The 54,352-nt window shown below is 65.0% G+C and carries 59 protein-coding genes (2 of these 59 only partly in view); 41 read left to right on the top strand and 18 right to left on the bottom strand.

Annotation, left to right across the window (positions count from 1 at the left end; genetic code table 11):
* Together EZV60_RS06850 and EZV60_RS06845 are read left to right on the top strand one after the other, a co-directional pair.
* Positions 1-179 carry the 3' portion of a DUF4336 domain-containing protein gene (locus EZV60_RS06850; protein WP_135503636.1) on the top strand. 613 nt of this gene lie to the left of the window's left edge, so the window shows 179 of its 792 coding nt (coding positions 614-792); its start codon lies beyond the left edge, outside the window; its stop codon occupies positions 177-179.
* 83 nt (positions 180-262) lie between these two features.
* Entirely contained in the window at positions 263-1,225 is a 963-nt protein-coding gene (locus tag EZV60_RS06845) for a DUF3179 domain-containing protein (RefSeq protein WP_135503634.1), read from the top strand.
* 10 nt (positions 1,226-1,235) lie between these two features.
* Here the strand turns inward: EZV60_RS06845 and EZV60_RS06840 are convergent, their stop codons facing one another.
* Together EZV60_RS06840 and EZV60_RS06835 are read right to left on the bottom strand one after the other, a co-directional pair.
* Positions 1,236-2,042 (bottom strand): ABC transporter permease, encoded by an 807-nt coding sequence (locus EZV60_RS06840; RefSeq protein ID WP_135503632.1) that lies wholly within the window; start codon positions 2,040-2,042, stop codon positions 1,236-1,238.
* Positions 2,039-2,923, bottom strand: a complete 885-nt coding sequence (locus EZV60_RS06835) for an ABC transporter permease (RefSeq protein WP_135503630.1) — start codon at positions 2,921-2,923, stop codon at positions 2,039-2,041. The genes EZV60_RS06840 and EZV60_RS06835 overlap by 4 nt, the downstream gene beginning before the upstream one ends.
* A 128-nt stretch (positions 2,924-3,051) precedes the next feature.
* On the opposite strand from EZV60_RS06835, the gene EZV60_RS06830 reads away from it, so the two are divergent.
* Positions 3,052-3,294 (top strand): hypothetical protein, encoded by a 243-nt coding sequence (locus EZV60_RS06830; protein ID WP_135503628.1) that lies wholly within the window; start codon positions 3,052-3,054, stop codon positions 3,292-3,294.
* A 43-nt stretch (positions 3,295-3,337) separates the two neighbouring features.
* Here the strand turns inward: EZV60_RS06830 and EZV60_RS06825 are convergent, their stop codons facing one another.
* The 6 genes from EZV60_RS06825 to EZV60_RS06800 all read right to left on the bottom strand — a co-directional run bounded on the left by EZV60_RS06825 (position 3,338) and on the right by EZV60_RS06800 (position 7,423).
* A complete protein-coding gene (locus EZV60_RS06825) occupies positions 3,338-4,063 on the bottom strand; it encodes a transporter substrate-binding domain-containing protein (RefSeq protein ID WP_135503626.1) in 726 nt (241 codons plus the stop codon).
* A gap of 29 nt (positions 4,064-4,092) precedes the next feature.
* Entirely contained in the window at positions 4,093-4,869 is a 777-nt protein-coding gene (locus EZV60_RS06820; RefSeq protein ID WP_135503624.1) for an ABC transporter ATP-binding protein, read from the bottom strand.
* 144 nt (positions 4,870-5,013) lie between these two features.
* Positions 5,014-5,754: a phosphate/phosphite/phosphonate ABC transporter substrate-binding protein gene (locus tag EZV60_RS06815; RefSeq protein ID WP_135503622.1), complete on the bottom strand. Its 741-nt coding sequence runs from the start codon at positions 5,752-5,754 to the stop codon at positions 5,014-5,016.
* Positions 5,755-5,760: 6 nt separating this feature from the next.
* Entirely contained in the window at positions 5,761-6,195 is a 435-nt protein-coding gene (locus EZV60_RS06810; protein ID WP_135503620.1) for a tellurite resistance TerB family protein, read from the bottom strand.
* A gap of 40 nt (positions 6,196-6,235) precedes the next feature.
* Positions 6,236-6,688 carry a tellurite resistance TerB family protein gene (locus EZV60_RS06805; protein ID WP_135503618.1) on the bottom strand — a complete coding sequence of 151 codons (453 nt, stop codon included), beginning with the start codon at positions 6,686-6,688 and terminating at the stop codon, positions 6,236-6,238.
* A gap of 21 nt (positions 6,689-6,709) precedes the next feature.
* The gene (locus tag EZV60_RS06800) at positions 6,710-7,423 is read right to left on the bottom strand and encodes a hypothetical protein (RefSeq protein WP_135503616.1); all 714 of its coding nucleotides are present in this window, start codon (positions 7,421-7,423) and stop codon (positions 6,710-6,712) included.
* 70 nt (positions 7,424-7,493) lie between these two features.
* On the opposite strand from EZV60_RS06800, the gene EZV60_RS06795 reads away from it, so the two are divergent.
* Positions 7,494-8,114 (top strand): hypothetical protein, encoded by a 621-nt coding sequence (locus EZV60_RS06795; RefSeq protein ID WP_135503614.1) that lies wholly within the window; start codon positions 7,494-7,496, stop codon positions 8,112-8,114.
* Between the two features lie 64 nt (positions 8,115-8,178).
* Here the strand turns inward: EZV60_RS06795 and EZV60_RS06790 are convergent, their stop codons facing one another.
* The 3 genes from EZV60_RS06790 to EZV60_RS06780 all read right to left on the bottom strand — a co-directional run bounded on the left by EZV60_RS06790 (position 8,179) and on the right by EZV60_RS06780 (position 11,339).
* Positions 8,179-9,822 (bottom strand): CTP synthase, encoded by a 1,644-nt coding sequence (locus EZV60_RS06790; RefSeq protein ID WP_135503612.1) that lies wholly within the window; start codon positions 9,820-9,822, stop codon positions 8,179-8,181.
* Between the two features lie 169 nt (positions 9,823-9,991).
* Positions 9,992-10,360 (bottom strand): preprotein translocase subunit SecG, encoded by a 369-nt coding sequence (gene secG / locus EZV60_RS06785; RefSeq protein ID WP_135503610.1) that lies wholly within the window; start codon positions 10,358-10,360, stop codon positions 9,992-9,994.
* A 112-nt stretch (positions 10,361-10,472) separates the two neighbouring features.
* Complete coding sequence (locus tag EZV60_RS06780; protein WP_135503608.1) at positions 10,473-11,339, bottom strand: GGDEF domain-containing protein; 867 nt, start codon at positions 11,337-11,339, stop codon at positions 10,473-10,475.
* Between the two features lie 159 nt (positions 11,340-11,498).
* Between EZV60_RS06780 and EZV60_RS06775 the strand changes: the two genes are divergently transcribed.
* The gene (locus EZV60_RS06775) at positions 11,499-12,794 is read left to right on the top strand and encodes an adenylosuccinate synthase (RefSeq protein WP_135503606.1); all 1,296 of its coding nucleotides are present in this window, start codon (positions 11,499-11,501) and stop codon (positions 12,792-12,794) included.
* Between the two features lie 19 nt (positions 12,795-12,813).
* Entirely contained in the window at positions 12,814-13,059 is a 246-nt protein-coding gene (locus EZV60_RS06770) for a DUF2842 domain-containing protein (protein WP_135503604.1), read from the top strand.
* Positions 13,060-13,066: 7 nt separating this feature from the next.
* On the opposite strand, the gene EZV60_RS06765 is transcribed toward EZV60_RS06770, so the two are convergent.
* From EZV60_RS06765 to ribA, 3 genes are all read right to left on the bottom strand, one after another.
* Entirely contained in the window at positions 13,067-14,455 is a 1,389-nt protein-coding gene (locus EZV60_RS06765) for a pectin acetylesterase-family hydrolase (RefSeq protein WP_135503602.1), read from the bottom strand.
* Between the two features lie 104 nt (positions 14,456-14,559).
* Positions 14,560-15,357: a peptidoglycan-binding domain-containing protein gene (locus EZV60_RS06760; protein WP_135503600.1), complete on the bottom strand. Its 798-nt coding sequence runs from the start codon at positions 15,355-15,357 to the stop codon at positions 14,560-14,562.
* Between the two features lie 106 nt (positions 15,358-15,463).
* Positions 15,464-16,540 carry a GTP cyclohydrolase II gene (gene ribA, locus EZV60_RS06755; protein WP_135503598.1) on the bottom strand — a complete coding sequence of 359 codons (1,077 nt, stop codon included), beginning with the start codon at positions 16,538-16,540 and terminating at the stop codon, positions 15,464-15,466.
* Between the two features lie 169 nt (positions 16,541-16,709).
* Between ribA and EZV60_RS06750 the strand changes: the two genes are divergently transcribed.
* The gene (locus EZV60_RS06750) at positions 16,710-17,396 is read left to right on the top strand and encodes a response regulator transcription factor (protein WP_135503596.1); all 687 of its coding nucleotides are present in this window, start codon (positions 16,710-16,712) and stop codon (positions 17,394-17,396) included.
* Between the two features lie 117 nt (positions 17,397-17,513).
* On the opposite strand, the gene EZV60_RS06745 is transcribed toward EZV60_RS06750, so the two are convergent.
* Entirely contained in the window at positions 17,514-18,038 is a 525-nt protein-coding gene (locus EZV60_RS06745) for a hypothetical protein (protein ID WP_135503593.1), read from the bottom strand.
* Between the two features lie 136 nt (positions 18,039-18,174).
* Between EZV60_RS06745 and xth the strand changes: the two genes are divergently transcribed.
* From xth to EZV60_RS06725, 4 genes are all read left to right on the top strand, one after another.
* Positions 18,175-18,963: an exodeoxyribonuclease III gene (gene xth, locus EZV60_RS06740; protein WP_135503591.1), complete on the top strand. Its 789-nt coding sequence runs from the start codon at positions 18,175-18,177 to the stop codon at positions 18,961-18,963.
* A 309-nt stretch (positions 18,964-19,272) separates the two neighbouring features.
* Positions 19,273-20,193: a thioredoxin family protein gene (locus EZV60_RS06735; RefSeq protein ID WP_135503590.1), complete on the top strand. Its 921-nt coding sequence runs from the start codon at positions 19,273-19,275 to the stop codon at positions 20,191-20,193.
* 26 nt (positions 20,194-20,219) lie between these two features.
* Entirely contained in the window at positions 20,220-20,864 is a 645-nt protein-coding gene (locus EZV60_RS06730; RefSeq protein ID WP_135503588.1) for an LON peptidase substrate-binding domain-containing protein, read from the top strand.
* Entirely contained in the window at positions 20,861-21,052 is a 192-nt protein-coding gene (locus EZV60_RS06725; protein WP_135503586.1) for a Trm112 family protein, read from the top strand. Before EZV60_RS06730 ends, EZV60_RS06725 begins: the two co-directional genes overlap by 4 nt.
* A gap of 12 nt (positions 21,053-21,064) precedes the next feature.
* On the opposite strand, the gene EZV60_RS06720 is transcribed toward EZV60_RS06725, so the two are convergent.
* Positions 21,065-21,802, bottom strand: coding sequence for a FadR/GntR family transcriptional regulator (locus tag EZV60_RS06720; RefSeq protein WP_135503584.1), 738 nt, complete (start codon positions 21,800-21,802; stop codon positions 21,065-21,067).
* A 75-nt stretch (positions 21,803-21,877) separates the two neighbouring features.
* Here EZV60_RS06720 and EZV60_RS06715 point away from each other — a divergent pair, with 75 nt between their 5' ends.
* The 15 genes from EZV60_RS06715 to EZV60_RS06645 all read left to right on the top strand — a co-directional run bounded on the left by EZV60_RS06715 (position 21,878) and on the right by EZV60_RS06645 (position 37,140).
* Positions 21,878-22,678: a DUF2182 domain-containing protein gene (locus tag EZV60_RS06715; protein ID WP_135503582.1), complete on the top strand. Its 801-nt coding sequence runs from the start codon at positions 21,878-21,880 to the stop codon at positions 22,676-22,678.
* Positions 22,679-22,682: 4 nt separating this feature from the next.
* The gene (locus EZV60_RS06710; RefSeq protein ID WP_135503580.1) at positions 22,683-23,387 is read left to right on the top strand and encodes a DUF1326 domain-containing protein; all 705 of its coding nucleotides are present in this window, start codon (positions 22,683-22,685) and stop codon (positions 23,385-23,387) included.
* Between the two features lie 14 nt (positions 23,388-23,401).
* The gene (locus EZV60_RS06705) at positions 23,402-23,911 is read left to right on the top strand and encodes a DinB family protein (RefSeq protein ID WP_342588778.1); all 510 of its coding nucleotides are present in this window, start codon (positions 23,402-23,404) and stop codon (positions 23,909-23,911) included.
* 5 nt (positions 23,912-23,916) lie between these two features.
* The gene (locus tag EZV60_RS06700) at positions 23,917-25,029 is read left to right on the top strand and encodes a dimethylsulfoniopropionate demethylase (RefSeq protein ID WP_135503578.1); all 1,113 of its coding nucleotides are present in this window, start codon (positions 23,917-23,919) and stop codon (positions 25,027-25,029) included.
* Positions 25,030-25,132: 103 nt separating this feature from the next.
* Positions 25,133-26,122 carry an acryloyl-CoA reductase gene (gene acuI, locus EZV60_RS06695; RefSeq protein WP_135503576.1) on the top strand — a complete coding sequence of 330 codons (990 nt, stop codon included), beginning with the start codon at positions 25,133-25,135 and terminating at the stop codon, positions 26,120-26,122.
* A complete protein-coding gene (locus tag EZV60_RS06690; protein ID WP_135503574.1) occupies positions 26,109-26,624 on the top strand; it encodes a GNAT family N-acetyltransferase in 516 nt (171 codons plus the stop codon). The genes acuI and EZV60_RS06690 overlap by 14 nt, the downstream gene beginning before the upstream one ends.
* A 644-nt stretch (positions 26,625-27,268) precedes the next feature.
* The gene (gene mraZ / locus EZV60_RS06685) at positions 27,269-27,769 is read left to right on the top strand and encodes a division/cell wall cluster transcriptional repressor MraZ (protein WP_342588777.1); all 501 of its coding nucleotides are present in this window, start codon (positions 27,269-27,271) and stop codon (positions 27,767-27,769) included.
* A gap of 3 nt (positions 27,770-27,772) precedes the next feature.
* Complete coding sequence (gene rsmH / locus EZV60_RS06680) at positions 27,773-28,753, top strand: 16S rRNA (cytosine(1402)-N(4))-methyltransferase RsmH (RefSeq protein ID WP_135503572.1); 981 nt, start codon at positions 27,773-27,775, stop codon at positions 28,751-28,753.
* Between the two features lie 2 nt (positions 28,754-28,755).
* On the top strand, positions 28,756-29,109 hold the full coding sequence (ftsL, locus tag EZV60_RS06675) for a cell division protein FtsL (RefSeq protein ID WP_135503570.1): 354 nt from the start codon (positions 28,756-28,758) through the stop codon (positions 29,107-29,109).
* Complete coding sequence (locus EZV60_RS06670) at positions 29,106-30,899, top strand: peptidoglycan D,D-transpeptidase FtsI family protein (protein ID WP_135503569.1); 1,794 nt, start codon at positions 29,106-29,108, stop codon at positions 30,897-30,899. Before ftsL ends, EZV60_RS06670 begins: the two co-directional genes overlap by 4 nt.
* Positions 30,900-30,914: 15 nt before the next feature.
* Positions 30,915-32,414: a UDP-N-acetylmuramoyl-L-alanyl-D-glutamate--2,6-diaminopimelate ligase gene (locus EZV60_RS06665; protein WP_135503567.1), complete on the top strand. Its 1,500-nt coding sequence runs from the start codon at positions 30,915-30,917 to the stop codon at positions 32,412-32,414.
* Positions 32,411-33,853 (top strand): UDP-N-acetylmuramoyl-tripeptide--D-alanyl-D-alanine ligase, encoded by a 1,443-nt coding sequence (locus EZV60_RS06660; protein ID WP_135503565.1) that lies wholly within the window; start codon positions 32,411-32,413, stop codon positions 33,851-33,853. Before EZV60_RS06665 ends, EZV60_RS06660 begins: the two co-directional genes overlap by 4 nt.
* 1 nt (position 33,854) lies before the next feature.
* Positions 33,855-34,937 (top strand): phospho-N-acetylmuramoyl-pentapeptide-transferase, encoded by a 1,083-nt coding sequence (mraY, locus tag EZV60_RS06655; RefSeq protein ID WP_135503563.1) that lies wholly within the window; start codon positions 33,855-33,857, stop codon positions 34,935-34,937.
* The gene (gene murD, locus EZV60_RS06650) at positions 34,937-36,337 is read left to right on the top strand and encodes a UDP-N-acetylmuramoyl-L-alanine--D-glutamate ligase (protein ID WP_135503561.1); all 1,401 of its coding nucleotides are present in this window, start codon (positions 34,937-34,939) and stop codon (positions 36,335-36,337) included. The genes mraY and murD overlap by 1 nt, the downstream gene beginning before the upstream one ends.
* 152 nt (positions 36,338-36,489) lie before the next feature.
* A complete protein-coding gene (locus tag EZV60_RS06645) occupies positions 36,490-37,140 on the top strand; it encodes an NYN domain-containing protein (protein WP_135503559.1) in 651 nt (216 codons plus the stop codon).
* Here the strand turns inward: EZV60_RS06645 and EZV60_RS06640 are convergent.
* Positions 37,137-38,318, bottom strand: a complete 1,182-nt coding sequence (locus tag EZV60_RS06640) for a BaiN/RdsA family NAD(P)/FAD-dependent oxidoreductase (RefSeq protein ID WP_135503557.1) — start codon at positions 38,316-38,318, stop codon at positions 37,137-37,139. The genes EZV60_RS06645 and EZV60_RS06640 overlap by 4 nt on opposite strands.
* Positions 38,319-38,554: 236 nt before the next feature.
* Between EZV60_RS06640 and ftsW the strand changes: the two genes are divergently transcribed.
* The 15 genes from ftsW (at position 38,555) to recN (ending at position 54,296) form a co-directional block, all read left to right on the top strand.
* Positions 38,555-39,721: a putative lipid II flippase FtsW gene (gene ftsW / locus EZV60_RS06635; RefSeq protein ID WP_135503555.1), complete on the top strand. Its 1,167-nt coding sequence runs from the start codon at positions 38,555-38,557 to the stop codon at positions 39,719-39,721.
* A gap of 43 nt (positions 39,722-39,764) precedes the next feature.
* Positions 39,765-40,868 (top strand): UDP-N-acetylglucosamine--N-acetylmuramyl-(pentapeptide) pyrophosphoryl-undecaprenol N-acetylglucosamine transferase, encoded by a 1,104-nt coding sequence (locus tag EZV60_RS06630; RefSeq protein ID WP_135503553.1) that lies wholly within the window; start codon positions 39,765-39,767, stop codon positions 40,866-40,868.
* 29 nt (positions 40,869-40,897) lie between these two features.
* Positions 40,898-42,307 carry a UDP-N-acetylmuramate--L-alanine ligase gene (gene murC / locus EZV60_RS06625; RefSeq protein ID WP_135503551.1) on the top strand — a complete coding sequence of 470 codons (1,410 nt, stop codon included), beginning with the start codon at positions 40,898-40,900 and terminating at the stop codon, positions 42,305-42,307.
* 103 nt (positions 42,308-42,410) lie between these two features.
* A complete protein-coding gene (locus EZV60_RS06620; RefSeq protein WP_135503549.1) occupies positions 42,411-42,689 on the top strand; it encodes a DUF2484 family protein in 279 nt (92 codons plus the stop codon).
* A gap of 41 nt (positions 42,690-42,730) precedes the next feature.
* On the top strand, positions 42,731-43,918 hold the full coding sequence (locus tag EZV60_RS06615; RefSeq protein WP_135503547.1) for an APC family permease: 1,188 nt from the start codon (positions 42,731-42,733) through the stop codon (positions 43,916-43,918).
* On the top strand, positions 43,915-44,169 hold the full coding sequence (locus EZV60_RS06610) for a DUF2484 family protein (protein ID WP_135503545.1): 255 nt from the start codon (positions 43,915-43,917) through the stop codon (positions 44,167-44,169). The genes EZV60_RS06615 and EZV60_RS06610 overlap by 4 nt, the downstream gene beginning before the upstream one ends.
* Positions 44,166-44,429 (top strand): DUF2484 family protein, encoded by a 264-nt coding sequence (locus EZV60_RS06605; protein ID WP_135503543.1) that lies wholly within the window; start codon positions 44,166-44,168, stop codon positions 44,427-44,429. Before EZV60_RS06610 ends, EZV60_RS06605 begins: the two co-directional genes overlap by 4 nt.
* Before the next feature lie 83 nt (positions 44,430-44,512).
* On the top strand, positions 44,513-45,445 hold the full coding sequence (gene murB, locus EZV60_RS06600) for a UDP-N-acetylmuramate dehydrogenase (RefSeq protein ID WP_135503541.1): 933 nt from the start codon (positions 44,513-44,515) through the stop codon (positions 45,443-45,445).
* 95 nt (positions 45,446-45,540) lie between these two features.
* Positions 45,541-46,419 carry a D-alanine--D-alanine ligase gene (locus EZV60_RS06595; protein ID WP_245306247.1) on the top strand — a complete coding sequence of 293 codons (879 nt, stop codon included), beginning with the start codon at positions 45,541-45,543 and terminating at the stop codon, positions 46,417-46,419.
* A complete protein-coding gene (locus EZV60_RS06590; RefSeq protein ID WP_135503537.1) occupies positions 46,407-47,291 on the top strand; it encodes a cell division protein FtsQ/DivIB in 885 nt (294 codons plus the stop codon). Before EZV60_RS06595 ends, EZV60_RS06590 begins: the two co-directional genes overlap by 13 nt.
* Complete coding sequence (ftsA, locus tag EZV60_RS06585) at positions 47,288-48,622, top strand: cell division protein FtsA (RefSeq protein ID WP_135503535.1); 1,335 nt, start codon at positions 47,288-47,290, stop codon at positions 48,620-48,622. Before EZV60_RS06590 ends, ftsA begins: the two co-directional genes overlap by 4 nt.
* A gap of 187 nt (positions 48,623-48,809) precedes the next feature.
* On the top strand, positions 48,810-50,450 hold the full coding sequence (ftsZ, locus tag EZV60_RS06580; protein ID WP_135503533.1) for a cell division protein FtsZ: 1,641 nt from the start codon (positions 48,810-48,812) through the stop codon (positions 50,448-50,450).
* A 255-nt stretch (positions 50,451-50,705) separates the two neighbouring features.
* Complete coding sequence (gene lpxC, locus EZV60_RS06575) at positions 50,706-51,629, top strand: UDP-3-O-acyl-N-acetylglucosamine deacetylase (RefSeq protein WP_135503531.1); 924 nt, start codon at positions 50,706-50,708, stop codon at positions 51,627-51,629.
* A gap of 129 nt (positions 51,630-51,758) precedes the next feature.
* Positions 51,759-52,607, top strand: a complete 849-nt coding sequence (locus tag EZV60_RS06570; protein WP_135503529.1) for an outer membrane protein assembly factor BamD — start codon at positions 51,759-51,761, stop codon at positions 52,605-52,607.
* Between the two features lie 42 nt (positions 52,608-52,649).
* On the top strand, positions 52,650-54,296 hold the full coding sequence (recN, locus tag EZV60_RS06565; RefSeq protein WP_135503527.1) for a DNA repair protein RecN: 1,647 nt from the start codon (positions 52,650-52,652) through the stop codon (positions 54,294-54,296).
* 55 nt (positions 54,297-54,351) lie between these two features.
* On the opposite strand, the gene EZV60_RS06560 is transcribed toward recN, so the two are convergent.
* Position 54,352, bottom strand: a 1-nt sliver of a protein-coding gene (locus EZV60_RS06560) for a chloride channel protein (RefSeq protein ID WP_135503525.1). Its footprint extends 1,697 nt past the window's final position; just 1 of its 1,698 coding nucleotides falls inside the window; the start codon falls outside the window, past its right edge; the stop codon is cut by the window's right edge — 1 of its three bases falls inside, at position 54,352.

Genomic DNA, 54,352 nt, shown 5'->3' with positions numbered 1-54,352 from the left:
CGGGGGATCTGGAGACGGTGATCGGTTGGGGCGCGCGGCGGGTCATTCTTTCGCACGGCCGGTGGTACAGGCGCGACGGCACTGCCGAGCTGGAACGGGCGTTTCGCCGGGTTCTGGGCGCGAGGGCCTGGGAGCGGGCCTTGGCCGCGCAGAAGGCGGGCGAGGCGTCGCGGCGGTAAACTGTGCGTCACATCCGCGTGCGGGGGCTGGTGAACCCGCCGCCAAGGGCGCAGGATGGGGCGGCCCGGAATGGAGCGATGCCATGCGACCCCGTTGGATCCTGCCCTTTGTTCTTGCGCTGATGGTCACGCCCGCGCTGGCCGATCCGGCCTTCTGGCGGCACGAGTGGCCGGGCACGGATTTCAGCCGAAAGAGTGTCGAGAGCTGGGTCGAGATCCAGTCTGGCGGGCCGGGACGCGACGGCATTCCCGCGATAGACGCCCCGCGTTTTGCGCCGGTGGCGCGCGAGACGCGGCTGTCCCCGCGGGAGGCGGTAATTTCACTGAGCCTTGGCGGGCGCGCGCGGGCTTATCCGATCCGGTATCTCATGTGGCACGAGATCGTGAATGATCGGGTCGCGGGCGTGCCGGTCGCGGTGACCTTCTGCCCCTTATGCAATTCCGGGCTGGTGTTCGACCGGCGCGTGGGCGGGCGTGTGCTGAGTTTCGGGGTCACCGGCAAGCTGCGTCATTCGGACATGGTGATGTATGACCGCCAGACCGAAAGCTGGTGGCAGCAGGCGGTAGGCGAGGCCATCGTGGGCGAGCTGACCGGCAGGGAGCTGCGGCAGATCCCCGCCGTGATGGAAAGCTGGGCGCAGTTTCGCGCGCGCCACCCGCAGGGCGAGGTGCTTCAGCCGCCGGGCGCGGCGCGCGATTACGGCCGCAATCCCTATGCCGGCTATGACCGGGCGTCTCGACCGTTTCTTTATTCCGGGGAAAATCCGCCGCATGGCATCCACCCGCTGGCGCGGGTCGTGCGGGTGGGCGACCGGGCCTGGCCGATGAGCCGCGTGCGCAAGGCCGGGCGGATCGCCGAGGCGGGCGTCGTGCTGAGTTGGGAGGCCGGGCAGGCCTCGGCGCTGGATGCGGGGCGCGTTGCCGACGGGCGCGACGTGGGCACGGTGCGGGTGCGTGATGGCCAAGGCCGCGACCTGGCGCATGACATGCTTTTCGCCTTCGCCTTTCATGCGTTCTTTCCCGACGGGCGCTGGATGATCGACTGAGTCGACAGGCTTAGCGGATGAGGTTCATCCGGGGCTTGAATCGCGCGCGGTATTCTTTCGGCATGTGGCGATTGAGGCGACGGTTGATCAGCGCGAAGACCCCGATCACCGACAGGCTGAGCAGGATGAAGTAGAACGCGAAGATCGGGTAGGGGATGAAGGGGTTGAAGGTCTTGTCCGCGAAAAAGCTTGCGTAATAGAGCGCGTCGCCGCGTTGCTGCCAGGCCGGGAAGGCCGAGAAGAAGACGAGCGCCGTGGCGTGGAAGAGAAAAATCGCCTCGTTCGTGTAGGCGGGCCAGGCGAGGCGCAGCATGGTGGGCCAGATGATCCGGCGAAAGCGCGTCCAGCCGGTGAAGCCGTAGGCGTCCGCGGCCTCGACATCGCCCTTGGGGATCGAGCGCAGCGCGCCGTAGAAGATCTCTCCGGAATAGGCGGCGGTGTTGAGGAAGAGCACGATGAGCGCGCCAATGGCGGCAGAGGTGAAGGGATCGAAGATCTCGAACCGGGACTTGAGCGACAGGAAGAGGGCGTAGAAAAAGAAGAACTGGATGAAGAGCGGCGAGCCGCGGAAGATGAAGATGAACCATTCCGACGGCTTGCGGATCAGCCGGTTCTTCGAGGCCTTGCCCAAGGCCACGGTGGTGGCGAGGAAGAACCCGAAGAAGAGCGCCAGCACGCCGAAATAGATATTCCAGATGAGGCCCGAGCCGATCAGCGTGAAATGCTCGCAGAGCGTATAGCCCTCGCGCGGCAGCAGCCGCTCTCCGATACCCAGAGAGCGCAGCGCGTAGTCCTGAACGGTTTGCCAGCAGCTCATGTCGCGGCCTTTCTCAGGGCTTCGCCGCCCGTTGTGGCCTGCCCGTGGCTGAGCCGTATCATCAGGCGGTCGAGCGCGATCTCGGAGATTCGCGTGAGGCCGAGGTAGAAGACCAGCAGCGCGAGGAAGTACCACATGCGCCAGTCGCCGTGGGGATAGTCGGTAAAGCGCGGATTGGCCGTGCCACCCAACTCGCGCGCCCAGTAGACGATATCCTCGACGCCCAGCAGAAAGAGGAGCGGCGTGGCCTTGGTCAGCACCATCCAGAGATTGCCCAGACCGGGCAGGGCGTAGACCCACATCTGCGGCACGAGGATGCGCCAGAAGGTCTGGCGGCGCGACATGCCATAAGCCTCGGCGGTTTCCAGCTGCGCGCGGGGCACGGCGCGCATGGCGCCGTAAAGCACGTTGGCGCAGAAGGCGCCGAAGACGATGGCGAAGGTCAGCACGGCCAGAAAGAAGCCGTAGGTTTCATGGATCCATTGCGCGGAGGTGCCAAGCGGCAGCTTGGCTTCGGCACAAACGATGAAATCGTTGCCCTGCCGGATCGGCTCATCCCAGTCGGGGCATTTGACCTTGTGGCGGATCCACTCGAAGCCCTGGTCTAGTGCGATCACGAAGAAGAGGAAAAAGGCGATGTCCGGCACGCCGCGCACAATCGAGATATAGCCGTGGCCGAAGACCCGAAGCGGCAGGAGGCGCGAGCGCGCTGCCATGGCCCCGCCAAAGCCGAAGATCATGGCGGCAGGCGCGGTGATGGCCAGGAGCGCCAGCACCACCAGCGTCGCGGTGTAGAGATTGGCGTGCTTGGCCGTGGTCAGGTAGCAGGCGAGCCAGCGCAGGCTGTCGAGGGTTTCGGGATCAGCGCAGAAGCTGAACATGGCTGCCTCCTTTGCCGCTGTAAAGGCAAGGTTTTCCGGACTTTTCCACCACCCCCCGCGAATGGCAGGCTACAGTCGTGGCGTCCGACGGGCGTTTATTGTCAAAAATCAATTTCAGGAGACGCGCCATGAGCGATTCATTTGTGTTCAAGAAGCCAATTGCGGCGGTGGTCGATAACGGGTCCGGCATGTTCCAGCCCCTTGCGGTGGAGACGTTCGAAGATCCGTCCTTCGGCAAGACCGGGCCGGTCACGTTTGAGGGCCCCGATTTCAATCCCTATGCGTATCTGAAGATCGGCGATATCGCGGGGGAATCCTTTACCGATGAGGGCTTCATGCCGGTGGCCTTCGAAGATCCGTCCTTCGGTTGAGAGCCGGGCCGCGCGGGGGAGATCCCGCGCGGCCCGCAAGCGATCAGAAGGTCGAGGAGACCTCCCATTTCTCGATCAGTGCGTTGAGCGAGCCGTCATCCTTCATCGACTGGATGGCGGCGTCGAACGTCTCGCGCAGCTCGGCGTCGGATTCGCGGAAGCCCATGCCGACGCCGCCGCCCAGGGGCACATCCTCGCCCACGAACATCAGCTCGGAGTCTTCGGCCGCGATGGGCGCAAGGTAGGATTTGTCGGCCAGCACCGCGTCAGCCTCGCCGTTCTTCACCGCCGCGACGGTTTCCTCGGGCGTGGCGAACTCGACCAGCGTGGCGCCCTGTTCGGCCACGTAAGCGGCCTGGATCGTGCCGGTCTGCGCGGCAACCACGCCGCCGGCGACGTCCACATCCTCGGAGAGGCCCAGATAGGCCGAGGGATCGGGCGGCGTGTAATTCTGGGTGAAGTCGATGACCTCATCGCGCTCGTCGGTGATCGACATGCCGGCGATGATGGCGTCGTAGTTGCCCGAAACGAGGTTCGGGATGATGCTGTCCCAGTCGTTGGTGACCCATTCGCAGGTCAGTTCGGCGCGTGCGCAGAGCTCATCGCCCAGCTCGCGCTCGAAGCCGTCGACCTCGCCCGCGTCGTTGATAAAGTTCCACGGCGCATAGGCGCCTTCGGTGCCGAGGCGCACGGTCTTTTCATGACCGGCGGCCAGGGCCATGCCGCCCGCGAGGGTCAGGGCAAGGCCGGAAAGAACGAGTGTTTTCATGAGTGTCTCCCTTTTCTAGTTATGGGTGGTCAGGCGGCCATGGTGGAGCTGAGAAACTGCTGCAGCCGCTCTGATTTCGGGGCGCCGAAGAGGGTCTGGGGCGCGCCTTCTTCCTCGATGAGGCCCTGATGCAGGAAAATGACGTGATCGGACACGTCGCGGGCCATCTTCATGTCGTGTGTGACGATCATCATGGTGCGGCCTTCGGTGGCCAGATCCTTGATGACGCGCACCACTTCCTGTTCCAGTTCCGGGTCGAGCGCCGAGGTCGGCTCGTCGAAGAGAAGCGCCTCGGGCTCCATGCAAAGCGCGCGGGCGATGGCGGCGCGCTGCTGCTGACCGCCGGAAAGCTGCGCGGGATAGACATCGCATTTGTCGCCGATGCCGACCTTGTCGAGGTAGCCGCGCGCGGCCTTCTCGACCTCGGCCCGGTCGCGGCCCAGCACGGTCACCGGCGCCTCCATCACGTTTTGCAGGATGGTCATATGCGCCCAGAGGTTGAACTGCTGGAAGACCATGCTGAGATTCGTGCGGATGCGCAGGACCTGACCGGAATCGGCGGGGTGGCGGGACAGACCGCTGCCCTTCCACTTGACCGGCTCGCCCTTGAAGAGGATGTCGCCCTGCTGGCTGTCTTCGAGCAGGTTGGCGCAGCGCAGAATGGTGGATTTGCCGGACCCGGAAGAGCCGATAAGCGACACGACCGTGCCTTTGGGCGCGGTGATGTCGACACCCTTGATCACTTCGAGAGACCCGTAGGCCTTGTGAAGATTGCGGATTTCGATGACGGGCGTTTCGTCGGCCAAGGCGGGTCCCGGTGTTGATGCTGCGCGTAATCGCACACACTAGGACGGAAATTGTAACGTATTGCAACTTGCAAAACGCCGAAACGGTGGCATTCGCCTGCAAATTGGGCGCTTTCGCGGGACAATCGCGGGGGTTCCGTTGCGTCAGGCGGGTGGCGGCGCGGGCGTCGGCACGGCCAGATAGACCGCAGCCGGGATGGTGACGAGACCGTAAAGCCCGAGTGCGTCGCGGTCGGGAGCCGGCAGGGTCCGGATGGCCTGCGCGAGGGCGGCGCGCAACGGGGCCGGAACGCGGTCCGGGCCGGTGATATAGGGCAGGGCGGGCGTGGGATCGGTCATGGCGATCACGCGCAGATGCCGCGCGGCCGGGTCATGCCGCTGCATCAGCCGCCATGTCTGGGCGTCGAGCGCGGCCAGATCGGCGTGGCCGTCGGCGACCGCGCGGGCCGAGGCGACATGCGCGCCGGTGCGGCGCGTGTCGATGAAGGCGAACCCGCGATCGGCGGCATAGGTGGCGGGCGCGGCCCACCCGCTTTGCGACAGTGGCTCGTTATAGGCGAAGGGGCTTTCGGCGAATTCGACGGGATCGCTGCGGGGATCGCTTTGGCGGGCCACGAAGACCGACGCGTAGTGCCCCGGCGGGCAGCCCGGCAGGCGGTGTTCGGGCGTGGCGACGAGGGTGACGTGACCGTGAAGGCGGGCGCGGTAAGGATACCCGCAGGTCTGCGACAAAAGCAGATCTGGCGCGGTCCAGTCGTCCCACGGGTTGGCGGGATGCGAAAGGGTATCTGGACCGTGGCCGAGGGCGGCGCGGACGCCGCGCCAGAGCCGGTGATGCGCGCCCCGCAGGTCGGGGCGGTCATACATCGGCAGGCTGGCGCGCATCGGGCGTCAGCCGCTGATACGCTGGCGGGCCTTGGCGCTGTCGACGTCACTGACCCCGAGGAAATTCGCCGCCATGCGCACCAGCGCGTCTTCTTCGGCGTCACGCTCGCCATCGGCGAGGGCCACCTGCCAGAGCGCTTCGATCACGGCGAGACGATCCTGGTAGGCCACCGCATCCTTGATCGCGCGGGTGAAACGCACGGTGTCCGGCGCCTCGGATTCCAGCTGTTCGGCCTCGGCACGGAGCGCCTTGGCGTCATCGTGGCTCAGCCCATAGCGTTTGCCGACGATCTTTTCGATGCGCATGATCTCGGACGCGGCATAGTAGCCGTCCGACTTGGCCATGCGCACGAGAAGCGCGGTCAGCGCGCGGCGCGCATCGGTATCGTCGAGCGGTTCCGGCTCGGGTGCGAGGAGGGAGTTGAGGAAATCTGCAAACATGTTGGAGATATAAGCCGTGTCTTGGTGCGGTCCAATGGGATCAGGCGGATTCGGCGCGGACGCGGGCGGTTTCGGCGTCTTCGTGGCTGAGGCCGAGCGCCTCGCGGACCTCGTCGCACATCGCTTCCTCGGCGGGGCGGATGTCACCGTCGGCGAGCACCACTTCCCACAGCGCCTCGAGCGCGTCGGCGCGGGCGTCGAAGCTGACGGTTTCGCGGATGAGATGGGCGAAGCGCCCGGTGTCCGGCGCGGCCCGGTCGAGCCGTTCGCAGGTGGCGCGCATCTTGGCCGCCTCGATGGGTTTGAGGCCGAAGAGCCGTGCGAGAAGCTTGTCGATCTTGCTGATCTCGGCCAGCACGTAGGTGCGGTCGGATTTCGCCGTGCGCACCAGAAGCGCGCCGAGCGCGAGCTTTTCGTCGAGCTCGGGCAGGGGCGGCGGCGCGGGCGCGTCGAAGGCGTGGCGCAGGCGGTGCAGGAAGGCGGCGACGTCCATGAGTTAGCGGGCCTTTCGGGATCAGCCAAGTTTTGGCGCAATCTGATAAAGAATGTCGTCGATGGCAATCCCGCCCGGATCATCGTTGAGAATGAGCACGCCGGCGATGTCGCGCAGGCCACGGGTGCGCCGCAGGGCGATCTCTGTCACGCCGGGGCCGAGCGGCGTGACGTGGCGCGCGATCTCGTGACCCTGCCGCGTGTAGAGGACGAGCGTCACGCGGCCGCGGCGCGCCGGACGCTGGCCCAGTGGATCGGGGTAGTCGGAATGAACCCGCAGACCGATTTCGGCCTGATCCTCGTCAAAGAGCAGGGCCACGGCCCCTTCACCACGGGCGGCAAGGTCGGGAAACCCGCGCGGCCCGAGCGGGAAGAGCGCGTTCGATCCGAAACCACGGTGATGGGCCACAGACTGGTTCGTGCCGGATGGCCCGGGGCGCAGGGCGAGCGGGCCAAGGGGTGCGCCGCCCACGCTGTCGAACGGGCCATGCGCAGCGACCGTCTGGCCCGCAAACCGCTCGGCCAGCCAGAGCGCGCCGAGGCGCATCGGCGCGTCGAAATTCAGGCCCGGTTCGGCCCGTCGCGGCAAGGCGTCGAAGGTGACGCGGCCCGCCGACGTGGCGGCAAGATCGTCGTAGGAGATGGGCACGACCACGTCCTGCGCTTGCGCGGCCGGGGCCGCGAGCGCGCAGCCAAGCGCCAGAACGCCCGCGCGGATCTGTCTCAAACGGGTCACATTTGCTCCCAACTAACTCCGCTTTTGCGTGGCACGATGACATGTCGCCCGAACAAGAATGGCTTGTCACATGTCTGCCCATGCGCGTTTTTCTCAGTATGACTGGTCCCGTGGCACCGCGGAAGAGCAACTGGCGCTGGCGCGCACCGGCACGGATGCGCAGTTGCGCGACCTTGCGCTGCGCTACGACTGGAATGGGCATCCGCAGCATGTGCTGGGCTGGATCATGGCGCAGAAATGCATCGATCTGGGCACCGCGCTCAGCGTCTTTTTCAACGGCCAGCCGGAGCGGTTCAACTATCTGCCCAAGCGCGAGGTGCCCGAGGCGCTGCGCGGCGCGGCGAGCGTGCTCGACACGATCTGCCTGCGGCTCAATTCGGGGTTCTACCTGGTCTGGCCGGATCGGGATGTGACCGACCGGCTGCGGGTCGAAGGGTGGCTGCGCACGCAGGCCGACGATAGGCAGACGGGCCGCAAGGGTCGCTTTGTTCTGGACGAAACGATCGTGTCGACGCTGCTCAACAACGAGCTGAGCCTTGATCCGCGGGCGGAAACGGCGGTCTATTGCGAGACAAGCTCGCTCTGGCGGGATATCTTCAGCCCGGTGCTGGAGCTTGGCGTGTCGCGCCGGGTGCTGCGTTACAAGCCGCAGAACGACGACGATGACGATTTGTCGAAGCTGCATTTCTGAGCGGCACTGTCGCTTCGTAGCGAAAGAAACCAACGACCTGTGACTTATCCGCTCGCGCGCCCGGTCAGACGAGGCGCGAGGCTGCCACGGCGGCGTGGATGAAATCGGCGAAGAGCGGGTGCGGGTCGAAGGGCTTGGACTTTAGCTCGGGGTGGAACTGCACGCCGATGAACCAAGGGTGGTCCTTCCATTCCACGATCTCGGGCAAACGCCCGTCGGGCGACATGCCGGTAAAGCAGAGCCCCGCCTCTTCGAGCTTGTCGCGATATTTGATGTCGACCTCGTAGCGGTGGCGGTGGCGTTCGTCGATATGGGTGGAGCCATAGACCTTGGCGACCTTTGAACCCTCCTTGAGCACCGCGTCATACGCGCCGAGGCGCATCGTGCCGCCCTTGTCGTCGCTGACCTTGCGCTGCACCTTCTCGTTGCCCTGCACCCATTCCTTGAGGTGATAGACCACGGGCGTGAAGCGTTTCTTGCCCGCCTCGTGGTCGAATTCCTCGGAGCCGGCATCCTGCAGCCCGGCCACGTTGCGCGCCGCCTCGATCACCGCCATCTGCATGCCGAGGCAGATGCCCAGATAGGGGATCTTGCGTTCGCGGGCAAACTGCGCCGCCTTGATTTTGCCTTCGGTGCCGCGCTCGCCGAAGCCGCCGGGCACGAGGATCGCGTGGTAGCCTTCGAGATGCGGGGCGGGATCCTCGGTGTCGAAGATCTCGGCGTCGACCCATTCGACATTGACGCGCACCCGATTGGCCATGCCGCCATGGGTCAGCGCCTCCTTGATCGACTTGTAGGCGTCTTCGAGCTGCGTGTACTTGCCGACGATGGCCACGTTCACGGCGCCATCGGTGTTGTGGATACGGTCCACCACGTCCTGCCATTTGGTCAGGTCCGGCTTGGGCGCGGGCGAGATGGCGAAGGCGTCGAGCACCGCCTGATCGAGCCCCTCGCGATGATAGGCAAGCGGCGCCTCGTAGATCGAGCCCAGATCGTAGGCGGCCACCACGGCCTCTTTGCGGACGTTACAGAAAAGCGCGATCTTCTCGCGCTCCTTGTCCGGGATCGGCTGTTCGGAGCGGCAGACGAGGATATCGGGTGCGATGCCGATGGACTGCAGTTCCTTGACGGAGTGCTGGGTCGGCTTGGTCTTGAGCTCGCCCGAGGCCGCCAGATAGGGCAGCAGCGTGAGATGCATGAAAATGCATTCCCCGCGCGGGCGGTCGTGGGAAAACTGCCGGATCGCCTCGAAGAAGGGCAGGCCCTCGATATCGCCGACGGTACCGCCGATCTCGCAGAGCATGAAATCAACCTCGTCGTCGCCGATGGCGAGGAAATCCTTGATCTCGTTGGTGACGTGGGGAACCACCTGAATGGTCTTGCCGAGGTAGTCGCCGCGCCGTTCACGTTCGAGCACATTGGAGTAGATCCGGCCCGAGCTGACGGAATCGGTCATGCGCGCGGGCACGCCGGTGAAGCGTTCGTAATGGCCGAGATCGAGATCGGTTTCGGCGCCATCATCGGTTACGAAAACCTCGCCATGCTCAAAGGGCGACATGGTGCCGGGATCGACGTTGAGATAGGGGTCGAGCTTGCGCAGGCGAACCGAAAAGCCGCGCGCCTGCAGGAGCGCGCCCAGGGCGGCGGAGGCAAGCCCCTTGCCAAGAGAAGAGACGACGCCGCCGGTGATAAAAACATAACGTGCCATGGGCTGGCGTCCCCCCGTGAATTGCTGTCGCCTGCGTCTGTGATGAGGCCCCGGCAGGCCGGATTCGGCCGCAGTTCCACGGGACCTAACCCATAAAGGATTCGGCGCGGGCGCGCAAGACGACCGCTAGATGATGGTGTTGAGGGGCAGGGCCCCTCAAAGCCTTGTGTCAGTCTGCGGTGGGTGTCAGCGGCGCATCGTCGCCCGCGCTGGGCGGCAGAAGCCCCTCGCCGGTGGCGGGCAGGCCCGGTGCGCCATCGGGCGCCTGGACCGGGGCGGGTGCGTCCGTGATCCGGTCGAGCACCGAGGCCCCGCCGGAGTTCTGCGCCGCGATGATGGTCAGGGTGAGCGAGGTCGCAAATAGCGCAAACCCGAGGATCCAGGTCATCTTGCCCAGAGCCGTGCCCGCAGAGCGGCCGGTCGCCACGTTGCCGCCGCCGCCCATGCCAAGCCCGCCGCCTTCGGAGCGCTGCAGAAGCACGACGCCGATCAGCGCGAGAGTGAGAAGAAGATGTACGAGCAGGATGACGTTCTGCATGGGGTGCGCGAGCCTTTGTCCCGGGATTAGCGCGTATCTAGGCAAAACTGGCCCGCGCTGCAACCCGCCTTCGTCGCGGTCGGCCCGCGAGGCCGAAGACGGCGCGGCAAAGCTAGCGGCGGGTGAACCTGCGCAGCTTGGCCTCGTACATCCGCGCGTCGGCCACGTCGATCAGTTGGCCGACCGTGCCCGCGTCGTCGGGAAAAATCGCGGTGCCGAAGCTGGCGGCGAGATGCAGCGGGCCTGTGGCCGTCTCGAAGGGGCGGGCGAAACAGGCCTGCAGCCTGGCGCGGCGCCGTTCCAGGCCGGCGCAGGTGTCGATGTCGCGCAGGATGGCCATAAACTCGTCTCCGCCTGCGCGCCCGGCCACGTCGCCCGGGTCGATCTGGCGCGCGATTCGCGGGGCCACCGCGCGCAGGATGCCATCGCCGGCGGTATGGCCGCAGGAATCGTTGATCTGCTTGAACCCGTCGAGGTCGATCGACAATAGGGCGAAGCGCCCGCCGGTGCGGCGGGCGTGCGTTTCGGCGCAGCAGAGCTGATCGTCGAGCTGGCCACGGTTCAGCAGGCCCGTGAGCGCGTCGCGCGTGGCCCGGCAGTGCAGGTCGTCGAGCAACCCGGGATCGGTTTCCAGCGGGCGGATCCGGGACACAAAGTGGTCCGGCGTGCCGGAGGCGTCGCGGATCAGGGTGACGCAGAGCTCTGTCCAGAGCGTTTCACCGGTGCCCCGAACGTAGCGCTTGAGAATGGAATAGGCGCCGCAGCCGCGCGCCAGAACGCGCTCAAACTGTGCCTCGTCGCGCAGAAGGTCCTCGGCATGGGTGATATCGTGAAAGCGCAGGCGTTCCAGTTCGCTGCCCGAATAGCCAAGAAGCTGTTGCAGCGCCCGGTCCGTTTGCAGAAAGCGCCCGTCGGTTGCGACCTTGGCCGTTCCGATAGGATCGGTCGCGGCCTTCGTCGGGGGAGCGAAACGGACCATACCGGAATCCTCGTAAATGCCTCAACGGTATGGGCGCAAGCGTTAAGAAAACCTTAACGTCTTGCCGGTGCGCGGACTGTGCGCGAGATTCCGGTTTCGCCCGTGCGAGCGCGTCGGTATACGGGCGCGGGCTCTTCCGAGCAATTCAAGAGGGACAGCATGGCAAACGTGGTCGTCGTTGGCGCCCAGTGGGGCGACGAGGGAAAAGGCAAGATCGTGGACTGGCTCAGCGAGCGCGCGGATGTGATCGCGCGGTTTCAGGGCGGGCACAATGCGGGCCATACGCTTGTGATCGACGGCAAGGTCTACAAGCTTAACGCGCTGCCTTCGGGCGTTGTGCGTGGCGGCAAGCTGAGCGTGATCGGCAACGGCGTCGTGCTGGACCCCTGGCACCTGGTGAACGAGATCGCGTCGATCCGTGAGCAGGGGGTGGAGATCACACCCGACACGCTGATGATCGCCGAAAACACGCCACTGATCCTGCCGATCCATGGCGAGCTGGACCGCGCCCGCGAAGAGGCCGCGCGCAAGGGTACCAAGATCGGCACAACGGGGCGCGGCATCGGCCCGGCCTACGAGGACAAGGTCGGGCGCCGGTCGGTTCGCGTGGCGGATCTTGCGGATGCCGCGACGCTGGAGGCGCGGGTGGACCGCGCGCTGCAGCATCACGACCCGCTGCGCAAGGGGCTGGGGATCGAGCCGATCGACCGCGATGCGCTTTTGGTCAAGCTCAAAGAGATCGCGCCGCAGATCCTGCCCTATGCCGCGCCGGTCTGGAAAGTGCTTATGGAGCAGCGCCGCGCGGGAAAGCGGATTTTGTTCGAAGGCGCGCAGGGCGCGCTTCTGGACATCGATTTCGGGACCTATCCCTTTGTCACCTCCTCGAACGTGATCGCCGGGCAGGCGGCGACCGGCGTGGGGCTTGGCCCCGGGGCGATCGACTATGTTCTGGGGATCGTGAAGGCCTATACCACGCGGGTCGGCGAAGGGCCGTTTCCGACCGAGCTTGACGACGATGACGGACAGCGTCTGGGCGAGCGGGGCCGCGAATTCGGCACCGTGACCGGGCGCAAGCGGCGCTGCGGATGGTTCGATGCCGCCCTTGTGCGTCAGACCTGTGCCACGTCTGGGGTGAAAGGGATCTCGCTGACCAAGCTTGACGTGCTGGACGGGTTCGAGACGCTCAAGATCTGTGTGGGCTACGAGGTCGATGGCACACGGCTGGACTACCTGCCGACGGCGGGCGACCTGCAGGCGCGCTGCAAGCCCATTTACGAAGAAATGCCGGGATGGAGCGAGTCGACCGAGGGCGCGCGCAGCTGGGCCGATCTGCCCGCCAACGCGATCAAGTACGTGCGCCGGGTAGAGGAGTTGATCGACTGCCCGGTGGCCCTACTTTCCACCTCACCGGAGCGGGACGACACCATCCTGGTGACCGATCCCTTCGCCGATTGAGGATGCAGACGAGGTAGGCATGGCCCTGAGTTACAAAGCCCGTAAACGATGGTCGCTTTTCGTGCTGATCGTGGCGCTGCCGCTTTACATGGTGGTGGCGGTCACTTTTGCCGACTGGCTGCGCAATGCGCTGGGCGGGCTGAGTGTGCTGGCCGAACTGGCGCTGTTCGTCGGGCTGGGGATCTTGTGGATCCTGCCCTTGAAGCCTGTGTTCAAGGGCGTGGGCCAGCCCGATCCCGAGGCGGAGCCGAAGGACCAAGGCTGAGCCGCGCTCAGGGGCAGATCGAACTGCCCGGCAAGAGCGGCGGCGCGAGCACGGCCAGCTTCGGGCAGACAGGTCCCGCACGGCAGCTGAACACCCACCAGTCGAGCTCCCGGTAGAGCACGGTGCCGCCGGCCATTGTGCGCATGTTGGCCACCTGATTGTTGTTACGGAACGTGACATGGCGCGGACAATTAGCCCCCAGAACCGAAAGCGTCGGATTGGCCGCACTGGCCGCAAGCAGCCCGTCGAAGCTGATCTCGCGCACCGATTGCGCGGGTGGCACACCGAGGCCCGCCACGAGCGGTGAAAGACCGGCGACGGTGGTGGTGTCGCCCAACGACTGCCGCTGCAGGAGGTCGGTGGTGACGTGGTCGCGCCCCAGAATATAGCCGTCGAAACAATCGGTTTCGGAACCGGAAACAAGGCAGGAGGCATCAAGCGCGCTGCCTTCGACCCCGTGAAAGAGCCGCGCCTGCTTGGTCCGCAGATCCATAAAGTCCTGATAGGTGGGCGTATTGGCCATGACGCTGAAATCGATCCGGGGGTCCTGCATGTCGACGCCGCCGCCCGCGTCGAGCGCGCCGATCACGCGCGCATCGGGATACCGCGCGGCAAGTCTGTCGATGTGGTGGCGCGCGCCGTTGGCGCCGGCGCTGTCGCCGCTAAGCAGGATGGTTGCCGCGTCCGCGAGGGGCGGCATGGTGTAGGTCACGGGCGGCGCGCCGAAACTGGCGACGGCGCCTGCGTCGAGCGTGTCGAGCATTTCGGCCACGATCGCCTCGCCCATGAAGGCGATGCCGCTGATGTCGGCGGGGTCGGTATCGTCGGGATCGATGGATTCGGCCGTGCCGGGCAGGGTGGAGCCGATCCAGGTGTCGGACGAGCAATAGGCGGCCAGAACCTGATTGGCGCGAGCAAACCGGTTGGCGGGGCGGTCGGCAAAGAGGCCCGTGCCCTCGATCTGGTCGGCATAGCCCAGCGAGCTCATCAGACCGGGCTTGTCGGTGAATTTGGGGCCGGTGGCGCAGAAGCGCGCGCGGCACTCGGCAAAGCTCCGGCACGAGCCGCCGCCCTTGAGGTGGATATGGTACATGTCGCGCAGCGGGTTCGGCGCGCCACCCGGGCCGGTCGCGGGCGCGGGACGGATGTAGATCACCGCCGGAGACCCGTCGTTGCAGATCGCATCGCCGGTCAGCGTTACCTTGACGAGGGGCCGCGACGTGCCGCCCCAGGCGGGCAATTCGCCGTTCCAGATCGGGTTGGACGCGGGCGGCAGGGCGCCACCGCAAAAGGCCGCGTCGAGCGGCGGCGAGGTGGGATCGGCGGCGAGCTGGGCCGAGGCGGGTGCGGCGACAAGAAATAGCGTGGCGGCAAAAATCAAAAAAGAGCGCAACATGGGACAAATCCTTTGAGACGAGTACCCGTCAGGATGCCCCAGGGGCGCTGTAAAAAGCCAGTCAGGTTTTTACGACTTGCGCCGCCGCCCGAAAGCGGCCCGGCTTAGCGGTATTCGTAGCGGCAGAACTTGATGCCCAGAATGCCGGTCTTGCGGCAAATGCGGACCCGGACGCGCTGTCGAGTCGGGGTGGTGCGGGCGCGTGGCGGCTCGTACGCGGCGAACTCCGCCTCGCTTTGAGCGCGCAGATCCTCGAGCTGCGTGGCGTCGAGATAGCCTGAGGCCGCAAAGCCCGCGGTTTCCTGCCAGGTCGAGATGGCACTGCGCGTATTGGGCCCGAAAACGCCGTCGACGCCCCGGGGGTCGAAACCGATGAGGCGCAGGCGCAGCTGCAGCTCGCGCCGCGCGGTGCGGTCGAGCCCGAGCGCGGCCTCGGTCTCTGCTGTGGCGGGCGCGGGGTCGGTCGCGACGGTCTCGACCGGCGGCGGGGCGTCCTGCGACGCATAGAGACGGTCGACGCCCGTCGCGGTCATGACGACGTCGAATTCGCCGCCCGCGTCGTTGATCGGCAGGGGCACGCAGTCATAGAGCGTCTGAAGGCCGTGAAAGTAGAGCTTTTGTTCGTCGCCGGTTCTGTTGACGTTGCCCACGCGCCGGGGCACGCCGCCCAGCTTGCCGTCGTCGAGCAGCCGAAAGCGCAGGGTGACCGTGGTGTCGGCATCGATCCCGTCGGGGTCGGCAAAGCACGTGCCGAGCGCTTGCGTCAGACGCAAAGCGGTCTGGTCCGCCGCCGGTTGCGCGGTGTCGGTGCGCGCCTGAGCATCGCCTGTGGCCACAGCGCATAGCAAAGCGGCGCAAAGAAGCCCGTGCAGGGCGGAGAGGGATGGCGGCGGCAGGGTCATGCGGGCGGTCCTTGGAACGTCATCGGAGAAGATGTCTAGCAGATGGGGCGCCGGGCCAAAACGGCCATGCGCGCGGCGCCGCGGGAATCGGCGGAAACCGGCGCTTTCAGAGAAGGTGCCCGGATTTGGCGGCCTTTGTGGCGAGGTAGGCGCGGTTCTGCGCGGTCTCTCCCACCTTGAGCGGCACGCGTTCGGTCACGTCGATGCCGCTTTGGCGCATCATCTCGATCTTGGCGGGATTGTTGGTAAGAAGACGCACCGCCCCGAACCCCATCTGGCGCAGGATGGCCGCGCCTATTCGAAAGTCGCGCTCGTCATCCTCAAATCCCAGCCGGTGATTGGCCTCGACCGTGTCGAAGCCCTGATCCTGAAGGGAATAGGCGCGCATCTTGTTGGCGAGGCCGATGCCGCGCCCTTCCTGATTGAGGTAAAGTAGCATGCCGGCGCCGGCCTCTCCCATCTGGGCCAGCGCCGCGCGCAGTTGCGGGCCACAATCGCATTTCAGCGACCCGAGCAGATCGCCCGTGAAACAGGCCGAGTGCAGACGCGCCAGAACCGGACGCCCGCGATCTGGATGGCCGATTTCGATGGCATAATGCTCTTCGGCGCCATCTTCGGGCCGGTAGACATGCAGCCGCCCGACCTCTGACACCTCAAGGGGCAAGCGGGCGCTGATCACCCGTTTCATCGGGGAGAGCCCGGTTCGCAGGATCGCGGCCGCCGAAAGCAACGTCAGATTATGCGTGGCAGCAAAACCGGCCGGGTCTTCGACATCGACACCGATCGTTGCCGGTAGCAGGCGCGCCGTCTTGGTCATCGCAATCGCCGCCCGATGCGGGCCGGCGGCACCGTCACGCAACGTCTGCAACGGGCCTTTCATCGGATAGTTCAGATCCCCGGCGGGATCGGCGATTGATTGTATCCACGTCAGCGAGGCCTGATCCGGCACGGCGATCCGAGCGATGTCTCTGTCATAGGGCCGCGCTTTGAGTGTTTCTGCCCGTCGCCCCGTCACGGCCAGAACAAGCGGGGCCCCCATTGCACGCAGCTCGGCCAACCGGTCTTGAGTCAGGGTCTCGACCGCCAGAACGACCAGCCCTTCGGATAACACGACGGGCACGCCCATGCGCAGATCGGCGCGGGCGCGGGCCACAAGTTCTTTCAGGTCCGGAGAGAGGCTCATCGCCGGGGATCCTCGTCGCAGTCAGGCCTTGAGCGTTACAGGGTTTTGAAACCGAATGAAACAATTGCCGCGCCTCCAACACGTGCCCGTGAGAGGCGTGTCACAGATCTTGTCCGCGCGCGGTCTTGGTCACATGTCTTTCACAGAAACGGTACAAGGGAGCACCGCGATGGGACAGCTCAAGAAGATTTTGCTGGTTGACGATGATGAGGACCTGCGTGAGGCGCTGAGCGAACAGCTTGTCATGACCGAGGATTTCGACGTGTTCGAGGCGGGCAATGGCGCGGACGCCATGGCGCGCGCCAAGGACGGCATCTATGACCTTGTCATTCTCGACGTGGGCCTTCCCGACACCGATGGGCGCGAGCTGTGCCGGCTGATGCGCAAGCAGGGCGTGAAAGCGCCGATCATGATGCTTACCGGCCATGACGGGGATGCCGATACCATTCTGGGCCTCGATGCGGGCGCCAACGACTACGTCACCAAGCCCTTCAAGTTTCCCGTGCTTCTGGCCCGGATCCGCGCGCAGCTGCGTCAGCATGAACAGTCCGAGGACGCGATCTTCCAGCTTGGGCCCTACACGTTCAAGCCGGCGATGAAAATGCTTCTCACCGAGGATGAGCGCAAGATCCGCCTGACGGAAAAGGAAACCAATATCCTGAAGTTTCTTTACCGCTCGCCCGAGGGCGTGGTGGCGCGCGATGTGCTGTTGCATGAGGTCTGGGGTTATAATGCCGGTGTCACCACGCACACGCTGGAAACGCATATCTACCGACTGCGCCAGAAGATCGAGCCGGATCCGTCGAACGCCCGGCTTCTGGTGACGGAATCGGGGGGCTATCGGCTTCTGGCCTAGGACCCCGAAGGCAGGTTTTCCTGACTTGTCCGGGTCGTTTTGAACCCGCATCATGTCAGAGCGTACGTACAAGTACCTCCCTGTTGGACTGGCCCCGGCATTGCGCCGGGGCCTTTTTTATTCGTCGGCGGGATCGGCGCGCTGCAGCGTGGCCTGAAAATCGCCGGTGATCGTCTGTGCGCCCTCGGTGTTCGCAGTCACAAGCCCCTCGGGCGCGCCCGGGGCGAGGATTGCGGTGAAGTTGCCCGAAACGGCCAGAGTGTCGTCCTCGATGCTGAAAGCGGTCAGGGTGATGTCGGTATTCTCGGGCGTGCCGCTTAGTGTATTGCTCGCCGGCATCTGCAAAAGCGTGACGGCGAGGTTGCTTGCGTCGGGCTGAGTTTCCTGGCCCGAGGCGGTGAAGGTCAGCGTGAGGTTCGGCGCGGCATCGAGCGTCTCGGGGCCTTCACGGCCCACGAGCGTGACGCTGATCCCGACATCATCTTGCGACCAGCGGCTGCCGCCTGTGTCCTCCGGCGCGACGACCTGCCAAGAGCGTTCTTCGGTGCCCACGGTGGCGGTGATCGTGCCGCTGGGCTCTTGCGCGAGGGCGGGCAGGGTCGCGAGACACAGGGCTGCGACAGGTGCGGTCAGACGGATCATGATTCCTCCGGAGGTTGTTTGGTTCTTGGTGTCGTGCCAACGCCACGCATGTCCGGGGGTTCCCGACGTTCCGGTGCTGGACCTTTCCCGCCGCCCTTCCTAGGGTGCCGCGACCAAGCTTCGAGGACCGAGACACATGCCCTTCACCCTGGCCACCTGGAACATCAACTCCGTGCGTTTGCGCGAGGCGCTCGTTGCCAAGCTGCTGGAGGAGGAGGGTCCGGACATCCTGTGCCTGCAGGAATGCAAGAGCCCGGTCGAGAAGATCCCGCGCGAACGCTTTGCCGAACTGGGCTACGGCCACATGATCGCGCGGGGGCAGAAGGGGTATAACGGCGTGGCGATCCTGTCCAAGCAGCCCATCGAGGATGCCGGCGACATGGATTTCGCGTCTCTTGGGCATGCGCGGCATGTCGCGGGGCGTCTTGAGAACGGCGTCGTGATCCACAACTTTTACGTGCCTGCGGGCGGCGACGTGCCGGACCGGGCGCAGAATGAGAAATTCGGGCAAAAGCTCGATTACCTGACGGAAATGCGCGACTGGTTTCGGGATAACGGCCCCCAAAAGGCGGTTCTCGTCGGAGATCTGAATATTGCGCCGCGCGAGGATGACGTGTGGAGCCACAAGCAGTTGTTGAAGGTGGTGAGCCACACGCCCATCGAGGTGGAGCATCTGGGGCAGGTGATGGAGGCGGGCGGCTGGCGCGACGTGACGCGCGCCGATATTCCAGAGGGTCAGCTTTACAGCTGGTGGTCCTACCGGGCGAAGGATTGGGACGCCGCCGACAAGGGCCGCCGGCTCGATCATGTCTGGGCCAGTCCGGATATTGCCACGGCCGCGCATTCCAGTCGTATCCTGCGAGAGGCAAGGGGCTGGGAGAAGCCTTCGGATCACGCGCCGGTTTTTGCGACTTTCGATCTATAGCCGGGACGTTTTCCTGCCTGGGAAGCGGATCGGACGCTTCAACGCGTTGATCCGCTTGCAACGGCAGATGCAAAGCGATGACGGACAGGACCTGCGGGCGTAGGTGTCTCCGGGTAAACGGGGCACTTTTCGGCAATTGATGTGCTTTTGCGCAAAGCCGATACCCACTCTTCGCCGTCTTATCCAGAAAATTCCGTGGTACACGCCGCTGGGCGCCGGGCACATCCGGCGGCTGACCCCTTGCAACGTGGCATCGGCTGCGCCATGTAGACCGCAACTTTGTATACATAGCCAAGCGGAGACCGCAGCATGATCGAACTCGGCGGACAGACCACGCCTCAGGGCGACCTGATCAAGGACGTTTCTGAGGCCGATTTCATGGCGGAGGTCATCGAGGCCTCTCAAACCGTACCCGTGATCGTCGATTTCTGGGCGCCTTGGTGCGGCCCGTGCAAGACGCTTGGTCCCGCGCTTGAGGCCGCTGTCACCAAGGCCAAGGGTGCGGTCAAAATGGCCAAGGTGAACGTGGACGAGAACCAGATGATCGCGCAGCAGCTTCGGGTTCAGTCGATCCCGACGGTCTATGCCTTCTGGCAGGGCCAGCCCGTCGACGGGTTTCAGGGCGCGATCCCGCCGTCCGAGATCGACGGTTTCGTGGACCGGGTGGTGCAAGCCGCCGGCGGTGCGCCGGGCGACGAGGAAGATGGGCTTGCCGAAGCCGTGGCCGCCGCGCAGGAGATGCTGGAGCAGGGCGCGGCAACCGACGCCGCGCAGACCTTTGCGGCGATCCTTCAGGAAGATGAGAAGAACGCCGCCGCTTATGCCGGGCTGGTGTCGGCGCATATCGCCATGGATGATCTGGACCAGGCCGAGGCTATCCTGAACGGGGCGCCGGCCGAGATCGCGAAGACCCCGGAACTGGAGGCGTGTCACGCCAAGCTTGACCTTGCGCGGCAGGCTGCTGAGGCGGGCCCCGTGTCGGAGTTGCGCGCCAAGGTCGAGGCGGATGAGAACGACCACCAGGCGCGGTTCGACCTCGCGCAGGCGCTTTACGCCTCGGGTCAGGCGGGCGAGGCGGTGGACCAGCTTCTGGAGCTTTTCCGCCGCGATCGCGAGTGGAATGACGGCGCTGCGAAGACACAGCTTTTCACCGTCTTTGAGGCGCTCAAGCCGAACGATCCGGTGGTGTTGAACGGACGGCGGAAATTAAGCTCGATGATATTTGCCTGAGCGGCGGTGAGGGCTAGATCACCCTCATGTTCAATCAGGGTGATCTTCCGGAAACCATTCCGATATTTCCGCTGCCGGGCGCGCTGCTCTTGCCGCGCTCGCGGCTGCCGCTGCATCTGTTCGAGCCGCGCTATCTGGCGATGCTCGAGGATGCGCTCAAAACCACTCACCGCCTGATCGGCATGATCCAGCCCAATCCAGGCAAAGATCGCAGCGACGGGACGCTGCACGCGATCGGCTGCGCCGGGCGGGTGACGCAGTTTTCGGAAACCGAAGACGGGCGGTACATGATTACGCTGGCGGGTGTATCCCGGTTCCGGTTCGTGTCGGAAGTCGAGGGGTTCACGCCCTACCGACGCGCGAAAGTGTCGTGGGACGGGTTCGAGCGTGATCTGGGCCCGACAGACGAGGATCGCGGGTTTGACCGGGCGCGTTTCATGACGCTTCTCGAACGGTATTTCGACGCACGCGATCTGCGCACCGACTGGGAGTCGCTCACGGAAGCCGATGACGAACTGCTGATCAATTCACTGTCGATGTTGCTGGGATTCGAGCCCGAGGATAAACAGGCCCTGCTGGAAGCGCCGTGTCTGTCGACCCGGCGCGAAACCCTTGTCACGCTGATCGAGTACGATCTGCGGGGCGGTGACGACAAGGATCTGATGCAATGAGCGACACTGAGTCAGGGCAGAGTTTCGACCGGCACATGCTGGAGGCGCTGATCTGTCCCCAGACTCATGCGCGGCTGGACTACGACGCCGAGAAACAGGAGCTGGTCAGTCGCAATGCCGGATTGGCCTTCCCGATACGCTCGGGCATCCCGGTGATGTTGATCGACGAGGCGCGGCGGCTGGACTGAGGGTCGCGCCGCTCAGGCGGTTGCTGAGCGACGTGCGCGAGCGGCGAGTACGTCGCGGCCAAGTGTCAGGGTATAGCTTTCGAGGCTGTGCAGGGCGGTGTCCGCCGCCGCGGCGTCCCGGGTATCGAGCGCATCGACCAGCTTCTTGTGCAGCGCGACGATTTCCTCACGCGAGCGTGCGGTGAAAGTAATCATGTTCATCAGCGGTTGCATCGCCTCGACCGCGCCGGCGAGCTGATAGCTCAAAACCGGGTTGCCCGCCGCATCGACCAGCGCGCGGTGCAGCGCCACATCCGAGGCGCAGAAATCCTCGTCCGACAGCGATGCGGTCGCCTGGCGCTCGATCTCGGTGCGCATCATCGAGAGATGGCGCGGTGTGCGGCGCTCGGCGGCAAGGGGCGCGCAGGCCCGTTCCATGGCATAGCGCGCCTCGCAGGCGGTTTCGAAACGCACGTCGTTCATCGACAGAAGTAAGGTCGAGGTGGTGATGTGCTGGCCGTAGGCCTCCTGATAGGAGAGCCGGTTGACGAATGCCCCGCCAAAGGCGCCGCGCTGCGTGCGGATCAGCGATTGCGCCGCGAGCCGCTTGAGCGCCTCCCGGACGGTGGAACGCGACACGCCGAACTGATCGGCAAGCTCGGCCTCCGACGGCAGACGTTCGTCCACGATCATCCGACCTTCGACGATGGCATCGCGGATCGCCTGCGCGATCTGCGCGGAAAGATCGGGTTTGCGGTCGGAGGGGGTCATAATTTCTATTTGTCAGACTTTTAATTGTCTGACATTTATTAAGCGGGTCCCGACTCGATGAAAAGGGTTTTCTGCATGTTCTCGCCGCCCGTGCTTTTGCGCAACATCGCATGGCTCGCGTTTTTTGCGGGAATTCTTGTAGCCTGGGCCTGGCTTTACCTGATGGCGACGGGCATGGGGCTCGATCTTGTCGGGCGCCCGGTGGCGGAGATGGCCGAGGCGATGCGCGCCATGGATCCGCGCATGGATATGTATATGCCGATGGCCAGCTTCGGCCCGGTTTTCGCCATGTGGGCGGTGATGATGGCGGCGATGATGCTGCCGACGATGGTGCCGACCCTGCAGGTTTACGAGGATCTGATCCGCGCGGCCGATGGCACACGCGCCGGCTGGCTTGGCCTGCTTCTTGGCTACGCGCTAATCTGGGTCGGGTTCGCTGCCGCCATTGCCGCGGTGCAGTTGGGTCTGCTGTTCAGTGGTGTGATCGACATGCTGGGCATCACCAAATCGCCTGTCCTGGCGGGTGGTCTTTTGATCGCGGTCGGCGCGTTCCAGTTCACTCGCGCCAAGGAGGTGTGCCACGGCGTCTGCCACGCGCCCATGACCTATTTCCTTGGCCACTGGCGAGCGGGGTTCGCGGGTGGGCTTCGGATGGGGCTCGGTCTGGGGGTATTCTGCACGGCGTGTTGCTGGGGCTTCATGGCGCTTGGTTTCGTCGGTGGGGTGATGAGTCTCTTGTGGATGGGGCTCGCTACTTTGTTCATGGTGCTCGAAAAGCTGCCGCAGATCGGGCACCGGGTCATCCGGCCGACTGGCATTCTACTAATCGCAGGCGGGCTGGCGGTGATCGCCGCGCCGCTTTTCACGGGAGGATAACGACATGGCCATCAAGAGGCGTCCCGATGCCGACCGGCTTCCGGTTTCGCAGCGCATCGATAACCGCATGGAAAACCCCAAGCGGCGCAAGATGACGCCCACGGAGTGGGCCATCAAGGGCGAGCTTTTCCTCAACTGTTCGTGCGAGGTGTTCTGCCCGTGCGTCGTGAGCCTGGGGCAGCATCCCCCGACCGAAGGGCATTGCCACGCCTGGATGGCGATCGCGATCGACGAGGGGCATTTCGAGGGCGAAGACCTGTCGGGGCTGAACGTGGGCTTGATGGTGGATATCCCGGGGCGCATGGCCGAAGGCGGCTGGAAGGTGGCGGCCTATGTGGACGAACGCGCCAGCGGCAAGGCGTACAACGGCATCCTGCAGATCTTTTCGGGACAGGCGGGCGGCACGACAGGGCTTTTCACCATGCTGGTGAGCGACATCGTCGGCGCCGAGCGCGAGAAGGTGGAGATCGTGCGCGAGGGCAAAAAGCGCGGGCTTTACATCGGCCGCAAGATCCAGGGCGAGATTGAGATGATCGACGGTGCCAGCCCCGATCATCCCGTCATGATCTCCAATTCCAAATACTGGATGGGGCCCGACATTATCGCCGCGCGCGGGTTGAAATCCAAGGTACGCGATTTCGGACGTGTCTGGGATTTTGGAGGCAAGTCCGCCGAGATCTGCCCGATCGACTGGAAAGGCCCCAAGTAAGTCAGGGCGGGGCGATGGCGATGATTACACCCGAGTATTGCCGCACCATGGCACGCTATAGCGCCTGGCAGAACCGGCAGTATTTCGACCTTCTGGAGGCCATGTCGCGCGCCGAGCTGACGCAGGATCGCGGCGCGTTCTTCGGCTCGATTCTTGGCACGCTCAACCATCTTCTCTGGGCTGACCGCATCTGGATGAGCCGGTTCGATCCGTCCGTCGAGCCGCCCGCGGGCGGTATAAAGGAAAGCCCTTCGTGTACGCCCACCCTGGGCGCATGGAGCGCCGAGCGGTTTCACATGGACGGCAAGATCAGCCATTGGGCCGAAAGCCTGCGCGCGCTCGATCTGACCGGAGATGTGACGTTCACCTCGTCCGTTCTGGGCCGAACCGTCTCGCGCCCGCTCGGGCCCTGCATCGCGCATATGTTCAACCACCAGACCCATCACCGCGGCCAGATCCACGCGATGATGACGGCGGCCGGCCTGACGGCGCCGGTATCGGATCTCTTCCTCTTGCCGGAGTGACGCGCATGACCTTGCCTTTTCTTTCCCCGTCGCGCCGCCTGCGCCGCACGCCGTTCTCGGACGGTGTCGAGGCTGCGGGCGTCAAGGCCTATACAGTTTACAACCATATGCTGTTGCCGACGGTGTTCCGGTCGGTCGAGGAAGACTATCGCCATCTCAAGGAAGCGGTGCAGATCTGGGATGTGGCCTGCGAGCGGCAGGTGGAACTGCGGGGGCCGGATGCCGGGCGACTGATGCAGATGCTCACCCCGCGCGATCTGCGCGGCATGTCTCCGGGGCAGTGTTACTACGTGCCCATCGTCGACGAGACCGGCGGTATGCTCAACGATCCGGTGGCGGTGAAGCTGTCCGAGGAACGCTGGTGGATCTCGATCGCCGACAGCGACCTGCTTTACTGGGTCAAGGCCACGGCGCATGGCTGGCGGCTAGATGTGCTGGTGGACGAGCCGGACGTGTCGCCTCTGGCGGTGCAGGGGCCAAAGGCTGAGGACCTGATGGCGCGGGTCTTTGGCGAGAGCGTGCGCGACGTCCGGTTCTTCCGTTTTGGGCATTTCGATTTCCAGGGCCGGGACATGGTGATCGCGCGGTCGGGCTATTCCAAGCAGGGCGGCTTTGAGATCTACGTCGAGGGCGAAGATATCGGCATGCCGCTATGGAACGCGCTGATGGAGGCGGGCAGGGATCTGGACCTGCACGCGGGGTGTCCCAATCTGATCGAACGGATCGAGAGCGGGCTTTTGAGCTATGGCAACGACATGACCGACGACAACACGCCGCATGAATGCGGGCTGGGTCGGTTTTGCAATACGCAATCGGCCATTGGCTGTGTGGGACGCGATGCGCTCTTGCGTGTGGCCAAGGAGGGACCGACCCAGCAGATCCGTCCCATAGCCATCGACGGGCCGGCGGTGCCGCGCTGTGACAAGTGGTGGCCCCTGCGCGCCGGCGGCAAGGTTGTGGGCCGGATCAGTTCCGCGGCCTGGAGCCCGGATTTCAACACCAACGTGGCCATCGGCATGGTGCGGATGACCCATTGGGACGAGGGATGCGTTCTGGAAGCCGAGACGCCGGACGGGCCGCGCGAAGCGGTGGTTCACGAAACCTTCTGGAACCGATAGAAGACGCGGTGACCCGTCCAGCAGCGCCAAATGGCGCTGGCGCGGCGGCACGAGACGATGAAAGCAGGCCGATTTGGTCTGAAAACGGATAAAGGAGAGCAAGATGTTCAATGCGCTGGTCGTGGAAAAGGACGAGGAAAGCGGCAAGACCTCTGCCGCCGTCAAGGAGATTTCCGAGGCGGACCTGCCCGAGGCGGACGTAACCGTCGCCGTCGAGTACTCCACCGTGAACTACAAAGACGGGCTTTGCATCGGGCCGGGCGGCGGGTTGGTGCGCAAGTATCCGCATGTGCCGGGGATCGATTTTGCCGGAACGGTCGAGGAGAGCTCGGACGACCGCTACAAACCCGGTGACAAGGTGGTGCTGACCGGCTGGCGCGTGGGCGAGGCGCATTGGGGCGGTTATTCGCAGAAAGCGCGGGTGAAGGCCGACTGGCTGGTGCCGCTGCCCGACGGGCTCGACACGCGGCAGGCGATGGCGGTGGGCACCGCTGGCTTCACCGCGATGCTGGCGGTGATGGCGCTCGAGGATCTGGGGATCAAGAAAGGGCCGATCCTTGTCACGGGCGCGGCGGGCGGCGTGGGAAGCGTGGCGACTGCGATCCTGTCCAAGCTGGGCCATGAGGTGGCGGCGGTCACCGGGCGTCCCGAACAGGCGGAGTATCTCAAGGGCCTGGGCGCCACCCAGATCGTGGCGCGCGAGGATCTGACCGAGGTCACGAAAAAGCCGCTGGAGGCCGAGACCTGGGGCGGCTGCGTGGACGCCGTCGCCGGGGCGATGCTGGGCCGGGTGCTCAAGCAGATGGAATACGGCAGCTCGGTCGCGGCGATCGGTCTGGCGGGTGGGGCGGCCATCGAAGGGGCGCTGATCACACCCTTCATCCTGCGCGGTGTGAATCTGCTGGGGATCGACAGCGTGATGCAGCCCTATGACAACCGCTTGCGCGCGTGGAAGCGGATCGCAAGCGACCTTCCGATGGACAAGCTTGAAGCCATGGTGCAGCCCGCGACGTTGTCGGATCTGCCGCAGCTTGGGGCGGATATCCTTAAAGGGCAGGTGAAGGGCCGCGTGGTGGTGGATGTTAACGCCTGAGTCTGGCCTGACGATCCGGCTGGTGCGCGACAGCGACGCTGACGTGCTCTGGCCGATCCTGCGTGACGTGGTGCGCGCGGGGGACACCTATGCCATTGAGCCGGGCCTTTCGCGCGAGCGTTTGCTTGACTACTGGTGCGAGGCCCCGCGCGCGACCTATGTGGCGGAAGCCGGGGGCGAGATCCTTGGCACCTATTACATCAAGACCAACCAGGCCGGTGGCGGCGCGCATGTGTGCAACTGCGGCTACATCACCGCGCCGGCCGCGCGGGGCAGGGGCGTGGCGCGGGCCTTGTGCCTGCACAGCCAGGACGTGGCGCGCGACCTGGGCTATCTTGCGATGCAGTTCAATTTCGTGGTCGCCACCAACCAAGGCGCGCTTCGACTTTGGGCGTCGCTGGGATACGAGACCGTCGGACGGTTGCCGTGGGCCTTTTTGCACCCGGTGGCGGGCTATGTGGACGCATTTGTGTTGTACAAGTGGCTTGGTGCTTCCGTCTGACGGCACATTTCCGGGAAATCATGGGACTGCGATGGGAGCTGCCGGTGCTGCGGACTTGATCTGCGGCGATTCGGCGAATCAATCGCGTCGATTTTCCATGAATCTCATGGAAATCTGATCGTTTGAGGCAGGATCACTCTGCTTCAACGCATTGCTTTCGAAAAAGTTTGGGATTTTATGGGAAACATTCGTGCTGCCTCAATGCATCTATATATTGTGTTGTTCTGCGAGGAAGCGTCTAGGTTATGCGTTTACTGTCCATAAATTCCCACATCATCTTGTTTCTGCGGCCTGTCTTGAACAAGATCCGGTGTCTTATCGCCTCAAAAAACCATTGCGTTCCATGAATTCCCATGTCATCCATAGAACCACGATGAGGACGGGATAAAGAACAGGGGCACCACACAAGACCCCGACTGAGACATCCCAAATAAGCAGGTTTCATACAGGCACCCGCCTTCATCGAACAAAGAGATCCGGCGCGCGGGCGAGCAGACATCCCCCCAGGTGGCGCGCGCAGTCGGACACCCCGCAGAGCGGGACGAGGGCGGCGGATTGGGCAGTGGCAGCAGCTCAATCCGCCGTTTTCCGTTCAAGGCCCGGGCTTGTCCGGGCGCAAGAGTGAAGAGGCAGGCAGAGCAGTGATGCTGAGCTTCAGAGGCGAGTTCAACCAGAAGGTTGACAGCAAGGGTCGGATGTCGATCCCTGCTGATTTTCGCTCTGTGCTTGCCGATGGTGATCCGCGTTGCCCTGAAAACCCGCTGCCGCGCCTTGTCGTACTGCACGGGCCTCACCTCAAGAATTGTCTTCATGCCTACACGATCGAGGCTATGGCCGAGATCGAAGCGGGCATCCGCAAGCTTCCTCGCGGCTCGACCGAGCGCAAGCGCGCCAGCCGCATGATACTTGGCAAAAGCTGGGACACCGAAATCGATAAGGACGGGCGCATCGTGTTGCCCCAGCGGCTGCGTCAGCAGATCGGGTTGGAGGGCGAGGCGGTGATGGTTGCCATGGGCGATTACTTCGAGATCTGGAACGCCAAGACCTATGACGAGGTCGAGGCCGCAGAGACCGAGGCGTGGCTCGATGAGATGCCAGACGATTTCGATCCGCTCACCCTCATTGATCCGCCTGGCGAGGATTGAACGATGGGGACCGCTGCCAACGAAGCCCCTCATATCCCGGTTCTGATCGGGCCGCTGATCGAAGCCGTGGCGCCTGTCACGGGCGTCTGGCTGGACGGCACGCTCGGCGCGGGCGGCTATACACGCGCTTTGCTGACGGCCGGCGCGCAGAAGGTGATCGGTCTCGACCGCGATCCGCTGGCGATAGAACTGGCCGAAGATTGGGCGACGAAGTTTGGTGACCGGGTCGACTTGGTGCAGGACACGTTTTCAAATCTCGACGCCCATGGGCAGGACCTTGATGGCGTGGTGCTGGATCTGGGCGTGTCGTCGATGCAGCTTGACCGGGCCGAACGCGGCTTTTCCTTCCTGAAGGAGGGACCCTTGGATATGCGGATGAGTCAGTCCGGCCCGAGCGCGGCCGATCTGGTCAATGACCTGCCCGAGGGTGATTTGGCCGATATCCTTTACCTTTATGGCGAAGAGCGTGCCAGCCGCCGTATCGCCCGCGCCATTGCGCGGGCCCGCGTGGAGGCCCGGATCGAAACCACGCTGCGGCTGGCCGAGATCGTCGAAGCCTGCCTGCCGCGAGCCAAGCCGGGGCAGGCGCATCCGGCCACGCGCAGTTTTCAGGCTATCCGGATCGCGGTGAACGATGAATATGGCGAACTTGTCGAAGGACTTGACGCCGCCGAGCGCGCGCTCAAGCCCGGCGGGCACCTGGCGGTCGTGACCTTTCATTCCATCGAGGACCGCATGGTCAAGCGCTTCTTTCAGGCCAAGAGCGGTGGCGGCGGACAGGGCAGCCGGCACGCGCCAGTGGTTGAAAAACCGGAGCCGCAATTCACCCAGGCGACCCGCAAGGCGATCACCGCCGACCGAGACGAGCTTGCCGCCAATCCGCGCGCGCGATCGGCCAAGTTGCGCGTGGGCACCCGCACGGACGCCGCCCCGCGCCCGTCAGACCGCAAGGCCCTGGGAATGCCAATGTTGAAGGGAGTGTAGCCATGCGTAGCGTTCTTTACGTTCTGAGTGCCATCATGGTCATTGGCCTCGCGTTCTGGGCCTATCGCGAGAATTATCAGACGCAGGAGGCGCAGGCGCGGTCCGTGTCGCTGCAAAGCCAGATTTCGGAGGCCCGCCAGCGTTTGCGTGTTCTCAACGCGGAGTGGGCCTATCTCAACCGTCCGGACCGGCTTCGCGATCTGGCCGAGATCAATTTCGACAGTCTCGGGCTTTTGCCGCTGCAACCCTACCAGTTCGGCCGGATTGACCAGATCAGCTATCCCGAACCCGACCCGCTACCGATCATGAATGCCATCGATGTCATCAACCTTGAACCGCGGGAGGACGGGGAATGATCCGCACGCCGCTGCGCCCGCTGGCGCGAATCCTTTCGGCCCGTGACAAGGGCGAAAACCCGGACGTGATCGAGCGTGAGAATATCCGGCTGCGCCACGAGGAAATGCGTGACCGCGCCCGGCTTCGCGCCGAGGGGCGTCTTTTGGTGCTGGGCGTGTTCTTTTTCTGCGCCTTCGCCACGATCGGCGCGCGGATGGGACTTCTGGCGAATGCCGAACCCGCCGAGCCGCGCGCGGGCGTGGCCGGGGCTGAAATCGTCGCGCAGCGCGCCGATATCGTGGACCGCAAGGGCCGCATCCTTGCCACCAATTTCGAAACCCACAGCCTTTATGCCCAGCCTCAGCAGATGGTCGAACCCGAACGCGCCGCGCAGGCGCTGGCCGATATCTTTCCCGATCTAGATGTGGCGCGTCTGACGAAGGATTTTACCGGCAAGCGCAAGTTCCTTTGGGTCAAGAAGAAGCTCAGCCCCGAACAGATGCAGGCGGTTCATGACATCGGCGAGCCGGGCCTGCTTTTTGGACCGCGCGAAATGCGGCTTTATCCCAATGGCAAACTGGCCGCACATATACTTGGCGGAGCCAGTTTCGGGCGGGAAGGCGTACACGCCGCCGAGGTGATCGGCGTAGCCGGTATCGAAAAACAGTTCGACGACCGCCTTCGTGATCCGGGCCGGGCGCATCTGCCGCTGGAACTGTCGATCGATCTTTCCGTGCAATCCGCGACCGAGCGGGTGCTCGAAGGCGGCATGATGCTGATGAACGCGAAGGGCGCTGCGGCGGTTCTGATGGAGGTGCAGACCGGCGAGGTGCTCGCCATGGCGTCATTGCCGGATTTCGACCCGAATGACCGGCCTGCCCCGCCGGTGGAGGGCAGCCCGTCCGACAGCCCGCTCTTCAACCGGGCAGTACAGGGGGTCTACGAGCTTGGCTCGACCTTCAAGACCTTCGCCATCGCGCAGGCGCTGGATCTGGGGATCGTCAACCCCTCGACGATGATCGATACCAAGGGCCCGCTGCGGTGGGGCAAGCACCGTATCCGCGATTTCCACAATTACGGCCCCGAACTCAGCACCGCCATGGTGCTGATCAAATCCTCGAATATCGGCACCGCGCGGATCGCGCAGATGATCGGGACGGCGCGACAGAAGGCGTTTCTGCAAAAGCTCGGTTTTTTCGAGCCGACCGCGCTTGAGATCGTGGAAGCCAAGGGCGGCAAGCCGCTTTTGCCACCGAAGTGGTCCGAGCTGTCAACGATGACGATTTCCTACGGGCATGGCCTGTCCTCATCGCCGCTGCATCTCGCGGCGGGATTCGCGACGCTGGCCAATGGCGGGCGCGTGGTGACGCCGACGGTCCTGAAGGGCGGCGGCAATGCCGCGGGAGAGCGGGTCGTGTCCGAGCGAACGGCGGCGCAGGTCATGACCATGTTGCGCGCCGTGGTGACCGAAGGCACCGCGACATTTGGCGAGGTCGAAGGCTATGCCGTCGGCGGCAAGACCGGCACGGCGGACAAGCCGAAGGAACGCGGCGGCGGCTATTACGACGACAAGGTGATCGCCACCTTCGCCAGCGTCTTTCCGGCACATAATCCGCGCTATGTTCTGGTCGTCACGCTGGACGAACCCGTCGAAACCTCGGGATCCGAACCGCGCCGCACGGCGGGCTGGACCGCGGTGCCGGTGGCCGCCGAGATCACCCGCCGGGTGGCGCCGCTTCTGGGATTGCGACCCGAGATTGAACCTGCGCCATTAAGCGGTATAACGCTGACATCAAGCGCCAACCAGTAATCGAAGGCCAAAGCGGTGGGGCAGAGCAAATCCTTGGGAGAGCTGGGTCTGACCGCCCAGGGCGGCCGGCACACAGACGTCACCGGTCTAGCCGTCGACAGCCGGCAGGTCGGAACGGGCACGCTGTTCGCGGCCCTGCCCGGGACCGAGCGGCACGGCGCGGAATTCATCGAGATGGCGCTTGAAAAAGGGGCGGCGGCGATCCTGACGGACAGCGAAGGCGTGAAACTGGCCGCCGACGCGCTTGCAAATAGCGATGCTGCTCTGATCGTGGCCGAAGACGCCCGCCAGACATTGGCCTTTGCCGCGGCCTTGTGGTTCGGCGCACAGCCCGAGGTCGTAGTCGCCGTGACGGGGACGAACGGAAAGACCTCGGTGGCGAGCTTCACCCGCCAGATCTGGACCCAGCTGGGGTTTGATGCGATCAATATGGGCACCACGGGCGTCGAGGGTGGATGGTCGGCGCCGCTGGCCCATACCACGCCCGAACCCATCACCCTGCATCGCACCCTAGCCGAGGCCGACGCGCAGGGCATCACCCATGTCGCAATGGAAGCGTCTTCTCACGGGTTGGCGCAACGGCGGCTTGACGGGGTACGGCTTGTCGCCGCGGGATTCACGAACCTCAGCCAGGACCATCTCGATTACCACGCCGATTTCGACGACTATTTCCACGCCAAATCCGGGCTTTTCCGCCGCGTGCTGCCCGAGGACGGGATCGCGGTGATCAACGTGGACGACCCGCGAGGGCCCAAGATGGCCGCCGTTGCCAATTCCAAGGGGCGGGACGTACTGGCCGTCGGACGTGACGAAGGCGCGGACCTGCGGCTGCTCAACCGGGTTTTTTCGCCTACGGGGCAGACCTTGCGCTTTGACTGGCGTGGGCAGGTCTTTCAGGTCTCGCTTGGCCTTATCGGGGGCTTCCAGGCCGATAACGTGCTTCTGGCCGCAGGTCTGGTGATTGCGGCCGGTGCCGATCCCGAACGGGTGTTCGCCACCTTGGCGCATATGAAAACCGTTCGGGGCCGCATGCAGCTTGCGGCCAGCCGGTCGACCGGGGCGTCGGTTTTCGTGGATTATGCCCATACGCCAGACGCGGTCGCCACCGCTATCGAAGCACTGCGCCCGCACGTTCTGGGCCGTCTTATCGCCATCGTCGGCGCGGGAGGCGACCGGGACCGCACAAAGCGCCCGCTGATGGGCCGCGCCGCAGCCGAAGCGGCCGACATGGTCATCGTGACCGACGACAACCCGCGGTCGGAAGATCCCGCTGCGATCCGCGCGGCGGTCATGGAGGGCGCGGGCGCGGCAGGGTCGCGTGCCGAAGTCCTGGAAGTGGCCGACCGGGCCGAAGCGATTTTGCGGGGCGTCGACGCGCTTGGCCCCGGCGATGCGCTGCTGATCTGCGGCAAAGGTCACGAGACCGGGCAGATCGTCGGCGACGATATCTTTCCGTTTGACGATTGCGAACAGGCCAGTGTCGCCGTCGCCGCGCTGGACGGGGAAGGGGCATGAGCCTTTGGACCGCCGCCGAGGCCGCCGCCGCCACGGGTGGGCAGGCGACCGGTGACTGGCAGGCGCAGGGTGTGTCCATCGACACCCGCACGCTATCGCCCGGCGATCTTTTCGTGGCGCTGAAGGATGCGCGGGACGGGCATGAGTTTGTGGCGCAAGCGCTGGAAAGGGGCGCCGCCGCGGCGCTGGTCAGCCACCGACCCGAAGGCGTGCCCGAGGATGCGCCGCTTCTGATCGTCGAAGAGGTTCTGCCTGCGCTCGAAGCCCTGGGCCGCGCCGCGCGGGCGCGCACCAAGGCGCAGGTGGTGGCGGTGACGGGTTCGGTCGGCAAGACCTCGACGAAGGAAATGCTGCGCGACGTGCTGCGTGGACAGGGGACCACGCATGCGGCCGAAGCCAGCTACAACAATCATTGGGGCGTGCCTCTGACGCTGGCGCGAATGCCGGCCGACACGAAATTCGCCGTGATCGAAATCGGCATGAACCATCCCGGCGAGATCGCACCGCTGTCACAGATGGCCCGCCCGCATGTGGCCATCATCACCACCGTCGCGCCCGCGCACCTGGAGGCTTTCAAGAATATCGAAGGGATCGCCCATGAAAAGGCATCGATCCTGAGCGGGCTGGAGCCCGGGGGCACCGCGATCCTGAATGCAGATATCGAGACCGCGCCGATCCTGCGCGAGGCCGCCGAGGCTGTTGGCGCGCGGATCGTGACCTTCGGCGAGACGGATGCCTGCGATATGCGCCTCACGCAGGTGGAACTACACGATGCGATCACCGTGGCCCACGCCGAAGACCGCGCGGGGCGCTTCGTCTTCAAGGTGGGTAGTGCGGGACGTCATTTCGCGAGAAACGCCCTTGCCGTACTCGCCGCCGCCGAGACGCTCGGCGCGGACCGGGCCGTGGCGATCGGCGATCTGGGCCGCTGGCATCCGCCCGCCGGACGCGGCACGCGCGAGACACTGTGTCTCGATATTGCCGACGAGGCGCTGACCATTGACCTTATCGACGACGCCTTCAACGCGAACCCGGCCTCGATGGCTGCCTCGCTCGAGGTGCTGGCCGCCGCCGAGCCGCGCGACGGGATCGGGCGCGTGAGCGCCGGGCGGCGCATCGCCATTCTGGGCGAGATGCTTGAACTTGGCGCCGACGAGATGACCCTGCATGCCGATCTGGCGCGATTGCCGGCGATGGACGGTCTGGCCCGGGTGCACTGTGTGGGATCGCGCATGCGCGCTCTTTACGAGGCCCTGCCGCAGGACAAGCGCGGACAATTTTCGGAAACCGCGGAGCGGCTGGCCGCCGAGGCGCATCGCCTGATCGACGCGGGCGACGTGGTGCTGGTCAAGGGTTCGAAAGGCAGCAAGGTCAGCCTCGTGGTTGACGCGCTGCGCCGTTGCGCACGGGGCGGCCCGAGCGAGGGAAGGGAAGACTGACATGCTCTATTGGCTGACCGCGTGGTCCGATGGCGGGGATTTCTTCAACCTTTTCCGCTACATCACCTTCCGGGCTGGCGGGGCCTTCATGACCGCGCTTTTCTTCGGCTTCCTCTTCGGTCCGCCGCTGATCAACGTGTTGCGCAGAACGCAGGGCAAAGGCCAGCCGATCCGAGATGACGGGCCCGAGGGGCATTTCGTCAAGGCGGGCACGCCCACGATGGGTGGTCTCCTGATCGTGGGCTCGCTCTTGTTCGCGACCATGCTCTGGGCGCGGCTCGACAATCCCTTCGTGTGGATGGTGGCGCTTGTCACGCTCGGTTTCGGTCTGATCGGATTCTGGGACGATTATGCCAAGGTTTCCAAGCAGAACGTCAAGGGCGTGCCGGGTAAGGTGCGGCTGGGGCTGGGCTTTCTGATTGCTGGGCTGGCGGCATACTGGGCGACGGTGCATCACCCCGATGCGCTGCAGTTCCAACTGGCCTTGCCTGTCTTCAAGGATACGCTGCTCAACCTCGGAATTTTCTTCATTCCTTTTGCCATGTTCGTGATCGTTGGGGCGGCCAACGCGGTGAACCTGACGGACGGTCTCGACGGCCTCGCGATCATGCCGGTGATGATCGCCGCGGGTGCACTTGGCATTATCGCGTATGCCGTGGGCCGCGTGGACTTTACCGAATATCTCGACGTGCATTACGTGCCGGGCACCGGTGAAATCCTCGTCTTCGTGGCGGGACTTGCAGGTGCGGGGCTTGGGTTTTTGTGGTACAACGCCCCGCCGGCGGCGGTGTTCATGGGCGACACCGGGTCACTGGCCTTGGGTGGCGCGCTTGGCGCTATCGCTGTGGCCGCCAAGCACGAGATCGTCCTTGGTATCGTTGGCGGTCTCTTCGTGGTCGAGGCGCTTTCGGTGATCATCCAGGTTCTCTACTTCAAGCGCACCGGCAAGCGCGTATTCCTGATGGCGCCCATCCACCACCATTATGAGAAAAAAGGCTGGGCGGAGCCGCAGATCGTCATCCGCTTCTGGATTATCGCGGTGATCCTCGCGCTTATCGGGCTGGCCACGTTGAAGGTGCGCTGATGATCCCCGTCAGCGGTTTCGCGGGCCAACGGGTCGCGATCCTTGGGCTGGGGCGCTCTGGCCTGTCGGCGGCGCGGGCTTTGCGCGCGGGGGGCGCCACGCCCGTCTGCTGGGACGACAACCCCGATGCGCGGGCACGTGCCGAGGATGAAGGGTTCGAGGTCATGCCGATGACCCGAGCCGAGCATTTCGCCGATATCGCGACGCTGATCGTAAGCCCCGGCATTCCGCATCTTTACCCCAAGCCCAACAGTGCCGTGGCTGCGGCGCTCGAGGCCGGGATCCCGGTGGACAACGATATCGGGCTGTTCTTCCGCTCTCTGGGCCAGAACGGCTGGCACCAGATGGACCAGCCGCCAAAGGTGGTGGCGGTCACCGGCTCCAACGGGAAATCCACCACGTCGGCGCTTATCCATCACGTGCTGCAAGAGGCTGGCAAGGAGGCGCAGCTGGCGGGCAATATCGGGCGTGGCGTGCTGGATATCGATCCGCCCGGCGACGGCGGCGTGGTGGTGCTCGAACTCAGCAGCTATCAGACCGAACTGGCCCGTGCGCTGACGCCGGATGTGGCGGTTTTCACCAATCTCAGCCCTGACCATCTGGACCGGCATGGCGGTCTGGGCGGGTACTTCGCAGCAAAACGGCGGCTTTTTGCCGAGGGCGGACCGGATCGCGCGGTGATCGGCATGGATGAGGACGAAGGACGATTCCTGGCCGGCCAACTGTCTGAGGGGCCGGGCGATGACCGGGTGATCCGCATCTCGGCGGAGACCAAGCTGACAGGTCCGGGCTGGAGCGTGTTCGCGCGAAAGGGTTTTCTTTCGGAATATCGCAAGGGGCGGCAGGCGGGATCGATTGACCTTCGCAAGATCAAGGGCCTGCCGGGCCGGCACAATCACCAGAACGCCTGCGCGGCCTATGCGGCCTGTCGTGCACTCGGCCTTGCGCCGCGCGTGATCGAGGCTGGTTTCCACAGCTTTGAAGGCCTGCCGCACCGGTCTCAACTGGTCGCCGAGCAAGGCGGGGTCACGTATGTGAACGACAGCAAGGCCACCAATGTCGATGCAGCGCTCATGGCGCTTTTGGCCTTCCCGCGTATCCGCTGGATCTGCGGCGGGCTGGAGAAGGAAGGCGGTGTTGCCGAGCTGAAGCCCGGCCTGCAACATGTTGTAAAGGCTTACGTTATCGGCCGCGAAGCGGCGGCGTTCGCGGTTCAGCTTGACGGGGTCGAGACGGAGATCTGCACCACGATGGAGGCGGCCGTGGCCCGGGCGATGGCGGAGGCGGAAGCGGGCGAGACGGTGCTGCTTGCTCCGGCGGCGGCAAGTTTCGATCAGTACGACAATTTCGAGCAGCGCGGTGAGGATTTTATCGCGGAAGTTCTCACCCGATTACAGTAGCTTGCGAAATTGCCCTCATGCTGCCCGATTGGAATCGAGGGCACCATCGTTGCGATCATATTTGCACATCTTGCGATACTTGGCGTCCTGACACCGCCAAAAAACCGACACATTGCTCTTTCAACCTGAACGCGAGGTTTGAAGGAATTCGCATGACGACACGCTTTGCCGTCCTGATCGACGGGGACAATGTTGGGGCGCAGCACCTTGACCAGATCCGGCGGAGTGCCTGCGCAAGGGGTCAGGTTGATATATGGCGCACATATGCTGATGCGAGCCTGCGCAAGGATTGGGATGCCCAACCCGGTGTCCGGTTGATCCACGCCGGGACCGGAAAGAACGCGGCAGATATTCTTCTTTCTATAGACGCGATGGTTCTTGCTTTTCGCGATGATGTAGGTGGCTTCGTGATCGTCAGCTCGGATGGGGATTTTTCTCATGTCGCCAGCCGCTTACGCGAGCTCGGCAGGCCGGTGATCGGAATGGGCGAAGCAAAGACGCCAGCGGTTTTCCGCGCGGCCTGCACCGAATTCGAAGTCATTGGCAATCCGAAGCCGATGCATTGCGTTACCGATCTAGATCGTCAGATACGGACAACGATCGCTCAGCACAGCAAGAACGGACAGGGGATGCGTCTGGCCGAGCTTGCCGCGAAAATGTATTCGAGTCACGGCGTACGGATCAGTAGCTTGCCGGAAAAAAGGTGGCGAAGTTATTTGATCACTCGTGTGAGCCTTTATGATGTTGACCCCAAGGGCGCCGCAGCGAAGGTGCGGTTCAAGCCCGCGGGCTTCGTTGTCTAGCCTGATCGCGCGATGGCCTGTCCCGCGGCAAAGCCAGAGGACCAGGCCCACTGGAAATTATAGCCGCCGAGCCAACCGGTGACATCGACGCATTCTCCAATGAAATAAAGGCCTTGAAGGACGTTGCTCATCATAGTTTTCGACGAAAGTCCGGCCGTGTCGACGCCGCCCAATGTCACTTCTGCGGTGCGGTACCCCTCGGAGCCGTTGGGCTTGAGCCGCCAGTCGCGCAGGGCATGGGTGATCTCCTGCAGGCGGGTATCGGACTGATCGGCGAGATTGCCGTGCAAACCCAGATCTGACGCCAGGTGTTCGACAAGCCGCGCGGGCAGGTGGTGGGCCAGTTCCGTGGTCAGAAGCCGGCGGCCCGCCTTGGCGCGCTGTTCACGTAAGGCACTGAAAAGACGGGATTCAGGGTCGAGATCGAGAATGATTTCCTCGCCTTCGTGCCAATAGGAGGAGGCCTGCAGAACCGCAGGGCCGGAGAGGCCGCGATGGGTGAAGAGAACGGCTTCTTCGAAAGCGCCGTCACCGGCGGTCACGCGGGCCGGGGCGGCGACGCCGGAAATCGGCGCAAAGCGTTTGTCGGAGAAGGTGAGCGGCACGAGCGCGGGGCGCGTTTCGGTCAGGCTGTGCCCGAATTGACGTGCAATATCATAGGCTAAGCCGGTGGCCCCCATGGCGGGGATGGACTTGCCGCCGGTGGCGACGACGAGGTTTTGCGCGGTGACCTCGTGGCGTTTTCCCTCGCGCTCCAGCATGGTGCGGAAGCGGGTGCCGTCGTGGGTAAGATCGGCAAGCGAGGTGCGCAGCCAGAGCGTGGCGCCGGCCTTGTCCATCTCGGCGCGCAGCAGGGCGATGATCGCTGCGGACTTGCCGTCGCAGAAGAGCTGGCCGAGGTTTTTCTCGTGCCAGCCGATGCCGTGGCGGTCGACGAGGTCTATAAAAGCCCATTGTGTATAACGGCTTAGCGCCGATTTGCAGAAATGCGGATTCTGCGACAGGAAGTTGTCAGGACTTGTATGCAAGTTGGTGAAATTGCATCGCCCGCCGCCCGAGATGCGGATTTTTTCGCCCGGGGCCTTGGCGTGATCTACCACAAGCACGCCTGGGCCTGCATGGGCCGCGCACATCATGCCGGCGGCGCCGGCGCCGAGGATCAGGGTTGTCACGTCCATGACGTCCCGTGCCAAAGCGGGCGGGAGAGGTCAAGCGCGGTGTTTTGTACAAAATGAAGCATGTCTGACGCCCGGTTTCTCCATTTTGTACAAAACAAAACCTGCGGTTTCCGGGTCAGCGTCCGGCGGGTCACCGCGGAGGGCGGCACAAAACTCTTTCCGGAGTCTCCCGAATTGGCTACACTAACCGGATAGACCCCTTAAGGGGCGATTTGAGGCAGTCTTCGGCGGTTCATATGACAGAGATGGTCTATGGCGCGGCGCCCGTGCGGGATGTCGAGCCTATCCTTCCGAAATGGTGGCGGACGATCGACAAGTGGTCGGTGTCCTGTGTGCTGATCCTGTTCGGGATCGGCATCCTGCTGGGGTTGGCGGCGTCGCCGCCCTTGGCGGAGAAGAACGGGTTCGAGCCTTTTCACTACGTGCAGCGGCAGGCGGCGTTCGGGTTCATGGCGCTGACTGCGATGATGCTCACCTCGATGATGAGCCCGCAGCTTGTGCGGCGTCTGGCGGTGGTGGGCTTTCTGGCGGCCTTCGTGGCGCTGGCGCTCCTGCCGGTCTTCGGCACGGATTTCGGCAAGGGGGCAGTGCGGTGGTACAGCCTTGGCTTTGCCGCGCTGCAGCCGTCTGAATTCCTCAAGCCCGGCTTTGTCGTCGTGGCCGCGTGGCTGATGGCGGCAAGCCAGGAGATCAACGGGCCGCCGGGCATGAAGCTGTCGTTCTTCATCGCGGTGCTGATCGTGCTGATGCTGGCGCTGCAGCCGGATTTCGGACAGGCCTGTCTGGTTCTGTTCGGCTGGGGTGTCATGTATTTCGTGGCCGGCGCGCCGATCCTGCTTCTGGTCATGATCGCGGGTGCGGTCGTTTTCGCCGGCACGCTGGCCTATTCCAATTCCGAGCATTTCGCGCGCCGCATCGACGGGTTTCTGAGCCCCGACGTGGACCCCAACACGCAGCTGGGCTTTGCCACCAATGCGATCATGGAAGGCGGGTTTTTCGGCGTGGGCGTGGGCGAGGGATCGGTCAAGTGGTCGCTGCCCGACGCGCATACGGATTTTATCATCGCCGTGGCGGCCGAGGAATACGGCCTTGTCCTCGTGATGGTGATCATCGCGCTTTACACCGGCATCGTGGTGCGGTCGCTCAGCCGCCTGATGCGGGAGCGGGATACGTTCATTCGCCTTGCCGGAACGGGCCTTGTGGCGATGTTTGGCGTGCAGGCGATGATCAACATGGGCGTCGCGGTGCGGCTTTTGCCCGCCAAGGGCATGACGCTGCCCTTCGTGAGCTATGGCGGATCGTCCCTTATCGCGACGGGGATCGCGGTGGGCATGCTCTTTGCCTTCACGCGCTCGCGGCCTCAGGGCGAGATCAACGATTTGCTGCGGGGGCGGGGCCGGTGACAGACGCCGCGCTGAAGCACGGCCTACGGGAGGGCGGGCAATGATGGCCGAGCGCGCACCCCTGCTGGTGATCGCCGCCGGTGGCACGGGCGGGCATATGTTCCCGGCGCAGGCGCTGGCGGAGGTGATGCTGCGCCGGGGCTGGCGCGTGAAGCTGTCGACCGATGCGCGCGGCGCGCGCTATACCGGCGGGTTTCCGCATTCCACCCAGATCGAGCAGGTGGCCAGCGCCACCTTTGCGCGCGGCGGACTGGTGAACAAGCTGCTGGCCCCGTTTCACATCCTGGGCGGCGTTCTTGGCGCGACGTTGCGGATGCTGCGCGACCGGCCGGAGGTGGTGGTGGGCTTTGGCGGCTATCCGAGCATTCCGGCGCTGGCGGCGGCGGTGATCCTGCGCCGTCCGCGCCTTATTCATGAGCAGAACGGCGTTCTGGGCCGGGTGAACACGCTGTTCGCCAAGCGCGTCGCGGTCGTGGCCTGCGGCACCTGGCCCACGGCGGTGCCTGCGGGCGCAGAGGCCGTCCATGTGGGCAATCCGGTGCGCGCGGCCGTCTTGGAGCGCGCCGGCGCGGGCTATATCCCGCCGGGCGATTACCCGATGTCGATCCTCGTCATCGGCGGCAGCCAGGGCGCGCGCATTCTGAGTGACGTGGTGCCGCCCGCCATTGCGGATCTGCCGCCCGAGATTTTGCGCAATATCCGGGTCAGCCATCAGGCGCGCGACGAGGATGGCGCGCGGGTGGCTGCCTATTATGCCGACGCGGGCATAGATGCCGAGGTGCAGCCGTTTTTCCGGGACGTGCCGGCGCGCATGTCCGAGGCGCAGCTGGTGATCAGCCGCGCCGGGGCCAGCAGCGTGGCCGATATCTCGGTCATCGGGCGGCCCAGCATCCTGATCCCCTATGCCGCCGCGGCGGCGGATCATCAGGCGGCGAACGCCAAGGGACTGGCGAAAGCCGGCGCGGCGATCGTGATTCCCGAGAGCCGGCTTGCGGTCGAGACGCTTTCGGAGCAGATAGCCGCCGTGCTGACGAATCCCGAAGGCGCGTTGCAGATGTCTCGGGCGGCGCTGTCGGTCGCGATGCCCGATGCGCCGCAGCATCTGGCGGATATGGTGGAAGAACTAGCAGGGAGAGCCGGCACATGAGGGATTTCAGATGGGAAGGAGCCGCACCGATGAATGCAGCGACCAAGCTTCCGGGCGATGTGGGGCCGATCCATTTCGTGGGTATCGGCGGCATCGGCATGTCGGGGATCGCGGAGGTGCTGCTTAATTTCGGCTATACCGTGCAGGGCTCTGACCTGAGATCGACGCCGATCACGCAACGGCTGGTCAAGAAGGGCGCCACGATCTTTGAGGGACAGGCGCCTGAAAACCTGGACGAGGCGGAGGTCGTGGTGGTGTCGACCGCGATCAAACCGGGCAATCCGGAACTGGACGAGGCGCGGCGGCGCGGCCTGCCGGTGGTGCGCCGGGCCGAGATGCTGGCCGAGCTTATGCGTTTGAAATCCAATGTCGCGGTCGCGGGCACCCATGGCAAGACGACGACGACGACGATGGTGGCGGCACTCCTGGATCACGGGCGGTATGACCCCACGGTGATCAATGGCGGGATTATCCATGCCTATGGATCCAACGCGCGGGTCGGGCAGGGCGAATGGATGGTGGTGGAGGCCGACGAGAGCGACGGCACCTTCAACCGGCTGCCCGCGACGATCGCCATCGTGACCAATATCGACCCCGAGCACATGGATCACTGGGGTTCGGAAGAGGCGCTGCACCAGGGGTTTCTGGATTTCGTGTCGAACATCCCGTTCTACGGGCTGGCGATCTGCTGTACCGACGATCCGGACGTGCAGACGCTGGTGGGCAAGATCACCGACCGCCGCATCGTCACCTTCGGGTTCAACGCGCAGGCCGACGTGCGGGCCGTGAACTTGAGCTACAAGGCCGGCGTGGCGCATTTCGACGTGGCGCTGCAGGCCGAGGGTCTGGTGATCGAGGGCTGCAGCCTGCCGATGCCGGGCGATCACAACGTGTCGAACGCGCTGTCGGCTGTGGCCGTGGCGCGGCATCTGGGCATGACACCGGACGAGATCCGCGAGGCGCTGGCCGCCTTCGGCGGCGTCAACCGCCGCTTCACCCGCGTGGGCGAGGTGAACGGTGTGACGATCATCGACGATTACGGGCATCACCCGGTCGAGATCGCCGCCGTTCTGAAGGCCGCGCGGCAAGCCACCGAGGGGCGGATCATCGCCGTGCACCAGCCGCACCGGTATACGCGGCTGCACACGCTTTTCGATGATTTCTGTGCCTGTTTCAACGATGCCGACGTGGTCGCCATCGCCGAGGTCTATGCCGCCGGTGAGGAGCCGATCGAGGGCGCCACGCGCGACGACCTGGTGGCGGGGCTTATCCGCCATGGCCACCGGCACGCCCGCGCCATTCTGGGCGAGGATGACCTTGTCCGGCTGGTCAAGGAACAGGCGGGACCGGGCGACATGGTCGTTTGTCTCGGCGCCGGCACGATCTCGGGCTGGGCCAACGGCCTGCCCGCGAAGCTGACTGCGACGGACGCAGAGTAACGTTTCGTAAAACAGGGGCCGCCATGGTGCTGGACGGCGGCCCGAAATCGACATCCTTCCGCCTCGCTGCCCGCGGAGATCGCTGACGAAGGAGAGGTGTGATATGGTCTTGGTTCTTGCAACGGTCTTGTGGATCGTGCTGTCCGCGCTGGTGCCGCATTTGCCGCGGCGCTGGTGGCACAGCCCGTCTATTGCGCTGTGCGTGACGGCGCCGGTGCTGGTTGTTCTTGCCGCGCAGGAGATGGGCCCGGATGTGGCCGGGCTTATGGCGGTGGCGCTGATGCTGATGATCCGCTGGCCCTTTGGCCGGGCGGGCCACGAGAGGTCCGACACCGGCCGGGTGCGGGGCTATGCCGGCCACCGGCACGAGGTGACGGAGTGATCCCGATCCATCGCGAAGACTGACGAAGGAGGCCGCGCGACATGGCCGACATGCTGCAACGCCGGATCGGACTGGGCCTTCTGACGGCCTATGGCGTGGGCGTCATGGTGGGCGCGGGCATCTATGTTCTGGTCGGCGCGGTGGCCGCGCAGGCGGGTGTCTGGGCGCCGGTGTCTTTCCTGATCGCGGGGCTGATCGCGGCGCCGACGGCGCTGAGCTATGCCGAGTTTTCCACGCGTCTGCCCGAGGCAGCGGGCGAGGCGGCCTATGTCGCGACCGGGTTCAGCCGGGCGTGGCTGGGGCTGATCATCGGGCTGGCCATCGTGGCCGCCGGGACGGTGTCGGCGGCGGCGGTCCTGCGGGGCGGGTCGGGCTATCTCATCTCGATCACCGGTTTGCCATTCGGTCCGACCGTGGCGGTCATGGGCGCGGGGTTGTTGGCGGTGGCGGTGATCGGCGTGCTGGAAAGCCTTGCGCTGGCCGCGTTTTTCACGCTGATCGAGGTCACCGGGCTGGCGCTTGTCGTCTTCGCCGGGATCACGGCGGAGCCTGCGGCGTCGTTCGCCGCGCCTGCCGGGATCGTGTGGGCGGGCGTGGCGAGTGCCGCGACGCTGGCCTTTTTCGCCTTTATCGGTTTCGAGGACATCGTGAACATGGCCGAGGAGGTGCGGCACCCCACGCGGACCCTGCCGCGCGCGATCCTCTTGTCGCTTGTCATCACCAGCCTGCTTTACGCGCTGGTGTCCTATGCCGCCGTGCGCGCGGTGCCGCTGGAGCGGTTGTCGGTCTCCGAACAGCCGCTGGCGCTGGTGTGGCAGGAGGCGCGGGGCGGCTCGGCGGCGTTTTTGTCGGTGATCGCGGTGGCCGCGGCGCTCAATGGCGTGCTGGCGCAGATCGTGATGGCGGCGCGTGTGCTCTTTGGTCTTGGCGCGCGGCACCGGCGGCTGGCGATCTTCCACCACGCGCATCCCAAATTCGGCACGCCGGTGCTGGGCACGGGTCTGATCGGGGCGGCGGTGATCGGCGCGGCGCTGACGCTGCCCATCGCGGATCTGGCGCAGGCGACCTCGGCCCTGCTTCTGGGGGTCTTCGTTCTGGTCAACGGTGCTCTGATCGCGCTCAAGCGGCGCGCGCCGGAGGCGGTTTTCTCGGTGCCCATGGCGGTGCCGGTGGCGGGGCTGATCCTGTCGCTGGGCGCCTTCGCGTTCACGATAGGAGGATTGGCATGAGCTGGAGCCTGACACTGGGCTGTCTTTGGGTGCTTGCGGGCACGGTGGTGGCGTTTCTGCCGATGCGCTACCAATACGTGCCGGGCGTGGCGCTGCTTTTGGCGGCGCCGGTGCTGATCTGGATGATCGCGCAGGATCATGGCGGGCTGATGGCCGGGCTTGCGGCCTTCGCGCTGATCTCGATGTTCCGCAATCCGCTGAAATATTTCGCCGCGCGGCTGATGGGCCGCAAGCCGGAGGTGCCGAAATGACCCTGTCACTGATCCTGGCCTGCCTCTGGGCGCTGGCCGCCAATCTTGCCGCGATGATCCCGAGCCGGGACAATCACTGGACACGGGCCTATGTGCTGGTCGCGCTGGGTATCCCGCTTCTGGGCTATGTGACCTGGGAGAACGGGCCGTGGATCGGGCTTCTGGTGCTGGTCGCGGGCATGAGCCTTTTGCGCTGGCCGGTGGTGTATCTGAGCCGCTGGATCCGGCGGCTCGGGACGAAGCGCCCGGAAGAGCCGTGAGGGGTTCGAGTCGTTCTGTCAGGAAGAAAGGGGGCGTCGCGGCGGGCTTGCCAGTGCGTCGCGGGTGACGTAGCAGAGCGCGCATGAGCGATTTACCCCAAGTGCGCGGACGGCTGACGGAAGGCCGTGTTCTGGCCGACCTCACGTGGTTGCGCGTGGGCGGGCCGGCGGACTGGTTCTTTCAGCCCGCCGACGAGGCGGATCTTGGCGATTTTCTGCGGGGTCTCGATCCGGGCATGCCGGTCTTTCCGATGGGGGTGGGCAGCAACCTTATTGTGCGCGACGGCGGCCTGCGCGCGGTGGTGATCCGGCTGGGGCGGGGTTTTAACGGGATCACGATCGAGGGGGACACCGTGCGCGCGGGTGCGGCGGCGCTGGACGCCCATGTGGCGCGGCGCGCGGCGGAGGCGGGGCGCGATCTGACCTTTCTGCGCACCATTCCGGGCAGTATTGGCGGGGCGGTGCGGATGAACGCGGGCTGTTATGGGCGGTATGTGGCCGATCATCTGGTTTCCGTGCGGGCGGTCACCCGGGAGGGCGAGGCCGTGACGATCGCGGCCGGTGATCTGCATCTTGCCTATCGGCAGAGCGATCTGCCCGAGGGCTGCGTGATCACCGAGGCGCTTTTCAGGGCGCCCGAGGGCGACCCGGAGGTGCTTGCCGCCACCATGGAGGCGCAACTGGCCAAACGCGATGAAAGCCAGCCGACAAAGGACCGCACGGCCGGCAGCACGTTTCGCAATCCGGCCGGATTTTCGAGTACCGGCGCGGCGGATGACACGCATGACCTTAAGGCGTGGAAGGTGATCGAGAACGCCGGCCTGCGCGGGGCGCGCCGGGGCGGCGCGCAGATGAGCCCCAAGCATCCCAATTTCCTTGTGAATGCCGACAATGCCACCGCCGCGGATCTGGAAGGATTGGGCGAAGAGGTGCGAAAAAAGGTTTTCCAAGACAGTGGAATAGAGTTACATTGGGAAATCATGAGGGTCGGCGAACCGGCCCCGTCCGCGGATTGAGGCGGAGATAATAAAACAGGGCCGAAAATGGCCCGGGACTTTGAGGCAGTAAGGTGGTTTCTTCGAGCGGAAACACCCCGACTGTTGCGGTGATCATGGGCGGCCCCTCGGCAGAGCGCGAGGTGTCCCTTTCTACAGGTCGTGAATGCGCCGCAGCGCTTCGGGAGGCAGGCTATGAAGTGGTCGAGGTCGATGCCGGCCGCGACCTTTCCCTGCGTCTGACCGAGCTTTCCCCCGATGTCGTTTTCAACGCGCTGCATGGCCGCTGGGGCGAGGATGGCTGTGTGCAGGGTCTGCTGGAATGGATGCAGATCCCCTATACGCATTCCGGTGTGCTGGCCTCGGCGCTGGCGATGGACAAGCAGAAATCGAAAGACGCCTACCGCGCCGCCGGGCTGCCGGTGGTGGAGAGCGTGCTGGTGGCGCGCGAGGCGGTGATGGCGGATCACGTGATGGCGCCGCCCTATGTGGTGAAGCCCAATAACGAGGGTTCCTCGGTGGGGGTCTATCTGGTGCAGGAGGCGGCCAACGGTCCGCCGCAGCTGTCGGACGACATGCCGTCCACCGTGATGGTCGAACAGTTCGTGCCGGGGCGTGAGCTGACCACCTCGGTGCTGGGCGATCGGGCCTTGGGTGTGACCGATATCCTGACAGACGGCTGGTATGATTACGACGCCAAGTACAAACCCGGCGGGTCGCGCCACGAGGTGCCCGCGAACGTGCCGGCCGAGATCACGGCGGCCTGCGAAGACTATGCGCTCCGCGCGCATTCCGTTCTGGGCTGTCGGGGACTGTCGCGCACCGATTTCCGTTGGGACGAGGCGCAGGGGCTGGCGGGGCTTTACCTGCTGGAGACCAACACCCAGCCGGGAATGACGCCCACCTCGCTATCGCCTGAGCAGGCGCAGGCGGCGGGGATCGGGTTTCCGGACTTGTGCGACTGGCTGGTGAGGGACGCGTCATGCAACAGGTGAAGCGTTCCGAAGTCCGGGCCGATCCCGCGCCGTCGCGGCTGCATTACCGCTATCAGCGGCTGATGCTGACGCCGCTCTTTCGCAAGCTTCTCAAATGGGGTCTGCCGCTGGGCGCTGTGGCCGCGCTGGCAGTGACGTTTTTCGCGGATCCCGCCCGGCAGGAGGCCGTCCGCGACACCGTGGCCGATCTGCGCCGGCAGATCGAGACGCGGCCGGAATTCATGGTGAACCTGATGGCGGTCGAGGGCGCGAGCCGGGAGATCGAGGAGGATGTTCGCGAGATCTTTCCGCACGACCTGCCGGCGAGCAGTTTCGATATCGACCTCGACGCGGTGCGCGAGATGATCGTGGGCCTGCCGGCGGTGGCGGACGCGTCCGTGCGGATCCGGCAGGGCGGCGTGCTTGTGGCCGAGATCACCGAGCGACAGCCCGCAGCGATCTGGCGGTCGCGCGACGGGTTGGGCGTGGTGGATGCGACCGGCGTGGTGATCGGCGAGCTGACCCGCCGCGCGGAGCGTCCCGGCCTTCCGGTGATCGCGGGCAAGGGGGCCGACCGGGCGGTGCCCGAGGCGCTGGCCATCCTGCAGGCGGCCGAGCCGCTGGCCGGGCGGTTGCGCGGGCTGGTGCGGATCGGCGAGCGGCGCTGGGACGTGGTGCTGGACCGTGGTCAGCGCATCCTGCTGCCGGAGGCAGCGCCGGTGCGCGCGCTGGAGCGGGTGATCGTGCTGGCGGACGTGCAGGACATGCTGGAACGCGACGTGGCGGTCGTGGACATGCGGCTGGGACAGCGGCCGACGATCCGGATGAGCGAAAACGCCGTCGAGGAATGGTGGCGCGTGACAAGAATGACGGTAGGGGCGGACAACGAATGATCGAGCTTTACGAATCCCAAAGGGCGATGCGCAACATGCGGCGGGCTGCGATGCAGCGGGGCGTCGTGGCGGTGCTGGACGTGGGCACCTCGAAGATCGCCTGTCTGGTGCTGCGCTTTGACGGCAGTGATCGCCTGCATGAGCAGGACGGGATCGGGCGGCTGGCCGGGCAGGCGGGATTTCGCGTGGTCGGTGCGGCGACGACCCGGTCGCGCGGAGTGCGCTATGGCGAGATCGCCACGATGGGCGAGACGGAGCGCGCTATCCGCACCGCCCTGCAGGCGGCGCAGAAAATGGCCGGGATCCGGGTCGATCATGTGATCGCCTGTTTCTCGGGTGCGGCGCCGCGCAGTTACGGTCTGGCCGGGAAGGTGGAATTGGACGGGCCGACGGTGACCGAACAGGATATCAGCCGCGTGCTGTCGGCCTGTGATGTGCCGGACTACGGCGAGGGGCGCGAGGTGCTGCACGCGCAGCCGGTCAATTTCGCGCTCGATCACAGGTCCGGCCTGAGCGATCCGCGCGGGCAACTGGGCAGCGAGCTGGCCACCGACATGCATATGGTCACGGTCGATGCCGACGTGATCCAGAACCTTGCCCATTGCGTCAAGCGCTGCGACCTGGAGCTCGCGGGGCTGGCAAGTTCGGCCTATGTGTCGGGCATTTCGGCGCTGGTGGAGGACGAGCAGGAGCTGGGCGCGGCCTGTATCGACCTCGGCGGCGGATCGTCGGGCGTGTCGATCTTCATCAAGAAGCACATGATCTATGCCGATTCTGTGCGGATCGGCGGCGAGCATGTGACAAATGATATTTCCATGGGCCTGCAGGTGCCGCAGGCCACTGCCGAGCGGATCAAGACCTTTTACGGCGGCGTCGTGGCCACCGGCATGGACGACCGCGAGATGATCGAGATCGGCGGCGAGACCGGCGATTGGGAACATGACCGGCGCACGGTGAGCCGGGCCGAGCTGATCGGGATCATGCGCCCCCGGGTCGAGGAAATTCTTGAAGAGGTGCGGGCGCGGCTTGATGCCGCCGGGTTCCAGCACTTGCCGAGCCAGCAGATCGTGCTGACCGGCGGGGGCAGCCAGATCCCGGGCCTTGACGGGCTGGCGAGCCGTATCCTCGGACAGCAGGTGCGGCTGGGCCGCCCGCTTCGGGTGCATGGCCTGCCGCAGGCCGCGACGGGGCCGGGTTTCGCCAGCGCAGTGGGCATGTGCCTCTTTGCGGCGAATCCCCAGGACGAATGGTGGGACTTCGAGATTCCGGTCGACAGATACCCGGCGAGATCTCTGAAACGGGCGGTAAAATGGTTCAAGGACAACTGGTAACCGCAAGATGTCGTCAATTCGGCGAAATCCCGCGTGTTTACGGCGTTTTTTGCCCATATTTTGTGGTAAAAACGTGTTTTTTAGGTGACGCAAGTGTTAACGGGCGGTAAGATTAACGTCAGTTTAGGCGGAAAAAGGCCTGCGACAGGCGGGCGGCAACTGCAGGCGAGAAAAGGCGGATAGAGCGATGACATTGAATCTCAGCATGCCAGGACAGGACCAGGAGCTGAAACCGCGGATCACCGTGTTCGGTGTGGGCGGCGCGGGCGGCAATGCCGTCAACAACATGATCGACAAGAAGCTTGAGGGCGTCGATTTCGTCGTGGCCAACACGGACGCGCAGGCGCTGGCACAAAACAACGCCCCGAACCGCATTCAGCTTGGCGTCAAGGTGACCGAAGGCCTGGGCGCGGGCGCGAAAGCCTCGGTCGGGGCCGCCGCCGCGGAAGAGAATATCGAACAGATCGTCGACCATCTGGCCGGCGCGCATATGTGCTTTATCACCGCCGGCATGGGCGGCGGCACGGGTACGGGCGCGGCGCCGATCATTGCTCAGGCAGCACGTGAACTTGGCGTGCTAACTGTCGGTGTCGTAACGAAACCTTTCCAGTTCGAGGGCGCCAAGCGGATGCGCCAGGCCGAGGAGGGTGTCGAGAGCCTGCAGAAGATGGTCGACACGCTGATCATCATTCCCAACCAGAACCTGTTCCGTCTCGCCAATGAAAAGACGACCTTTACCGAGGCGTTCAGCATGGCCGATGACGTGCTGTACCAAGGTGTGAAGGGTGTCACCGACCTGATGGTGCGTCCGGGCCTCATCAACCTCGATTTCGCCGACGTGCGCGCGGTGATGGACGAGATGGGCAAGGCGATGATGGGCACCGGCGAGGACAGCGGCGAAGAGCGCGCGATCCAGGCCGCAGAGAAGGCCATCGCCAACCCGCTGCTGGATGAAATCAGCCTGCGCGGTGCGAAGGGTGTTCTGATCAACATCACCGGCGGGCATGACCTGACTCTCTTTGAATTGGACGAGGCCGCCAACCGCATCCGCGAGGAAGTGGACGCCGACGCCAATATCATTGTTGGCTCGACGCTGGATCCGGACATGGAAGGCGCGATGCGCGTATCGGTCGTGGCCACGGGCATCGATGCGTCGGAAGAATCCCGCGAAATCCCGGTGCCACGGCGCAAGCTGTCCGAGCCGCTGAAGCCTGCCGAAGTGGCCGCCGAGGAGGCGCCCGCCAAGGTTGCCGACGAGGTCGGCCGCCCTGCCGAGGTCGCCGCGCGCGCTGAGGAGGGCTATGAGCCCGAGGCGGAGGAAGAGCCCAGCCTCTTCAATACCTTCGATGCCGAGCGGGCCGCTGCGGAAGAGCAGATGGAAGACATCTTCGAGGCCGACAGCCGCGAGACCGCCGAGGACGACCTGCCGCCGCCGGCCTATACGCCGCGCCGCGAGACCGCGCCGATGGCGGACGAGGCTGACGAGATGGACGCTTTCATCGCGCCCAAGGCGCCCGTCGCCGGTACGCCGTCGCCCGATGCGCTGGCGCGGTTGCAGGCCGCCGTGCAGAAAACGCCGCGCAGCCAGCAGCAGGTGCGCCCCACGGCCCCGGTCCGTACCCCGGACTCGGCGGCCGAAAAGCCGCGTTTCGGGATCAATTCGCTGATCAACCGCATGACCGGCCACGGCGAGGGACATGCCCAGAGCAGCCAGCGCCCGGTGCGCCAGCAGCCCACGATGCAGGCCAATCCGGCCCATCAGGAGGCCCGCGAGGAAGAGGAAGATCAGATCGAAATCCCCGCGTTTCTGCGCCGGCAGGCGAACTGACGCCGACCCAAGGGCTGTTTGGTTTTCCGGAACGGGCCGCATTGCGCGGCCCGTTTTTTGTTTTGTATCAGCGGGTTAGAGGGCTTTGCACAGAGGTCGGCGGATTCTTGCCATTTGCCGGATGGCGATGTTTCAGGGCGTTACAAAGAGTGAATTGAGCCGAGGGTCAACACGCCATAAACCATCTTCACCAAAACCCCGCCCAGTCCGGAACTCCGCGACGGGCGACGTGGTTAAAGACCTGAGGTGGCCTGCGTGCAGACAACGATCAAAACCCCAGCGAGCTTTGAGGGCGTCGGATTGCATTCCGGCGCGTCGGCTCGGTTGACGATCCTGCCGGCTCCGGCCAATCGCGGGATCGTGTTTCGTCGTCTGGATTGCAGCCACACGCGTTGCGAGATCCCGGCGCGTTGGGACGTGGTGAAGCAGTCGCCCTTGTGCACCTTGCTGGAAAACGATGCGGGCGTGGCCGTGTCGACCGTCGAGCATGTGATGGCGGCGCTTGCGGGTTGCGGCATCCATAACGCGGTGATCGAAGTCGACGGACCCGAGGTGCCGATCCTTGATGGCAGCGCCGCGCCGTTCGTGCGCGGAATCCTGCGCCACGGGGTGCGCCGGCAGCACGCGCCGCTGGATGCGCTGCGCGTGCTCAAGCCCGTCGAAGTGCGCCGCGGCGACGCGACCGCGCGGCTGGTGCCGCATGACACGCTTCTGATCGAGTTCGCGATCGAGTTCGAGGACAGCGCCATTGGCGCGCAGAAAAAGCTGCTGAACATGTCGAACGGCAGCTTTGTGCGCGAACTGAGCGATGCGCGGACCTTCTGCCGGCAGGCGGATGTGGACGCGATGCGGGCCAACGGTCTTGCGCTTGGCGGCACGCCGGGCGAGAACGCCGTGGTGTTCGATGGCGACCGGGTGCTGAGCCCCGGCGGGCTGCGCCATGCCGACGAACCGGTGCGCCACAAGATGCTGGACGCGCTTGGCGATCTGGCGCTGGCCGGTCTGCCGATCCTTGGCCACTATCAGGGCGACCGGGCGGGTCATGCGCTGACCAACGATCTGCTGCGGTCGCTTTTTGCCGATCGCGAGGCGTTCGAGGTGGTGCGTTGCACGCCCCGCATGGCCGCGCGTCTGCCCGGCGCTGGTGTGCATTGGGGCGAAATTCCCGCCGTTGCCTGACCGCCGCGACACGGCCTGCCTTGAAACATCTCATAAGGCGTTTTGCCCCGGAAATTTATGTGCTAGGACCGATCCGAAGCAGCGGGCCGGGGCTCGCATGACGGCATCGGTTCAAGGGCGAATTCACGAATGACTGGCGGCACATCCCGGATATGGTTGACGGCGGCGGTTGCGGCGGTGGTCCTGTCGGGATGCGGCGGGATCAACGCCCAGGTCGAGCGCGGCGAGATCAATTACGAGAATTTCACCGCCGAGCAAATCTATGGCCGCGCCGAGTATGACCTTGCGCGGGGCGACGAGGAACTGGCCGCGACCATTTTCGCCGAGGTCGAGCGGCTTTATCCCTATTCGGAATGGGCCAAGCGCGCGCTGATCATGCAGGCCTATGCGTATCACCAGGCCGAGGATTACGAGAACTCGCGCTCGGCCGCGCAGCGTTATATCGATTTTTATCCCAGTGACAGCGATGCGGCCTATGCGCAGTACCTTCTGGCGCTGAGCTATTACGACCAGATCGACGAGGTCGGGCGCGACCAGGGGCTGACCTTTCAGGCGCTGCAGTCGCTGCGCGAGGTGATCGAGCGCTATCCCGACAGCGAATATGCCTCCTCGGCCATTCTGAAATTCGATCTGGCCTTCGATCATCTGGCCGCGAAGGAAATGGAGATCGGGCGCTATTATCTGCGCCGGGATCATTTCACCGCCGCGATCAACCGCTTCCGCGTCGTCGTCGAGGATTTCCAGACCACGACGCACACCGCCGAGGCGCTGCACCGGCTGGTCGAGGCGTATCTGTCGCTGGGCCTGACGAACGAGGCGCGCACTGCGGGCGCGATCTTGGGTCATAACTTTCAGGGCACCGAGTGGTACGAGGACAGTTACAAGCTGTTGACCGGTCAGGGTCTGACGCTGGAGGCGGTGGGCGATAACTGGTTGCGCCAGATCTATCGCCAGATGATCCTCGGGCGCTGGCTCTAGCGAGGGTCGGGCGCCCCGAAGCGCGCCCTTGGGACGATCATCATGCTGCGCGCGCTGGATATTCGCGACATCCTTATCATCGACCATCTGGAGCTGGATTTCCGGCCCGGGCTGAACGTGCTGACCGGCGAGACCGGGGCGGGCAAGTCGATCCTGCTCGATGCGTTGGGATTCGTGCTGGGCTGGCGCGGCCGGGCGGATCTTGTCCGGCAGGGGGCCGAGCAGGGCGAGGTCACTGCCGAGTTCGACTTGCCGGAGGGCCACGCCGCGCGGGACGTTCTTGAAGAGGCGGGATTGCCGGTGGCCGACACGCTGCTGTTGCGCCGGGTGAACACCGCAGAGGGACGCAAGACCGCCTGGGTCAACGACCGGCGTTGTTCGGGCGACGTGCTGCGCGCGCTGTCGGACGTTCTGGTGGAGTTGCACGGCCAGCATGATGACCGGGGGCTTCTCAATCCCAAGGGACATCGCGACTTGCTGGACGCCTTCGGCGGGCTTGAGGGCCTGCGCGCGGCCAGCCGGCAGGCCTGGCGCGACCTTGCAACCGCGCGCAAGGCGCTGAGCGAGGCCGAGGCGGGGCTGGCCAAGATGCGCGCGGAAGAGGATTTTCTGCGTCATGCGGTGGGCGAGCTTGATGCGCTTGACCCGCGTCCGGGCGAAGAGGCCGAACTGGACGCGCGCCGCCGGCTGATGCAGCAGGGCGAACGGATTCGTGAGGATATCGCCAAGGCGCAGACCGCGATCCGCGAAGGCGCGGAGGACGCCGCCGGCACCGCGCTACGCTGGCTGGAAGGTGCGGCGGATCAGGCCGAGGGGCGGCTTGATGCGCCGCTCGACGCGCTGGGGCGCGCGCTTGCGGAGCTGGATGACGCGGCGTCGGGGGTGGAGGCGTGTCTTGAGGCGCTGAATTTCAACCCGCTGGAACTGGAAGAGGCCGAGGAGCGGCTTTTTGCCATCCGGGGGCTGGCGCGCAAGCATGGCGTGGCACCCGATGAGTTGGCCGCCTTCGCCGAGGAGATGCGTGCGCAGATCGCCCGGCTGGATCAGGGCGACGCGGATCTGGCGGCGTTGCAGGCGGCGCTTGGGCATGCGGAAAAGGCGTATGAGGCGGCGGCGGACGCGCTGAGTGCGGCGCGGCAAGAGGCCGCTGGGCGGCTTGACGCGGCGGTTACCGCCGAACTTGCGCCGCTCAAGATGGAGCGCGCGGTTTTCGCCACGCAGATCGAGGCGGCTGAGCCCGGGCCGGACGGGCGCGACGCGGTGACCTTTACTGTGGCTACCAACCCGGGCGCCCCGGCGGGCCCCCTTGGCAAGATCGCCTCGGGCGGAGAACTGAGCCGGTTTCTTCTGGCGCTCAAGGTGTGCCTGACCGAGGGGCAGGGTGGGCTGACGATGATTTTCGACGAGATCGACAGGGGTGTCGGCGGGGCCACGGCGGACGCGGTGGGCCGGCGGCTCGAGGCGCTGGCGGAGACCGGCCAGGTTCTTGTCGTCACGCATTCGCCGCAGGTGGCCGCGCGCGGGGCGCATCACTGGCAGGTGTCGAAAAAGGTGGTCGACGAGGCGACGCTGTCGAGCGTTGCGCCTTTGGGCGCGGACGCGCGGGTGGATGAAATCGCGCGGATGCTGTCGGGTGAGAACATCACCGAGGCGGCCCGGGCCGCCGCACGGGCGCTGATGGAGGGGTGACGCGCCGGTGATCGGCCGCGCCGCGGCCCTCCGATGGCGCGGGTGGGCTTCTTGAT

This window comes from Roseovarius aestuariivivens (assembly GCF_004761875.1).
GTDB lineage: Bacteria > Pseudomonadota > Alphaproteobacteria > Rhodobacterales > Rhodobacteraceae > Roseovarius > Roseovarius aestuariivivens.
This window is presented reverse-complemented; position numbering and strand designations above follow the sequence as displayed.

Excerpts from the sequence above, each read along its gene's own strand:
- EZV60_RS06640 (WP_135503557.1), bottom strand. The coding sequence starts at position 38,318 with ATGGACGTGACAACCCTGATCCTCGGCGCCGGCGCCGCCGGCATGATG.
- mraY (WP_135503563.1), top strand. The coding sequence starts at position 33,855 with ATGCTCTATTGGCTGACCGCGTGGTCCGATGGCGGGGATTTCTTCAAC.
- EZV60_RS06830 (WP_135503628.1), top strand. The coding sequence starts at position 3,052 with ATGAGCGATTCATTTGTGTTCAAGAAGCCAATTGCGGCGGTGGTCGAT.
- EZV60_RS06615 (WP_135503547.1), top strand. The coding sequence starts at position 42,731 with ATGGCCGACATGCTGCAACGCCGGATCGGACTGGGCCTTCTGACGGCC.
- EZV60_RS06815 (WP_135503622.1), bottom strand. The coding sequence starts at position 5,754 with ATGCGCGCCAGCCTGCCGATGTATGACCGCCCCGACCTGCGGGGCGCG.
- EZV60_RS06745 (WP_135503593.1), bottom strand. The coding sequence starts at position 18,038 with ATGATCCGTCTGACCGCACCTGTCGCAGCCCTGTGTCTCGCGACCCTG.
- EZV60_RS06705 (WP_342588778.1), top strand. The coding sequence starts at position 23,402 with ATGGCGATGATTACACCCGAGTATTGCCGCACCATGGCACGCTATAGC.
- EZV60_RS06690 (WP_135503574.1), top strand. The coding sequence starts at position 26,109 with ATGTTAACGCCTGAGTCTGGCCTGACGATCCGGCTGGTGCGCGACAGC.
- mraZ (WP_342588777.1), top strand. The coding sequence starts at position 27,269 with ATGCTGAGCTTCAGAGGCGAGTTCAACCAGAAGGTTGACAGCAAGGGT.
- EZV60_RS06775 (WP_135503606.1), top strand. The coding sequence starts at position 11,499 with ATGGCAAACGTGGTCGTCGTTGGCGCCCAGTGGGGCGACGAGGGAAAA.
- EZV60_RS06570 (WP_135503529.1), top strand. The coding sequence starts at position 51,759 with ATGACTGGCGGCACATCCCGGATATGGTTGACGGCGGCGGTTGCGGCG.
- EZV60_RS06835 (WP_135503630.1), bottom strand. The coding sequence starts at position 2,923 with ATGTTCAGCTTCTGCGCTGATCCCGAAACCCTCGACAGCCTGCGCTGG.
- EZV60_RS06645 (WP_135503559.1), top strand. The coding sequence starts at position 36,490 with ATGACGACACGCTTTGCCGTCCTGATCGACGGGGACAATGTTGGGGCG.
- rsmH (WP_135503572.1), top strand. The coding sequence starts at position 27,773 with ATGGGGACCGCTGCCAACGAAGCCCCTCATATCCCGGTTCTGATCGGG.
- EZV60_RS06670 (WP_135503569.1), top strand. The coding sequence starts at position 29,106 with ATGATCCGCACGCCGCTGCGCCCGCTGGCGCGAATCCTTTCGGCCCGT.
- secG (WP_135503610.1), bottom strand. The coding sequence starts at position 10,360 with ATGCAGAACGTCATCCTGCTCGTACATCTTCTTCTCACTCTCGCGCTG.
- EZV60_RS06810 (WP_135503620.1), bottom strand. The coding sequence starts at position 6,195 with ATGTTTGCAGATTTCCTCAACTCCCTCCTCGCACCCGAGCCGGAACCG.
- ftsL (WP_135503570.1), top strand. The coding sequence starts at position 28,756 with ATGCGTAGCGTTCTTTACGTTCTGAGTGCCATCATGGTCATTGGCCTC.
- EZV60_RS06805 (WP_135503618.1), bottom strand. The coding sequence starts at position 6,688 with ATGGACGTCGCCGCCTTCCTGCACCGCCTGCGCCACGCCTTCGACGCG.
- murC (WP_135503551.1), top strand. The coding sequence starts at position 40,898 with ATGAATGCAGCGACCAAGCTTCCGGGCGATGTGGGGCCGATCCATTTC.
- EZV60_RS06725 (WP_135503586.1), top strand. The coding sequence starts at position 20,861 with ATGAGCGACACTGAGTCAGGGCAGAGTTTCGACCGGCACATGCTGGAG.
- xth (WP_135503591.1), top strand. The coding sequence starts at position 18,175 with ATGCCCTTCACCCTGGCCACCTGGAACATCAACTCCGTGCGTTTGCGC.
- recN (WP_135503527.1), top strand. The coding sequence starts at position 52,650 with ATGCTGCGCGCGCTGGATATTCGCGACATCCTTATCATCGACCATCTG.
- EZV60_RS06590 (WP_135503537.1), top strand. The coding sequence starts at position 46,407 with ATGCAACAGGTGAAGCGTTCCGAAGTCCGGGCCGATCCCGCGCCGTCG.
- ftsZ (WP_135503533.1), top strand. The coding sequence starts at position 48,810 with ATGACATTGAATCTCAGCATGCCAGGACAGGACCAGGAGCTGAAACCG.
- EZV60_RS06610 (WP_135503545.1), top strand. The coding sequence starts at position 43,915 with ATGAGCTGGAGCCTGACACTGGGCTGTCTTTGGGTGCTTGCGGGCACG.
- EZV60_RS06760 (WP_135503600.1), bottom strand. The coding sequence starts at position 15,357 with ATGACCCTGCCGCCGCCATCCCTCTCCGCCCTGCACGGGCTTCTTTGC.
- EZV60_RS06825 (WP_135503626.1), bottom strand. The coding sequence starts at position 4,063 with ATGAAAACACTCGTTCTTTCCGGCCTTGCCCTGACCCTCGCGGGCGGC.
- EZV60_RS06660 (WP_135503565.1), top strand. The coding sequence starts at position 32,411 with ATGAGCCTTTGGACCGCCGCCGAGGCCGCCGCCGCCACGGGTGGGCAG.
- EZV60_RS06750 (WP_135503596.1), top strand. The coding sequence starts at position 16,710 with ATGGGACAGCTCAAGAAGATTTTGCTGGTTGACGATGATGAGGACCTG.
- EZV60_RS06795 (WP_135503614.1), top strand. The coding sequence starts at position 7,494 with ATGTCTGCCCATGCGCGTTTTTCTCAGTATGACTGGTCCCGTGGCACC.
- EZV60_RS06735 (WP_135503590.1), top strand. The coding sequence starts at position 19,273 with ATGATCGAACTCGGCGGACAGACCACGCCTCAGGGCGACCTGATCAAG.
- EZV60_RS06710 (WP_135503580.1), top strand. The coding sequence starts at position 22,683 with ATGGCCATCAAGAGGCGTCCCGATGCCGACCGGCTTCCGGTTTCGCAG.
- ribA (WP_135503598.1), bottom strand. The coding sequence starts at position 16,540 with ATGAGCCTCTCTCCGGACCTGAAAGAACTTGTGGCCCGCGCCCGCGCC.
- EZV60_RS06605 (WP_135503543.1), top strand. The coding sequence starts at position 44,166 with ATGACCCTGTCACTGATCCTGGCCTGCCTCTGGGCGCTGGCCGCCAAT.
- EZV60_RS06845 (WP_135503634.1), top strand. The coding sequence starts at position 263 with ATGCGACCCCGTTGGATCCTGCCCTTTGTTCTTGCGCTGATGGTCACG.
- murB (WP_135503541.1), top strand. The coding sequence starts at position 44,513 with ATGAGCGATTTACCCCAAGTGCGCGGACGGCTGACGGAAGGCCGTGTT.
- EZV60_RS06620 (WP_135503549.1), top strand. The coding sequence starts at position 42,411 with ATGGTCTTGGTTCTTGCAACGGTCTTGTGGATCGTGCTGTCCGCGCTG.
- EZV60_RS06730 (WP_135503588.1), top strand. The coding sequence starts at position 20,220 with ATGTTCAATCAGGGTGATCTTCCGGAAACCATTCCGATATTTCCGCTG.
- ftsA (WP_135503535.1), top strand. The coding sequence starts at position 47,288 with ATGATCGAGCTTTACGAATCCCAAAGGGCGATGCGCAACATGCGGCGG.
- ftsW (WP_135503555.1), top strand. The coding sequence starts at position 38,555 with ATGACAGAGATGGTCTATGGCGCGGCGCCCGTGCGGGATGTCGAGCCT.
- acuI (WP_135503576.1), top strand. The coding sequence starts at position 25,133 with ATGTTCAATGCGCTGGTCGTGGAAAAGGACGAGGAAAGCGGCAAGACC.
- EZV60_RS06765 (WP_135503602.1), bottom strand. The coding sequence starts at position 14,455 with ATGTTGCGCTCTTTTTTGATTTTTGCCGCCACGCTATTTCTTGTCGCC.
- EZV60_RS06770 (WP_135503604.1), top strand. The coding sequence starts at position 12,814 with ATGGCCCTGAGTTACAAAGCCCGTAAACGATGGTCGCTTTTCGTGCTG.
- EZV60_RS06780 (WP_135503608.1), bottom strand. The coding sequence starts at position 11,339 with ATGGTCCGTTTCGCTCCCCCGACGAAGGCCGCGACCGATCCTATCGGA.
- EZV60_RS06595 (WP_245306247.1), top strand. The coding sequence starts at position 45,541 with ATGGGCGGCCCCTCGGCAGAGCGCGAGGTGTCCCTTTCTACAGGTCGT.
- EZV60_RS06715 (WP_135503582.1), top strand. The coding sequence starts at position 21,878 with ATGTTCTCGCCGCCCGTGCTTTTGCGCAACATCGCATGGCTCGCGTTT.
- murD (WP_135503561.1), top strand. The coding sequence starts at position 34,937 with ATGATCCCCGTCAGCGGTTTCGCGGGCCAACGGGTCGCGATCCTTGGG.
- EZV60_RS06700 (WP_135503578.1), top strand. The coding sequence starts at position 23,917 with ATGACCTTGCCTTTTCTTTCCCCGTCGCGCCGCCTGCGCCGCACGCCG.
- EZV60_RS06720 (WP_135503584.1), bottom strand. The coding sequence starts at position 21,802 with ATGACCCCCTCCGACCGCAAACCCGATCTTTCCGCGCAGATCGCGCAG.
- EZV60_RS06840 (WP_135503632.1), bottom strand. The coding sequence starts at position 2,042 with ATGAGCTGCTGGCAAACCGTTCAGGACTACGCGCTGCGCTCTCTGGGT.
- EZV60_RS06630 (WP_135503553.1), top strand. The coding sequence starts at position 39,765 with ATGGCCGAGCGCGCACCCCTGCTGGTGATCGCCGCCGGTGGCACGGGC.
- EZV60_RS06790 (WP_135503612.1), bottom strand. The coding sequence starts at position 9,822 with ATGGCACGTTATGTTTTTATCACCGGCGGCGTCGTCTCTTCTCTTGGC.